Below are 57,671 nucleotides of genomic sequence, written 5' to 3' on the forward strand. Positions count from 1 at the left end.
GTACGCGTTTTCCCCCTGTGCAGGCGATTTCCCGAACTTTCCCCCCTTCCTTCTGCGCCACTTCACAGGCTATAGTCCCAGAGAACACAACATTCCGTTTCATAATGAAAAAAGGAAGCCGGCAATGCATTATCACCGTATCCCCCATAGCACGCTGGAAGTCAGTCAGCTGGGGTTAGGCACGATGACGTTTGGTGAGCAGAATAGCGAAGCCGACGCCCACCAGCAGCTTGATTACGCCGTTAGCCAGGGTATTAACCTGATTGATACCGCCGAGATGTATCCGGTGCCACCGCGTCCGGAAACCCAGGGCCTGACCGAAAAATACATTGGCAGCTGGCTGCAGAAGCGCGGCAGCCGCGACAAAATCATTCTGGCGAGTAAAGTCGCCGGCCCGGTGCGCGGCAGCGATGCGCTGATTCGCCCCAACCAGGCGCTGGATCGCAAGAACATCCGCGAAGCGCTGGACGCCAGCCTGAAACGCCTTAATACCGATTACCTCGACCTCTACCAGCTGCACTGGCCGCAGCGCCAGACCAACTACTTTGGCAAGCTCGGTTATCAGTACAGTGACAACACCGCCACCGTTACGCTGCTGGAGACGCTGGAAGCGCTGACCGAACAGGTGCGCGCGGGCAAGATCCGTTACATTGGCGTTTCGAACGAAACGGCCTGGGGCGTGATGCGCTACCTGCAACTGGCGGAGAAGCACGAGCTGCCGCGTATCGTCACCATTCAGAATCCGTACAGCCTGCTGAACCGCAGTTTTGAAGTGGGTCTGGCAGAGATTAGCCAGCATGAGGGCGTGGAACTGCTGGCCTATTCCAGCCTGGCCTTTGGTACGCTGAGCGGCAAATACCTCAACGGGGCGAAACCGGCCGGCGCGCGCAATACGCTGTTCAGCCGCTTTACCCGCTACAGCGGCGAGCAGTCACAGCAGGCGATTGCTGCCTACGTGGCACTGGCGAAACAGCACAACCTGGATCCGTCACAGATGGCGCTGGCCTATGTGCGGCAGCAGCCGTTTGTGGCCAGCACCCTGCTCGGTGCCACCACCATGGAACAGCTGAAGGTTAACGTGGAGAGTTTCAACCTGACGCTGAGCGGCGAGGTGTTAGAGGCGCTGGAAGCGATTCACCGCCAGTACACGTATCCGGCACCGTAATCTCCCTGGTGCGCGTTAACGCGCACCCTACAGGGTTTGTGTTACCCTCGCGTACCTGCTGTGGTTTTGGCGTAGGCGCCGGGCCAGGGTAGGGTCGCCATTCATGGCGACCTGGTCCCTTTCTGCGCCGCTCAGCGACGCGCTTTCCACCACAGCACGGCAATCGCCATGGCGAACAGCGCGCCGAAGCCCACGCCCGTCGCGACCGCCGGCGCACCCAGCTTAATCGCCACGGTATACAGCCCCAGCATCAGCAGCATCGCGCTGTTCTCACCCAGGTTTTGCACCGCAATCGCGTTGCCAGAACCCACGGTATCTTTGCCGCGCTCCTGCAACAGCGCGTTGAGCGGCACCACAAAGAAGCCGCCAAGCGCACCAATCAGCATCAGTAGCAGATACGCATTCAGCAGGCTATGCTGCAGCGAGAACAGCACCACCATCACGCCAATCAGCACGCCGGCCGGCATGCAGCGCCGCACCGTTTGCAGCGTGACCAGTTTTGCCGCCGCGGCCGCGCCGATAACGATACCGATCGCCACCATGGCATTTAGCGTGGTCGGCGTTTTGTTGTCCGTGATGCCGAGCGCCACCGGTACCCACAACACCAGCAGGAAGCGCAGCGTGACGCCGGCACCCCAGAACAGGCTGGTGCCGAGCAGCGAGAAGCGGGTTTCACCGTTACGCCACAGCAGCTGTGCCGAGGCGATAAAGCTGCGCAGCATCGCGCCAGCGTGCCAGCTCTGGCCGGGGCGCGCTGCCTGCAGACGCGGAATGAACAGGTTCGCCACCACCGCCAGTGCGTAAGTGAGTGCACACACCACCAGTGCTGCCAGCAGATGCCAGTCGGCGAGCACGCCGCCTGCCACCGAGCCGAGCAGAATCGCCGCGATAGTCGACGACTCCATCAGCCCGTTGGCTTTCACCAGCCGCGCGCCGCTGGTGATCTCCGTCAGGATGCCGTATTTCGCCGGCGAATACGCCGCCGCGCCGACACCCACCAGCGTGTAGCCGAGAAACGGATTAAAGCCGAAGCAGATCACCAGCGCACCGAGCAGCTTAAGGCTGTTGGCAAACATCATCACCCGCCCTTTGGCAAAGCTGTCGGCCATCTGCCCGACAAACGGCGCGAGCAGAATGTAAGTGGCCACAAACAGCATCTGCAGGATCGGCTGGCTCCAGTCCGGATAGAACTGACTTTTCAGCAGCGCCAGCGTGGCGAACAGCAGCGCGTTGTCGCCAAAGGCAGAGAAAAACTGTGCCACGATCACCGCCAGCATACTGCGCGACAGCAACGGAGCGTCCGGATTCACCGACTGACTCATGCCCGCTCCTCTTCTGCCAGCTGTTTCAGGCTGACGTAGTCTGGTTTACCGCTGCCCAGCATCGGCAGCTGTTTCATGTAGCGAATGTCGCGCGGCACGGCCAGCTCTGGCGCACCCATCTCACGCGCGGCCTGCTGCAGCCGCTCGCGGCTGAGTTCACTGTCGGTGGTAAACAGCACCAGCGCTTCACCGCGCTGGCCATCGGGCCGCAGCGACGCCGCGTGCTGTTTCTCCGCCGAGGCTTTCAGGGCAATCTGCTCCACGCTCTCCAGCGACACCATCTCACCAGCGATTTTGGCGAAGCGTTTAGCGCGCCCCTGAATCTGACAGAAACCGCCCTCGTCAAAGCTGACAATATCCCCGGTATCGTACCAGCCGGCTTCCTGTTCGCCCTCGCCGTTATCCGCCACCGGTGGCTCCAGCACGCCGGGGTTTTCCACCCGCAGGTAGCCGTTCATCACATTCGGACCGCGCAGCTGTAGTCGTCCGCCCTGCTCAATGCCCGGTACCGCAATCAGACGTGAATCCATGCCCGGCAGAATACGGCCGACGGTATGCGATTTGGCGGCCATCGGTACGTTGATTGCCACCACTGGCGCACACTCGGTCACGCCGTAACCTTCGAGGATGCGGATGCCGTACTTATACATGTAGATCTGGCGCGTGCCTTCCTGCAGCTTCTCGGCACCGGCCACCACGTAGCGCAGCCGGGCGAAATCGTACGGGCTGGCAAAGCGCGCATAGTTGCCGAGGAAGGTGGAGGTGCCAAACAGCACGGTGCAGTTACGGTCATACACCAGCTCCGGCACGATGCGATAGTGCAGCGGGCTGGGATAGAGGAATACCTGCGCACCGGTCAGCAGCGGCGTGAACAGCCCGACGGTGAGGCCGAAGGCGTGGAACAGCGGCAGCGCCGACATAAAGCGGTCGCGCGGGGTGAAATCCGCCACGGTGCGAATCTGCTCCACGTTCGCCAGCAGGCTTTTGTGCGAGTGCACCACACCTTTGGGATTGCCTTCCGAGCCGGAGGTAAACAGCACCATGGCCGCGTCTTCTGGCTGCTGCGCAACCTGTGCCCGGCGTGGCAGCAGCAGGTGCGCGAGGATCCACAGTTTGTCCTGCAGCGTGACGGTATCCTTCAGATCCTCCAGATAGATCCACTGCACCTCCGTCAGCCCCTGCGGCAGGTGCCACAGGTTGCCCTTCTCGAGGAACTGGCGCGAGGTAAACACGGTTTTCACCTGCGAGGCGGTCAGCGCCGCGCGCATGCCGTTGATGCCGGCGGTGTAGTTGAGCATCGCCGGCACGCGCCCGCGCAGTGAAGCCCCCAGAATCGCCGCCGCGGTCACCGTGGCATTCGGCAGCAGCAGGCCTACGAATTCGCCCTGCTGGCTGTAGCGCTCCAGAATGCGTCCGACGCCGAGCGCTTTTTTCAGCAGCCCGGTGTAGCTGTCCGGCTTAAAGTTGATGTCTTCGATGCAGGCTTTACTCAGCCCGTAACGGGTGCGCGCATTGAGAAAAGCGTCGAACAGCGTTTCGCGCGGGCGCACCGCCATGCGCGCTTCCATCATCACATGATGTAAATGCTCACCGGCCAGCACGCGGCGGTCGCGCGCGCGTTTCGCTTCCGGCATGGGAATTACCGTGGCCGGCAGCACCGTCAGGGTAATGCGCGGGAACAGGCGGCGTTTAAACACCCCGGCCAGGCGGCCAAACGGCGTGTACTCTGCGCCTTCAATGCGCATCGGCACCACGGTGGCGGCGGATTTCGCAGCGACGAAGCCAGCGCCGCTGTAGATTTTCATCAATGAGCCGGTGACGGTAATGCGCCCTTCCGGAAAGATCACCACCGGACGCCCTTCGTTGATCATGCGCACCAGATGTTTGATCGACATCGGTTTAGTGGGGTCGAGCGGCACGAAGTCGATGACCGGCCTGAGCAGGCGCATATACCACTGTTCGCTGATCGAAGAGTAGACGGCGAACACCGGTTTGATGGGCAGAAACAGCGCCAGCAGCACGCCATCGAGAAACGACATATGGTTTGGCGTGATCAGCACTTTTTCTTTGTGCAGGGCAGTCAGATCGCCACGCAGCTCAACGCGCCATAACAGGCGACAGAGGAAACGCAGAACGGTAAATAGCATGCCAGCTCCTTAGCAGCGGTAAAAAATGGTTCTTACCTTGCAGGATCCGGGGATGTTCGACAAGTAGCGCAGTGATTTATCGTGATGAATTCAGGGTGCTTCACCCTGCCAGCCGCCGCCCAGTGCGGCGATCAGCGCCACGCTGCTCACCCACTGGCTGCTCTGCAGCGACAGCAGGCTCTGCTGCTCGCTCAGGCTGCTGTTTTCCGTGGTAGCGACATCAAGGTAATCAATCATGCCGGCGTCATACTGGTTGCGCGTTACGCGTGCTGACGCCTGTGCCGCCACGGCGGCGCGCTGCTGCGCGGCGATTTCCCCCTGCAGGGTATTCAGTTCCACCAGATTATCTTCCACTTCTCCGAGCGCGCTCAGCACCGTCTGGCGATAGGTCGCCACGCTGGCATCATAGGCGGCACGCGCCTGCGCCACTTTCGCCGAGGTCGCGCCAAAATCGAGCAGCGTACCGCTGAGCTCCGGCCCCAGCGACCAGGCGCGATTCGGCAGCGACAATAAACTGTGGATCGCTGAGGCGGTCACGCCACCGCTGGCGCTGAGCGTCAGGTCGGGATAATAACCGGCAATCGCCACCCCGACCGCCGCGTTGGCGGCCGCCACGTTACGTTCGGCATAGGCGATGTCCGGACGGCGCTGCAGCAGCGCCGAAGGCAGGCTCTGCGGAATGGACGGCAGCGTGGCATCCAGCTTCGCCACCGGCAACGTAAAGTCGGCTGGCGCACGCCCCAGCAGCAGCGCCACCGCGTGCTCCAGTTGCGCGCGCTGCCACTGATAATCCTGCGCCGAAGCGCGGGCGCTCTCCAGCTGCATCTGCGCCTGCGCCAGAGTGGCGCGGGATTCGCTACCGGCGCGGTACTTGTTGTCAATCACGCTGAGATAGCGCTGATAAGCTTCAATGCTGCGCTGATAGAGCGCGATCTTTTCGTCGATGATGCGCAGCTGAAAATAGTCCTGCGCCAGCTCTGACTGGGCGCTCAGCGTAACATTGGCCAGTTCAGCCTGGCTGGCCTGCGCGCTGGCCTTATCCTCTTCCTGGGTGCGGCGCAGTTTTCCCCACAGATCCAGCTCCCAGCTGGCATTCAGCGTAGCGCTGTGGCTATTGCTGACGCTGCGCTGACCGCTGGTGCTGGCACGGCTGCCGCTGCGCGTGCTGCTGGCATCGTAGTCAAGTGAGGGAAACAGTGCCGCGCGCGACTGCGCGCTCAGCGCCTGGGCTTCGCGATACTGCGCCGCATAACTGGCGACGTTCTGGTTGGAGATGCTCACCTGGCGCAGCAGGCTGGACAAGGTGGCATCGTGATACACCATCCACCACTCCCCTTTGCGACTGGCGTCCTGCGGCGTGGCCTGCGTCCAGCCTTTGGCCTCTTTATAGTGCGTCGGCAGCGCCATCGCCGGACGCTGATAATCGGGGCCAACGCTACAGCCAGCAACCAGTAGCGCCGCCGTCAGCGCGCCAATGTTCATCATTTTCATCAATCAGAATTCCACATGACGCACGCGCCGCCACTGATGCTGGGTGGCGCGGCTGAGACGATCCAGCCAGAGATAGACCACTGGCGTGGTAAACAGGGTCAGCAGCTGGCTCAGGGCCAGACCGCCGGCAATGGCAATCCCCAGCGGACTGCGTAAATCAGCGTCGTCACCGCTACCCAGCGCCAGCGGCAGAGCGCCGAAGAAGGCGGCCAGCGTGGTCATCATGATCGGCCGAAAGCGCATCAGGCACGCCTGCGTAATCGCCTGCTGCGGCGACAGCCCCTGGCTGCGCTCGGCGTGCAGGGCAAAATCGATCATCATGATGGCGTTTTTCTTGACGATACCGATCAGCAAAATGATGCCGATCAGCGCAATCACCGTCAGCTGCGTATTGGTCAGCAGCAACAGCAGCAGCGCCCCGACGCCTGCCGACGGCAGCGTGGAGAGAATGGTCAGCGGGTGAATGTAACTCTCATACAGCACGCCCAGGACGATATACACCGCCGCCAGCGCCGCAATAATCAGCCACGGCATGGTGGCGGTGAGCTGAGAGAACGCTGCGGCGGTGCCGGCAAAGCCCGCCTGAATGCTGGAGGGCAACCCCAGCTGTGCCATCGCTTGCTTAATCATCGTCTGCGCCTGCTCCAGCGACACGCCGTCGTTGAGGTTGAAGGCGATGGTGCTGGTCGCTGACTGGCCCTGATGCGCAACCGACAGCGGCGCGTTGCCGCCGCTGAAGCGGGCAAAGGCCGCCAGCGGCACGCGATCGCCGCTGTCGTTAATCACATACAGTTGTTGCAACATGGCCGGATCGCGCGTGTCGCTGTCCTGCAGGGCCATCACCACATGGTACTGATTGAGCGTGTGATAGAGCGTGGCAATCTGTCGCTGGCTAAAGGCATTGTTCAGCAGCGTGTCCAGCATCTGCACGTTAACGCCCAGCCGCGTGGCGCGGTCGCGATCGATGTTGATCACCACCTCCTGTCCGCCGGTTTGCGCATCGGAATCCACGCTGTTGAGTTGCGGTATCGCGGCCAGCGCCGCCTGGACTTTCGGCGTCCAGCGGCGCAGCAGATCGAGATCATCAGCCTGCAGGCTGTACTGATAAGTGGCGTTGGCGCTGCGCCCGCCGATGTGCAGATCCTGCGCGGCCATCAGGAACAGCTGCGCCCCGGCAATATGGCGGGTTTTCAGGCTCAGCCGGTTAGCCACTTCGGTGGCGCTGGCAGTGCGCTGGTCAAAATCTTTCAGCCGGACAAAAAAGTTGGCGCTATTGCGCGAGCCAAACATGCCGCTGCCCATTGACGACATCACGCTGTCTACCGCCGGATCGGCCTCAATGATTTTGGTGAACGCCAGCATCTTTGGCTTCATCGCCTGGAAGGAGATGTTCTGGTCAGCGCGCAGGGCGCCCATCAGCAGGCCGGTGTCCTGATTGGGGAAAAAGCCCTTTTGCACCACGCTAAACAGAAACAGATTGAGCAGCACGGTGAGCAGCAAACTTAGCAGGGTGATCTTCTGGTGCGCCATCACCCACGCCAGGCCACGCGCGTAGGCGACCAGCAGCGCGTTGAGCGCATTTTCGATCAGCTGATAGAGCGGATGCGGCCGCCGGGTGAGCTGCGGCTTCGGCCGCAGCAGCCGGGCGCACAGCATCGGGGTCAGGCTGAGCGAGACAAACATGGAGATTAGCAGCGAGACCGTCAGCGTCACCGCAAATTCGCGGAACAGGCGGCCAACAATGCTGCCCATCAGCAGAATCGGGATAAACACCGCCACCAGCGACACCGTCATCGACAGCACCGTAAAGCTCACCTCATGGGCACCGCGCAGGGCAGCACGCAGCGGACTCAGACCGGCTTCGATGTGCCGGGTGATATTTTCCAGCACCACGATGGCGTCATCAACAACAAAGCCCGTGGCGATGATCAGCGCCATCAGCGACAGGTTATCGAGACTGTAACCGAGCAGATACATCACCGCGCAGGTGCCGATTAACGACACCGGCAGCGCCAGCGCCGGAATCACCACCGCCTGCAAATTACGCAGGAAGACAAATACCACGGCAATCACCAGCAGCATCGCCACCAGCAGCGTCTCTTCGGTGTCATACAGGGAGGCGCGCACCGTTGGCGAACGGTCTACCACCACTTTGAGCTGGGTATCGGCAGGCAGATCTTTCTCCAGCTGTGGCAGCTGCGCTTTGATGGCGTCAATGGTGTCGAGCATGTTAGCGCCGGCCTGACGCTTGATGGCGATCATCACCGACGGCTGTGAATTGAGAAAGCCGGCCTGATACTGATCCTCCACCGAGTCATACACCGTGGCGACGTCATGCAGTCGCACCGCCTTACCCGCGTGGTAGCTGACTATCAGGTCGCGGTACTGTGCCGCTTTGTCCAGCTGGCCGTTACCGTCCACCATCCAGGACTGGCTGCTGCCCTGCAGCATGCCTTTCGGCAGATTGGTGGTGCTGCTGGATACGGCGCTGCGCACCGTATCCAGCGCAATGCCATAGTGCGTCAGCTGTTGCGGCTGCAGATCAATGCGGACCGCCGGCAGCGCGCTGCCCATCAGCGACACCTCGCCTACGCCCCTGACCTGGCCCATCGCCTGCTCGATTTTGCTTTCGGCGAGGTCATACAGTTCACCCGGCGTGCGCGTGGCTGAGGTAAGCGCCAGCATCACAATCGGCGCGTCCGAGGGATTCGCTTTGCGATAGGTCGGCAGCGACTCCATGGCACTCGGTAACAGGCTGCGTGCCGCATTGATCGCCGCCTGCACGTCGCGCGCCGCACCATTGATATCGCGGTCAAGTTCAAACTGCAGTATCACGCTGGTCGAGCCCTGCGAGCTGGTCGACGTCATCTCCGTCACACCGGCAATCTGGCCGAGCGAACGCTCCAGCGGCGTCGCCACCGTGGCCGCCATGGTTTCCGGGCTGGCGCCGGCCAGGCTGGCGCTGACCATGATGGTAGGAAAATCCACCTGCGGCAGCGGCGCGACGGGCAGCAACCGGTAGCCCAGCGCCCCGAGCAGCAGGATCGCCAGCGTCAGCAGCAGCGTGGCAACCGGGCGAAAGATAAACAGCCGGGTGATGTTCATGGCTCGCCCCGCGCCTGCTGCTGCCGGCGCTGCACGTAGCGCTTACCGCGCTGCGCCAGCCCATCAAACCACAGATAGATCACCGGGGTGGAGAACAGCGTCAGCACCTGGCTCACCAGCAGGCCACCGACAATCACCAGCCCGAGCGGCTGACGCAGTTCAGCACCGGAGCCGGAGGCCAGCATCAGCGGCAGCGCCCCGAGCAGCGCCGCCATGGTGGTCATCAGAATCGGCCGGAAGCGCAGCAGACAGGCCTGATGGATCGCTTCGCGCGGCGTCATATGCTGCTTATGCTGCGCCTCCAGCGCGAAGTCGATCATCATAATGGCGTTCTTTTTAACGATGCCAATCAGCAGAATGACGCCAATCAGCGCGATCAGGCTGAATTCGCTGCCCGCCAGCATCAGCGTCAGCAGCGCCCCGACCGCCGCCGACGGCAGCGTGGAGAGAATGGTCACCGGATGAATAAAGCTTTCATACAGAATGCCCAGCACCACGTACATGGTGATCAGCGCCGCCAGAATCAGCCATAGCGTGTTGCCGGTGGCACTCTGAAACGCCGCGGTTTCACCCTGATAGCGCAGCGTTATGCTGGCGGGCAGTTTAAGCTGCTGCGTGACCTGCGCAATCGCCCGCTGCCCCTCCTCCAGCGAATAACCGGGGTTAAGATTGAACGACACCATCACCGCCGGGAACTGATTCAGGCGCATGTGCATCAGCGCCCCGGTCCGCGCATGCACGCTGGCGATGGCGGTGAGTTTCACCATGCCGGTGGTGGTGGTCTCACTGTCGCTGTCGCTGCTGGTTGATGCGCTGCTGCTCACCGGCAGATAAACGTCATCAAATGACGCCGGCGACTGCTGATACTGCGGCGCCACTTCCAGCACCACGCGATACTGGTTCGCCTGGGTAAAAATGGTGGAAACCAGCCGCTGACCAAAGCTGTTGTACAGCGCGGTATCGACGTCAGCTGCCGTGATGCCGTAGCGCGCCGCTTTATCGCGATTCAGCTCCACATAGGCCACGCGCCCCTGATCCTGCAGGTTGCTGACCACGCCATTAAACTCCGGGCGCTGCTGCAGCGCAGCTATCAGCTGCGGCGTCCAGCGCACCAGGTTTTCGCTGTCGGCATCATCAAGGGTGAACTGGTACTGGCTCGGCGTCACCTGATCGTTGACCGTCAGGTCCTGTGCTGGCTGCAGATAAAGCTGAATGCCGGCGACCCGGCGCGCCGCCTGCTGTAGCTGCGCAATCACCTCATCGGCTTTGACGTCGCGCTGGTCAAACGCTTTCAGGTTGATCTGCAGGCGCCCGCTATTGAGGCTGGTGTTATTGCCGTCGATACCAATGGTTGAGGACACACTCTCGACCGCCGGATTTTGCAGGATCACCGTTGCCAGCGCCTGCTGACGCTGCGCCATCGCCGTGAAGGAGACATCCTGCGACGCCACGGTCACCCCCTGAATCAGCCCGGTATCCTGCGTGGGAAAGAACCCTTTCGGGATGGCCAGATACAGCAGCGCGGTGAGTGCAAAGGTTGCCAGCGCCACCAGCAGCGTCAGCTTCTGATGGTTGAGCACTACGCTGAGCAGGCGGTCATAGCCGCGGACCAGTTTGTCAAACAGCTCGCCGCCTTTGCGCGCAAAGCGTGACTGTTGCGACTCCGGAATATGCCTTAACAGCCAGGCACACAGCATAGGCGTCAGCGTCAGCGACACCACCATCGACACCAGAATCGAGACGGCCAGGGTGATGGCGAATTCGCGGAACAGCCGTCCGACCACATCGCCCATAAACAGCAGCGGAATCAGGACCGCAATCAGGGAAAACGTCAGGGAAATAATGGTGAAGCCAATCTGCTGCGAGCCTTTCAGCGCGGCCTGCATCGGCGTTTCCCCCTGCTCCAGCCGGCGCGAAATGTTCTCCACCACCACAATCGCGTCATCAATGACAAACCCGGTGGCGATGGTCAGCGCCATCAGCGACAGGTTGTTGAGGCTGAAATCGGCGAGATACATCACGCCAAAGGTGCCAATCAGCGACAGCGGTACTGCCACGCTGGGAATCAGCGTCGCCGCCACGTTGCGCAGAAACAGGAAGGTCACCATCACCACCAGTGCGATCGACAGCATCAGTTCAAACTGTACGTCGCTGATTGAGGCGCGGATGGTCTGCGTGCGATCGGCAAGCACACGCATTTTCACACCATCCGGCAGCGCCGCCTGCAGTACGGGCAGCTGCTTTTTAATGCTATCCACCACCTGAATGACGTTGGCGCCAGGCTGGCGCTGCACGCTGATGACAATCGCCGGACGGTTATTGGCCCACGCCGACTGAAAGCGATTCTCCGGCCCCTGTTCGATATGGGCGATATCTTTCAGCCGCAGCGCCGCACCGTTCTGCCAGGTGAGAATCAGATTGCCGTATTCGGCCGCGGTGCGCAGCTGGTCGTTGGCGTCGATGGTCACCGAGTGATATTTGCCGTCGAAGCCGCCTTTCGAACCGTTGACGTTGCTGTTGGCGATCAGCGTATTGACGTCTTCCAGCGACAGCTTGTGCGCCGCCAGCGCTTTTGGATCCATCTGCACGCGAATCGCCGGCTGATTACCGCCCGCCAGGGTCACCATCCCCACGCCGTTGATTTGCGACAGCTTCAGCGCCACGCGCGTGTTCACCAGATCCTGCACCTCAGTCAGCGGCAGCGTGTCGGAACTGGCGGCCAGCGTGATCACCGCACTGTCGGCCGGATTGACCTTTTTATACGTCGGCGGATTGGGCAGATCGTCCGGTAACAGATTATTCGCCGCGTTGATTGCCGCCTGGACTTCCTGTTCGGCGACGTCAAGCGACAGATCGAGGCTGAACTTCAGGGTGATAATCGATGATCCGCCCGAGCTGGCAGACGTCATCTGGCTAAGACCGGCCATCTGACCGAGCTGACGCTCCAGCGGCGAGGTCACGGACGAGGCCATCACGTCCGGGCTGGCGCCAGGATAAAGGGTGGTAACCTGAATGGTCGGATAATCCACCTGCGGCAGCGCCGAGGTGGAGAGAAAGCGATAAGCGAACAAACCGGCGATCAGCACGCCGACCATCAGCAGAATCGTCGCCACCGGGCGCAGGATAAACAGACGAGACGGATTCATGGCTGGATACTTTTGCTGTCGTCAGCCAGCTGGACTTTGCTGCCGTTAGTCAGACGATCGATCCCCTCGGTCACCAGACGATCGCCTGGCGCCACGCCCTGCAGGATCGCCTGACGATCTTCCCCCAGTGCCGGTCCGGCGGTGACCGCTTTGCGCGTCACGCTATTATCTTTGTTGATAATAAATACAAAGCTCCCGTCGCTGCTCAGCTGCAGCGCCTGCGCCGGGATCACCGTCGCGTTTTTCAGCGTGCCGGTTTGCAGACGCAGATTAACGAACTGGTTGGCAAACAGCGCTTCGTCCTGGTTAGGAAAGCTGGCTTTCAGTTCGATGGTGCCGGTGCTGGTATCGATCTGATTGCTGATGTACTTCACCTCACCCTGCGCCAGTACGCTGCTGTTGTCCTGATCGAAGGCCGTCGCGGGCAGGCTCTGGCCGTTGCGCAGTGCGCGCGTCAGCTGCGCGATGTAGCTCTGCGGCACGCTGAACGTCACCGCGGCAGGCTGCATTTGCGTCACCACCACAATGCCGGTGGTGTCGCTGGTCTGCACCATATTGCCGGGATCGACCAGCCGCAGGCCCACGCGGCCGCTGATCGGCGAGGTGATGCGGGCATACTCAATATCCAGTTTTGCGCTGGCGATTTGCGCCTGATCCGCCGCCACCGCGCCCTGATACTGGCCGACGGTAGCAATCTGGCTATCCAGATCCTGGCGCGACAGCGAGTCCTGCACTGCCAGCTTTTTGTAGCGTGCCAGCGTCAGTTGCGCACTGTGCAGCAGCGCCTGGTTCTGGCTGAGATCGCCCTGATACTGCGCCAGCGTCGCCTGATAACTGCGCGGATCGATCTGCGCCAGCAGCTGACCGGCGCTGACTTTCTGCCCTTCAGTAAAGAACACCTGCTGCAACTGCCCGGCCACGCGGCTGGTGACGGTGACGCTGGCGTTGGGGATCACCGTGCCGAGCGCATTCAGGTACACCGGCACGTCGGCCGTCGCGGCAACGCCGCTGTGCACCAGCGTTGCCGGGCCGCTCATTGGCGCCGCGCCGCGATGACCGCCTGGCGGCAGGTCGCCGGGTGCTGCGCCCCGCTTGCCGCCTGCCACACGCCAGATCACGCCTGCCGCGATCAGCAGCACCAGCAACACAAGCAGCCATTTCAGCCAGCGGGAGAAACCAGAACGGGAAGCATGGATAGTCATCAGCGTCTTCAGATCAGCAAAAGTGTGGGTAAAAACCCCGGTAAGCAGGGGATTATTTCAGCGAAAATCATCACGACGCGCATTATCGGCGGATCGCCAGAACGTTTTCTATACGCAAACCGTAAGCGTTTCGTTAAGAGATGCAGGATTTAAACCGCGCCCGGCAGCGGCCGGTGATGGCGCGCGCAGGCGCTATAAACGGGAGAGGAGGACAACTTACAGGCAAAAAAAACCCACGCATCCGCGTGGGTCGGTGCAACCGAACAGGGTGAATACCACAAGGGTATCGCTGCCGCAGCAGCCGATCTTCACACCAATCAATACCTCTGGGACCTTTATCGTCGCGCAATGGCGGCACGGATAACAGCCGCAAATCGCAACGGAGTTCGGCGAAATGCAACGAGGTGTGAAAAGCTCGACTGCGCGTTTACATCCTGATTTCGTTAAGATTTATCTGATGCCGGTTTACTGTAAATCGCGTCGGGTGCCACGTTCATGTGTTTCAGCACCGGCCCCATGATGTTGCCGAATACCGGCGCGGCCACCGAGCCGCCAAAGTGATCGCCAGCGGTAGGATGGTTAATCATCACCACCAGCGCCACTTCCGGATGGCTGGCCGGCGCGATGCCGGCGGTGTAGTTGACATAGCCGCCGTCATATTTGCCGCTGCTGCCCATCTTCTCCGCGGTACCGGTTTTGGTCGCTAGCCGGTAGCCCGGAACCGCCGCTTTCACCCCGGTACCGCCCGGCAGCACGTCACTCTCCAGCATGTGCACCACGGTTTGCACGATCTGTGGATCCGCCACCTGCCTGCCCAGCACCGGTGGCGTCACTTTGGTGATCGACAGCGGGCGATAGACGCCATACGAACCGAGCGTGGCGTACTCACGCGCAATCTGCAGCGGCGTTACGCGCAGACCGTAGCCGAACGAAAAGGTGGCGCGCTCAATGTCCGCCCAGCGCTGGCGATGCAGCGGGAAGTAGCCCACGCTCTCACCGGTCAGCCCCAGCCCGGTCGGCTTGCCGAGTCCAAAAGCCTGGTAGGTGTTCACCAGCGCTTCCGCCGGCATCGCCAGCGCGATGTGCGACACGCCGATGTCGCTGGATTTCTGCAAAATGCCGGTCATGGTCAGCCGCGGCCAGTGGCCGACATCACGGATCAGGTGGCCGTTGACGCTGTAGGGCGTGGTGTCGATCACCGAATCGGGGCGCACCAGATGACGCTGCAGCCCTTCCATCACCACCAGCGGCTTCACCGTCGAACCGGGCTCGTAGCTGTCGTTGATGGCGGTATTGCGCATTTGCGCCGGCGTGGCGTTGTCATAATTGTTGGGGTTGAACGACGGATAAGACGCCATAGCGAGGATTTCGCCGGTGTCGATCTTCACCAGCACCGCCGCGCCCGAATCGGCCTTGTTGAGCAGCACGCCGTCGCGCAGCTTGCTGTACAGCGTAAACTGGTCAAACTTATCGATGCTGAGCTGCACCGTCGGCGGCTGCTTCGGCGGCTCGTAATCGATCATCGCAATAATGTTGCCGTCCCCGTCCTGGCGATACACCTCTTTACCCGGCTCGCCCTGCAGTACCCGGTCAAAGCCCTTCTCCAGCCCGTTAAGCCCGTTGTTGTCCGCCCCGACGATGCCAATCAGCGGCGCCGCGGCTTCACTCATCGGATAAAAACGGCTGTCGTCATACACCGAACTGATGCCTTTCAGGTGCAGCTCAGCAATATCTTTGGCAATGCCCAGCTCGATTTTGCGCCCGAGATAGAGGAAGCGCTTTTTCGGATTGGCGGTGATCTGCGCGCGCAGCTCGTCCGGTCGCAGATTCAGCGCCGCCGCCAGATAGCTCCATTTGGCGCTGGTGAAATCGGGATTGGCCTCCAGCACGCGCAGCGGATCGGCGATGATATCGCGCGATGGCACGCTGAGCGCCAGCGCCTGGCCGTCGCGGTCGAGCAGCGTGCCGCGGTTGGTCGGCAGCGTCACGGTACGCAGCGAGCGCTGGTCGGCCTCGTGCTCCAGCATCGGATGATTGATCAGCTGCAAATCGCCGACGCGCGCCAGCAGCAGGCCCATGCAGCCTAATACGCCCAGACAAATCAGACGAAAACGAAACGGGTTAAACGGGGCTTTAATCTGGTCTTTTCCCAGAAATTTTTTAATCGGGGGCATGGCGATCCGCTGCGATAAAAGATGAATCCAAAGGGGTTAGCTGCAGTTATAAAGAAAGGTAAAGCGAGTTGACAGGAAAACAATGTATCAGTTCGTTTATGCCCGATTGAGGTCACCGCAACGGGACGCTTCACACCGGCAGATCGCAGGCAAAAAAAACCTGCGCATCTGCGCAGGTCGGTGTAATCAAGAAAACTGTTGATGTTCACCCATCAATACCTCTGGGACCCTGACTGTAGCAAGTTGCTCAGCGCAGAAACTATCACTCAAACGCAACAGTTACCGGCAAAATGTAACCAGCGGTGAGATTGTTAGCCGATTGTGCAACTGGCGTGTTTTTTAATTTCCACCAGGCAGCTCATGGCGTTCGGGCCCTGAGTTAACGACGAGGTCCCGATGTCGAGCGTCAGCACGTTAGGGTTGCCGGCGCGGTCCCACGGCTGCCACGCTTTGCCAAAACCGGGATCGAACCAGGCGCCGGTGGCGATGATCACCACACCGGGCGTCAGGCCGTCCGTCAGGCGGACGCCAGCCAGCATACGGCCACGCGCGTTGCTCACTTCAATCTCATCGCCGTCGCTGATACCGCGCGCGGCGGCATCGTCAACGTGCATATACAGCGTTTCGTGACCGGCGGTTTTGCCGGCCTGCACCGTGGCGGTAGCATCCAGCTGGCTGTGCAGGCGATCCGCAGGCTGCACCGAAATCATGTGCAGCGGGAACTGCGCGCTGAGCGCTGCGCCAAGCCACTCCTGCGGCGCGCGCCACTCCGGATGCCCGGCGAAATCCGCCAGCTGGTAATCGGCGATGGTCTGGCAAAACAGCTCAATTTTGCCGCTGGCGGTGTGAATCGGATGCGCCTGCGGGTCGGCGCGGAAATCATCCATAAACACGTACGGCTTGCCGCCCTGCGGAATCTCAACAAAGCCGCGCTGCCAGAATGCCTCGAACTCCGGGAACGCGATGTCCAGCTGCGCATGCGCCTGCGCACACTGCTGGTAAAGATGCTCAATCCACTGCATCTCGTTGCGTCCTTCGGTAAAGCGATCGCGGTAGCCAAGGCGATCGGCCAGATCGGCAAAAATATCAAAGTCGTTACGCGCCTGATGCTGCGGTTTAATCGCCTGGTGCATCGCCAGCACGAAGCGGTCACGCGACGAGCCGCCAATGTCGTTGCGCTCCAGCGTGGTGGTGGCCGGCAGCACGATGTCCGCCATCTGCGCCGCGGGCGTCCAGACGATATCCTGCACGATGACCGTATCCGGACGCTGCCAGCCCTCGACCAGTCGGTTGAGCTGCTGGTGATGATGGAACGGATTGCCGCCTGCCCAGTGCACCAGGTGAATGTCGGGATAGTGCAGCGTCTCGCCCTGAAACGCATATGGCTGGCCGGGATTGAGCAGCATGTCGCTGATGCGCGCCACCGGGATCGACAGGTTCGCCGGATTCGGGCCGGTGCTCATCAGCGGCGCCGGGCCTTCCTGGCGCGGATTGCCGACGCTGTTCATTGAACCATGGCCAAAAGAGAAGCCGCCGCCCGGCAGTCCCGGCTGGCCCAGCATCGACGAGAGCGCAATCATCATCCAGTACGGCTGCTCGCCGCGATGGGCGCGCTGCACCGCATAAGCACAGGTGATAAAGCTGCGTTTGCCCGCCAGCTGCTGCGCCAGCAGTGCGATACGCGCTGCCGGGATGCCGGTTATCGCACTGGCCCACGCGGGCGTTTTCGCCACGCCGTCGCTTTCGCCCAGCAGATAGGCACGCAACTGCGGCCAGCCGGTGCAGTGGCTGGCGAGGAAAGCCTCATCGATCGCGTTCCGGCGGGTAATTTCATAGCCGAGCGCCAGCATCAGCGCCACGTCGGTGTTCGGGCGAATCGGAATCCACTCGGCGTTAACGAATGCCGGGCAGTCATCGCGCATCGGGCTGATGTTAATGATCGGCGTGCCTTTGGCGCTCAGCTGCTGCAGCGCCGGTTTCAGGCTGTGCTCGCCGGCGCCGCCGGAGGCCACCTGCGCATTTTTCAGCGCCAGGCCGCCAAAGGCGACGAAAATTTCTGCATGCTCCACCACCTGCGGCCAGTCGGTGACGCGGCCGGTGAGCGGCATATAAGTGCCAATCACGTACGGCAGAAAGAACTGTGCCGCGCCCCAGCTGTAGTTACCCTGCTGATCAACGCCACCGCCGCCCTGGAAATAGAAGCGACGAATCAGGGTGCGCGCGTGGTTAACGCGACCGGCTGATGACCAGCCGTACGAACCGTTGAAAATGCCGGAAGCGCCGTAGCGGTCGCGCACCCGGCGGTTCTCTTCCGCCACCAGATCGAGCGCGGTGTCCCAGTCCACGGCGACAAAATCTTCCCGGCCGCGCAGCGTGCGATCGCTGTTTTCACGCGACTTCAGCCACGAACGGCGCACCATCGGCTGACGGATGCGTTTATCCGAGTACACCAGTTCAGGGATAGTGTGGATCATCGGGGAAGGATCGGCATCGGCGAAGAAAGGTTCGCAGGCAATCAGGCGCTGATTTTCGGTGACGGCGGTAAACGCGCCCCAGTGCGCAAGGTGCGGCACACGAGTTTTCATGGTTATGCGTCCGGCAGGCAGGTGTGATTCAGGCTGGCAGCATAGCACGGTGCCGTTACCGGGCTAAAGCCTCACCGTGAGCGTCTGATTTTCCGCACTTTTGCGACAGCGCTGACATTCTGGCGGGTTGCGGCTGCCGGGCTTTTCCGTAACACTGAGAGCATGTGTAAACGTTTTCCCGGATGTCGACCATTGCATGGCTACTATTAAGGATGTTGCCCGCATGGCGGGGGTGTCGGTCGCGACCGTGTCCCGCGTCATCAATAATTCGCCCAAAGCCAGCGAGAGTTCGCGCCTCGCCGTTACCCAGGCCATGGAACAGCTGCAGTATCACCCGAACGCCAATGCCCGCGCGCTGGCGCAGCAATCCACCGAAACGCTCGGGCTGGTGGTAGGCGATGTGTCAGACCCGTTTTTTGGCGCGATGGTGAAAGCGGTCGATGAAGTCGCCGGGCAAACCGGCAACTTTCTGCTGATTGGTAACGGTTACCATAATGAGCAGAAAGAGCGTCAGGCGATTGAACAGCTGATGCGCCATCGCTGTGCTGCGCTGGTGGTGCACGCCAAGAAAATTCCCGATGACGATTTAGAGCTGCTGATGAAGCAGGTGCCGGGCATGGTGCTGCTGAACCGGCTGCTGCAGGGGTTTGAGTCGCGCTGCATTGCGCTGGATGACCGCTACGGCGCCTGGCTGGCCACGCGCCACCTGATTCAGCAGGGTCATACGCAGATCGCCTTTATCTGCTCGACGCACACCATTTCTGACGCCGAAGATCGGCTGCAGGGCTACTACGATGCGCTGAAGGAGCACGGTCTGCCGTGCAACGACCGGCTGGTGGCGTGGGGAGAACCGGATGAGGTCGGTGGCGAGCAGGCAATGACGGAACTGCTCGGACGCGGCAAGCAGGTGAGCGCGGTGGCGTGCTACAACGATTCGATGGCCGCCGGTGCGCTGGCGGTGCTGAGCGATAACGGCATTCGCGTGCCCGAAGAGATGTCGCTGATTGGCTTTGATGATGTGCTGGTGTCGCGCTACGTGCGTCCGCGCCTGACCACGGTGCGCTATCCGATTGTGACCATGGCGCAGCAGGCCGCGCAGCTGGCGCTGGCGCTGGCCAACGGCACCGCGCTGCCGGAGGTGACCAATATGTTTAGCCCGACGCTGGTCAGGCGGCATTCGGTGGGTGGACCAGGTTAAACGAGTGCGGGCTTTCCCTCACCCTAACCCTCTCCCTGAGGGAGAGGGAACGTTCCAGAGCGCGCGGCAAGGAGAGCGCGGTCAGCCCCCTCTCCCGCTTGCGGGAGAGGGTTGGGGTGAGGGCCAGCGCGCGCGGTCAGCCCTTGCGGAAAGGGGACGTTCCAGAGAGCACGGTCAGCCCCCTCGCCCGCTTGCGGGAGAGGGTTGGGGTGAGGGCCAGCGCGCACCCAACCTCCTATAAATCCTGCGAATACACCTTCACCTGCACCTCAGGAAACTCCAGCGCATCACACTGATACTGCCAGCCGAATCGCTCGTAGTAGCCGCCAAACGTTGACCACAGCCACACCGTTGCATAGCCGCGCTGGCGGGCATAGTCCAGCACGTGCTGCTGCAGGGCGGCGCTCAGTCCCTGCCCGCGCGCCGCTTCATCCACATACAGCGCGGCAACCCACGGATAGAGATCCTGACGGCTAATCAAATCGCAGCGCCAGAACCCTACCGTGCCGTGCGGCACGTCATCCTCGTCCAGCGCGACAAAGGTCACCGGAAACGCGGCACCGTTCAGGCTACTGCGTACAATGCTGTCGTAAAACGCGCGCGAGGTGCCGTCACCAAACGCCTGCCATAGCCAGTCGGTGATCTGGCTGGCGTGATGCGGCACACTGCTGAGCGGCACGATGCGCATCAGTTCAGCTCCAGCGCCAGCAGTTCCTGAATGGTCTGCGCACGGCGAATCTCACGCGGCACGCCCTGCTCAAACAGCACTTCCGGGATCAGCGGACGGCTGTTGTAGTTGGAGGACATTGATGCGCCGTAAGCGCCGGTATCATGGAACACCAGATAATCGCCGACCTGTGCCGCTGGCAGCGCGCGGGTTTCCACTTTGCCCCCTTCCAGCTGGGTAAACACATCTCCCGACTCACACAGTGGCCCGGCCACCACGCTCTCCACATGCGCCTCACCCGGCGCGCTGCCATCGGCAGGCAGCAGCGAAATATGGTGATAGCTGCCGTACATCGACGGACGCATCAGATCGCTGAAACCGGCATCCACCAGCACAAAGTGACGGCTGCCCATCTGCTTCACCGCCCGCACCTGCGACACCAGCACGCCCGACTCCGCCACCAGGAAACGGCCCGGCTCGATCTCCAGCTTCACCGCATGGCCGAGGTGCGCCGCGATACGCTCGCGCGCGCCGTTCCACAGCCCGTAATAGTGCTGCGTATCAATCGCCTCCTCACCAAAGCGGTAAGGAATCGACAGCCCACCGCCCGCCGAAATGGCCTGCAGGTCCTGGCCAAAGGCCACTACCTGGTCGACCATCGCGTCGCACACCTGCTGCAGATGGCCATAATCGACGCCGGAGCCAATGTGCATATGTAGCCCCACCAACTGCAGGCCGTGTTGCTGAATCGCCGCCAGCGCCAGCGGCAGATCGCTGTGCCAGATGCCGTGCTTACTGTTTTCGCCGCCGGTATTGGTTTTCTGGCTGTGACCGTGGCCAAAGCCCGGATTAATGCGCAGCCAGACGCTGTGACCCGGCGAAACCGCGCCGAGCTGATGCAGCATATCCACTGAGCCGGCATTCACCGGCACCTTCAGCTCGGCGATGCGCGCCAGCGTCGGCGAGTCCAGCACATCGGCGGTGAACACAATATCCTCGCCGCCCGGCTGAAAACCGGCGGCCAGCGCACGTTCGATCTCGCCGAGCGAGACCGAATCGACCTTGACGCCGGCAGCGCGCATCAGCCGCAGAATATGAATATTCGAGCAGGCCTTTTGCGCAAAGCGCACCACGTCAAACGCGCTGAGCTGCGCAATACGCTGCTGAATGATTTCGGCATCGTAAGCCCAGAACGGGCCGCTGTAGCGCTGCGCCAGCGGCAGCAGATTTGTGGCGTTAAGCGCCGTCTGGGAATCGTTAAGTGGACGTGGCATGAGCATTCTCCTGAGTCGTTGCTGTCATTTAGCCACAGCACAGTGATGCAGAAAAATATCTGTTTAAGCATCAGCTATGCAAATATGATATGGATGACATGGAGGCGACGATGGCAAAAATTAACTGGCGGCATATCGAAATCTTTCACGCGGTGATGACCAGCGGCAATCTGACCCAGGCTGCCACGCTGCTGCATACCTCGCAGCCAACGGTGAGCCGCGAACTGGCGCGGCTGGAACAGCAGCTGGGCTTACAGCTGTTTGAGCGGGTGCGCGGCCGTCTGCAGCCCACCGTGCAGGGGCTGCGGCTGTACGAAGAGGTGCAGCGCTCGTGGTACGGTCTGGATCGCATCATGGATGCCGCCGAAGGGCTGCGCAATTTCCGCCAGGGCGAGCTGTCCATCGCCTGCCTGCCGGTTTTTTCCCAGTCGCTGTTACCGCCGCTGCTGCAGCCGTTTTTACAGCGCTATCCGCAGGTGAGCCTGAATATTATTCCGCAGGAGTCGCCGCTGCTGGAGGAGTGGCTGTCGGCGCAGCGCTACGATCTCGGTCTGACCGAAACCCAGCATGCACCCGCCGGGACTGAACGCCTGGCACTGCTGACCTGTGATGAAGTGTGCGTGCTGCCGCCGCAGCATCCGCTGTGTCAGCGGGCGGTGCTGACGCCGCAGGATTTTCACGGTGAAAACTATGTCAGCCTGTCGCGCAGCGATAGCTATCGTCAGTTGCTGGATGCGCTGTTCCATGAGCAGCAGGTGGAGCGGCGGCTGGTGCTGGAGACGCACAGCGCCGCGTCGGTGTGCGCGATGGTGCGCGCCGGGGTGGGTATTTCGATTGTTAATCCGCTGACGGCGCTGGATTACGCCGACAGCGGCGTGGTGATGCGCCGCTTCAGTATTGCCGTGCCGTTCACGGTGAGCCTGGTGCGGCCACAGCATCGGCCGGCATCGGCGCTGGTCGATCACTTCTGCGACCACCTGCAGCAGCAGGTGGCCACCTTTCCGCAGCGCATCGCCCAGCGGCTGGCTTAAGCGCGCACCGTCTCGCGCTGACCGCCCGATTTGCGGAAGGTCAGCAGACAAACCACTAAGCCCGCTGCCGCCAGCGCTGCTGCCGCGACCGGCACCGCCGTCAGGCCATAGCCTTTGTCGATCACTGCGCCGCCCACCCACGCACCAAGTGCGTTACCGACGTTGAAGGCCGAGATGTTGAGCGTCGACACCAGGTTCGGCGCGTCTTTGCCGTGGCGCACCACGTTGATTTGCAGGCCCGGCACGGTGGCGAAGGTCGCCATCGCCCACAGGAACAGGGTTATCTCTGCCAGCCACAGCGCATGGCTGGTCCAGCTGAACAGCAGCGAGAACACGGCGATCAGCGAAAAGCTGAGGATCAGGCTGAACGACACTTTCCAGTCCGCCAGTTTTCCGCCAACAATGTTACCCACCGTCAGGCCAGCGCCAATCAGGAACAGCGTCCAGCTGACACCGCGATCGCTGATGCCGGTCACCTGCAGCAGCAGCGGCGCAATGTAGCTGAACAGCGCAAACATCGCGGCGGCAAAACACACCGTCATCAGCAGTGACAGCCACAGTTTGCCGTTGGCCAGCGCGCTGATTTCGCTTGCCAGGTGCACCGGTTTTTCATCTTTGTTAGTCGGCAGGCTGACGATCAGCGCGATGAACGCGAGGATGCCAATAATCGCCACGCCCCAGAAGGTGGCGCGCCAGCCAAACAGCTGACCAAACCAGGTGCCGAGCGGCACGCCCAGTACGTTGGCCAGCGTCAGACCGGTAAACATTAGCGCCACCGCCGACGCCTGACGGCTCGGTGCCACCAGGCTGGCCGCCACCACTGAACCGATGCCGAAGAACGCACCGTGACACAACGCGGTAATGACGCGCGCCAGCATCAGCAGGTTATAGGTATAAGCCAGCGCACAGAGTACGTTGCCGATGATGAAGATGATCATCAGCAGAATCAGGGTACGTTTACGCGGCAGTTTCGCGGTCAGCAGCGCCATGATTGGCGCGCCGATAGCCACGCCCAGCGCATAGCCGCTGATCAGCCAGCCCGCAGAAGGAATCGACACCTGCAGGTCACCCGCCACTTCCGGCAGTAACCCCATGATGACGAACTCCGTGGTGCCGATGGCGAACGCACTCAGCGCCAGCGCCAGTAATGCAACAGGCATAACACACTCTCCCAAAATAATTTTGCAGGCGGGCCGCACGACGAACGCCGTACGGTTAAGACAGACGCGTATCCCTCCGACAGTGCGGGGATGTTTATTTTTGAACTGCGTCACAGTCTGCTATTAAAGCACAGCCTCCGGCTATCAACCACCCGGGCGGCAGCAAGGCTATTTTGCCTGCGCGGCAATAATGCCGGCGCTAAAAAGTGTCGCTTATGCATCACTGAGACAGGACGGCGATAACAGACTACGCTTGATAACAGGTTGTGATCGCTGTCACAGCGACGGCGCTTTCTGGCGTTAAATCAGGCAGTAAAGGATGGTCGCACATTGCCGATACCCCAATGGATTGCCCGGTAATGCGGCGTCAACACAACAGGGGGACAGAGTTATGCGATGGATCATCGCGCTGGCGATCGGCGGCTTAAGCGGCTGTTCGGTCGGGCACTATGAATACAGCTCAGAAGCGGCCAGGCGCGTCGATATGACCGTTACCGGCATCCCCACCGTGCTCGGCATGGGTGCGCTGGGCACCACTATCCCCCTGACGCGCGAATATAGCCTGACGGCGGCACACGTGGCCAAATATTCGCTGTATCGGGTGAAGGCCTGGCATCCGGAGTGCGATATCGCCGTGGTTTATCATGCGAATAAAGAAGCCAATCTGCCCCCGCAGTTCCGCAACAGCCATATCGGCGACAACGTTAATCTGTATGGGTATAGCTTTATCTCCGCGCTGCCGGTGGCATCAAGCGGCAAAAATCTGATCAATACGACGCTGAGCAATGACTGGAATAAGGCCAGCTGCGTGGTGGTGGCGGCCAATGCCGGCGTGGTGAAAGGCATGTCCGGCGGCGCGGTGTATAACGCCAGCGACGACACGCTGGCCGGGGTGATTGTCGGCTATAGCAGTCGGATTGATGATAATAAGAGCGGCAAAACGCTGTTTAAAGATGTGGCGCTGTATGTGCCTTATGCGCGGTTCCAGGCGTGGCTGGATGGGGTGGTGAAGTCTTAGGTTGGGTGCGCGCTGATGCCCTCACCCCGGCCCTCTCCCACGGGGAGAGGGAGAAAACCAGAACTGACCTCTGCCACCGGGGAGAGGGAGAAACCAGAGCTGTCCTCTGCCACGGGGAGAGGGAGAAAACCACAGCTGTCCTCTGCCACGGGGAGAGGGAGAAAACCAGAGCTGACCTCTGCCACAGGGAGAGGGAGAAAACCACAGCGGCCCTCTCCCACCGGGGTACAGGCAAGTCCCCTCTCCCCATGGGAGAGGGTTAGGGTGAGGGTGAAGGCAACCTGATTACTTACCGGTCGGACGCAGAGCCGGGAACAGGATCACGTCACGAATGGTGTGGCTGTTGGTGAACAGCATGACCAGACGGTCAATACCGATGCCCAGACCCGCAGTCGGTGGCAGACCGTGCTCCAGCGCGGTGACGTAGTCTTCGTCGTAGAACATCGCTTCGTCATCACCGGCGTCCTTCGCGTTAACCTGCTGCAGGAAACGCTCAGCCTGATCTTCCGCATCGTTCAGCTCGGAGAAGCCGTTACCGATTTCACGGCCGCCGATGAAGAACTCAAAGCGGTCGGTGATTTCCGGGTTCTCGTCATTACGACGCGCCAGCGGTGACACCTCTGCCGGATACTCGGTGATGAAGGTTGGCTGAATCAGGTGCGCTTCGGCGGTCTCTTCGAAGATCTCGGTCACCACGCGGCCCAGACCCCAGCTCTTCTCCACTTTAATGTGCAGCGCGTTGGCAATCGCCACGGCTTTATCAAAGTCATCCAGATCGGCGAGGTCCGTCTCAGGACGGTATTTCTTGATCGCTTCACGCATGGTGAGCTTCTCAAACGGCTTGCCGAAATCGAAGGTGTGCTCACCGTAAGGCACTTCCGTCGTGCCCAGCACGTCCTGCGCCAGGGTACGGAACAGACTCTCGGTCAGTTCGATCAGATCTTTGTAATCCGCATACGCCATATAGAGTTCCATCATGGTGAACTCTGGATTGTGGCGCGGCGAAATCCCTTCGTTACGGAAGTTACGGTTGATCTCAAACACGCGATCGAAACCGCCGACCACCAGACGCTTCAGATACAGCTCCGGCGCGATACGCAGGTACATGTCGATGTCGAGCGCATTGTGATGGGTGATGAACGGACGCGCGGACGCGCCGCCCGGAATCACCTGCATCATCGGCGTTTCCACTTCCATAAAGTCGCGGTTAACCATGAACTGACGAATGCCGGCCATGATTTGTGAGCGAATTTTGAAGGTCTTGCGCGAATCGTCGTTAGAGATCAGGTCAAGGTAACGCTGACGGTAACGGGTTTCCTGATCGGCGAGGCCGTGGAATTTGTCCGGCAGCGGACGCAGCGCTTTGGTCAGCAGGCGCAGCTCAGAGATATGGATCGACAGCTCGCCGGTTTTGGTTTTGAACAGCTTACCGCGCGCGCCGAGGATATCGCCGAGATCCCACTTTTTGAACTGCTCGTTGTAGACGCCTTCCGGCAGATCGTCACGCGAAACGTAGATCTGGATCTGACCGCCTACATCCTGCAGGGTGGCGAACGACGCTTTACCCATGATGCGGCGGGTCATCATACGACCGGCTACGCTCACCTCAACGCCGAGCGCTTCCAGCTCGTCGTTCTCTTTGCTGTCATAGTCGGCATGCAGACGATCGGAGGTGGTGTCACGGCGGAAATCGTTAGGAAACGCCACGCCCTTTTCACGCAGCGCGCTGAGTTTTTCGCGACGCGCTTTCAGTTCGTTGTTTAACTCAAGGGCGGCATCAGCGCTCTGCGGTTGTTGTTCAGACATGTCGGTTCCTTATAGCCCTGCTTTTAAACTTGCTTCAATAAAACGGTCAAGATCGCCATCCAGTACGGCCTGGGTGTTACGCGTTTCTACGCTGGTACGCAGATCCTTGATGCGCGAATCGTCAAGAACGTATGAACGGATCTGGCTGCCCCAGCCGATGTCCGACTTGTTCTCTTCCGCCGCCTGCTTGTCGGCATTCTTCTTCTGCATTTCGTATTCATACAGCTTGGCACGCAGCTGTTTGAAGGCCTGATCTTTGTTCTTATGCTGTGAGCGGTCGTTCTGGCACTGCACCACAATGTTGGTCGGCAGGTGGGTAATACGCACCGCTGACTCGGTTTTGTTAACGTGCTGACCACCGGCACCCGAGGCGCGATAGACGTCGATACGCAGGTCGGCCGGGTTGATTTCGATGTCGATGTTGTCATCCACTTCCGGGTAAATAAATACCGAACTGAAGGAGGTGTGACGACGACCGCCGGAGTCGAACGGGCTCTTACGCACCAGACGATGAACGCCGGTTTCGGTACGCAGCCAGCCGTAAGCGTAATCACCGATGATTTTGATGGTGGCTGATTTGGTACCGGCCACTTCGCCTTCGGACTCTTCGATGATCTCGGTTTTGAAGCCTTTGGCTTCCGCCCAGCGCAGATACATGCGCAGCAGCATGCTGGCCCAGTCCTGCGCTTCGGTGCCGCCGGAGCCAGCCTGAATATCCATGTAGCAGTCGGCGCTGTCGTATTCGCCGGAGAACATACGGCGGAACTCCAGTTCACCCAGCTTCACCTCCAGCGCGTCCAGCTCGACCACGGCTTCGTTGAAGGTCTCTTCGTCGTCGGCTTCAACCGCCAGCTCCAGCAGACCCTGCACATCTTCCAGCCCCTGCTGCATCTGGTCGAGCGTTTCAACCACCGCTTCCAGCGAGGCGCGCTCTTTGCCCAGCGCCTGCGCGCGTTCAGGTTCGTTCCAGACGTCCGGCTGTTCCAGCTCGGCGTTTACTTCTTCGAGGCGTTCTTTCTTGGCATCGTAGTCAAAGATACCCCCTAAGAACGCTGCTGCGCTCGCTGAGGTCCTGGATACGATTTTTGACCGGATTAATTTCAAACATGGCTTTTCAGTCTTTTTTGACGATTCGGTGAGAGGAGATAAAAGTAACGCGCTAGTTTACCCGAAAGCGCGCCTGGTTTGTAGCTTTGCACATCAATGGCTATACCGCGTATGAACCGGCAGAAAATAATTGCGCCACTTCTGGAAACCGGCCGGTATGGCGGTTGCCAGAAATCCCGCTGTCATTCGCCACCGGCGCGGTGCGTCTTCAGAATTTTCCTACATAATCACGGCAATAAACGCCAGCTGGCGTCATTAAAACCCATGATTTCTCAGACAAAATCATTAAAACTCCACCATCAGAAATGTCTGGTTCGAAGCGTGATATAGCGCGATTAGCCTGCGCAATGCTGCGCTGTCCTGGCCATCAACCGGCCAGTGCGCACCTTATCCTTTCTGCACCCTGGCGGAATCTCAGGGGTTCGTGCTTCATCTATTGCGTTCTGTCTGTCAGCCACGTTGCTCAGGAGTATTCGTGACAGGGAAAGACTGCATTCAGGCCCGTTAACGTGAACGGGCGACAACATGCCCTGAGAGGCATGAGGAGTTGCCATGCATTATCCTGTTGTTACTTTTCGATCCTCACCGCGCCTGCTGGCGCTGATCATCCCGTTTCTGCTGAGCGCCTGTGGTGGCGGCGGCGGCGGCGGTGGTAGCGGCGGCGGCAGCACCCTGACCCCGGTCACGCCGGTCGTTGAACCTGCGGTGCCGGCTACGGCCGCCAGCAATAAAGTGGGCATCATTGACTCTGGTCTGGCCCCGGGCCGCAGCGGAATTAATTACGCCAACGTGAATTTCTCTAGTTATGTCGACAGCAACACCGCGCTGAATGACAACATGGGGATCAACGGGCACGGCACGCTGGTGGCGATGACGCTGCTGGGGCTGTCGCCTGACAGCGCGCTGTATGTGGCGCAGGCGTCACAAAATAATATTTTCAGCTACGACAATACTGCGCGCGCCGTGCAGGGCTTAGTGGCACAGGGCGTACGCATCTTCAATATGTCCTACGGTTCGCAGGAGCGCCTCACCAGCCAGCAGGCGTTAACCGATGCGCGCCAGCGCTATCAGTCGCTGTATCAGGGGCTCAACGCGGTGGCTGCGGCAGATGGGCTGGCGGTGATGATCACCGGCAACAACAGCGGCGCCACGCCGGCACCGGACGTGCTGACACCGCTGATGTATAACGACCCGCAGCTGGCGCGTAATCTGCTGGCGGTGACCGGTATCCTGAGTCATACCGGTTATGACCTGCCAGGCCGCGCAGCCGGCACCGGACCGTTTGACGCCTGCGGCGCGGCCGCCGCGTGGTGCCTGACCGCGCCGGGCTATACCGATTACCTGTATCAAAACTCCGACGGCAGCTGGGTGCAGGCGCGCAGCTACGGCACCTCGTTTGCCGCACCGCGCGTGACGGCTGCGGCCTCGCAGCTGCTGCAGCGTTTCCCGTGGATGAGCGGCCATAACCTGCAGCAAACCCTGCTGACCACCGCCACCTACCGCAGTGATGCGCACGATAACGTCGCCGACAGCGCGAACGGGCGGCCATACAATGAGACGTTCGGCTGGGGCGATCTTAACGCCGCCAAAGCCTTAAACGGGCCGGGACAATTCTGGGCAGAGGACTTCAGTGCGCGCCTCGACGGCGGCCAGTATGCGTTCAGCAATGACATCAGCGGCGATCGCGGGCTGGTGCTGGACGGCAGCGAACGCGGCGGTACGCTGCAGCTGACCGGCAACAACAGCTATCAGGGCCTGACGCAGGTCTCCGCCAATAGCCTGCTGATTGACGGTGCGATTGCCGGCAACGCGCTGGTGAACGGCAGCGGCAAACTGGGTGGCAGCGGACGCATCGGCGGCAATCTGGTCAACCAGGGATCGGTTAACGGCGGCCTGCAGGTGGCGGGCAACTATCAGCAAAGCGCCGACGGTACGCTCAACGTCACGCTGAACAATCCGCTGCGCGTGACCGGCAACGCGGCGCTTGACGGCACGCTAAACCTGGCGCCGCCCTCCGCCAGCTACGTGGTGAAACAGCAGGAAACGTTGCTGACCAGCGGCGGCGGCGTGAGCGGTCAGTTTAGCCAGGTCAATACCGGCGTATTTCTCGACGGTTCCGTCAGCTATGACGCCCACAGCGTTACCGGCCAGCTAACGCGTAAAAACACCGCCGCGGCGGCACAGGCGATGGGAATCGATAGCACCAGCGCGCAGCAAACCAGCCGCAACCTGGAGCAGGCGTTTGAGCTGGCGGACCGCTGGCAGGGTCAGGCGACGCTGAGCAGTGCGCAGCAGTCAGCGCTGGCGGCCGCAGGCGCCTTCCAGACGCTGGCGGACACCCGCAGCGCACAGGCGGCGATCAACTCCCTGTCCGGCCAGGCGCATGCCTCCGGCAATGCGGTGCTGTTCAACGCGCTTGATTATCAGACGCGCCTGCTCAACAACCGCATCGATGATGCCAGCGAACAGGGGCGCTTCGGCTTCTGGCTGGAGAGCGGTCAGCTGCGCGGTTCGCTCGATCAGGATGGCTATCTCGGCAACCGCTATCGCAATACCCTGACCGCGCTGGGTGCCGACAGCGATTTTGGCCTGCCCGGCCTGCGCCTCGGCATCGCCTGGACGCACACTCAGCTTGATGCCACCTATGACGACACCGGCGGCAACAGCCAGAACAGCCTGCAGGGCGTAATGCTGTATGGGCGCTATGCGGTGACGCCAGCCTGGTACTGGCAGGGCAATCTCAGCTATCAGCATGGACGCGACAAACTGCAGCGCCTGGTGCTGCTGGATGAAGCTGCACCGGTCTCCTCTTCCGCCCGCACTGACAGCTGGCAGGCAGCGTTACAGAGCGGCTATCGCTGGACGCTACAGGAGGATTATCGCATTGAGCCCTATCTCGGCTGGCGTGAAACCGGCCTGCAAACCGGCAGCTTCAGCGACAGCGGCAGCGCGTTTGGTCTGCAGGGCGACGGCGACAGCTATCGCCGCAGCGTCGGTTACGGTGGCCTGAATCTCAGCGCGCGCCAGGACTGGTCGGCGGGCTGGTGGAGCATGCTGAGCCTGTACGGCGAATACCAGTACGCGTTCAGCAATCCGTCGATGGACGTCAGCGCGCGCTGGAGCGGCTTCGGCAGTGGTCAGCAGAGCTTCACCATCCCGGGTATGCAGCTCGATCGCCGCTCGCAGTGGTTTGGTGCGCGGGTTGATCTGGTGCAGTCGGCACGCGCGCGGCTGTTCCTGCGTGCCGACCGCCACGTGGCCGATCGCGGCGATGAGAAGGTGCTGCGCGGCGGTGTCGACGTCACGTTCTAAAGGTTACGACTGCGGCCAGATATGGTCGATGATCAGCTGTACCGAGCGGTTGCCGCGGTATTCGTTGATATCCAGCTTGTAGGCCAGCTGCACCTGACGCACGCTGCTGTCTGGCCACAGGCTGGTGTCGACGTTAAAAGCGATACCATCCAGTAACGGGCCGCCGCCCAGCGGCTCGACCATCACCTTAAGGTGACGCTCGCCCACCAGACGCTGCTGCAACAGCTTAAACTGACCGTCGAACACCGGCTCCGGAAACGCCTGGCCCCAGGGGCCGGCTTCCCGCAGCATTTCCGCGGTGTGCAGGGTAAACTCCTGCGCATGCAGTTCGCCATCGGACCACATCACGCCCTGCAGCGCCTCGCCTTCCAGCCATTCGTCGATCAGCGCGGCAAAGCGCTGGCGGAACTCATCGTACTTCGCCTCTTCCAGCGACAGCCCCGCCGCCATGGCGTGCCCGCCAAATTTGATGATCAGCCCAGGATAGAGCGTGTCGATACGTTCCAGCGCGTCGCGCAGGTGCAGCCCGGCAATCGAACGGCCAGAGCCCTTCAGCGTGCCGTCACCGGCGGGCGCGAAGGCGATGACCGGACGGTGGAAGCGCTCTTTCAGGCGTGACGCGAGGATGCCAACCACGCCCTGATGCCACTCCGGGTGATAAAACGCCAGCCCGAGCGGCAGATCGCGATGCTGGCGCTCCAGCTCATCGCACAGTGCCAGCGCTTCGCTCTTCATACCCTGCTCAATCTCTTTACGCGTCTGATTAAGCGCATCAAGTTCGCTGGCCAGCATGCGCGCCTGGGCAATATCTTCCGTCAGCAGCAGCGCAACGCCAACCGACATGTCGTCCAGCCGGCCGGCAGCATTGAGGCGTGGCCCGACGGCAAAACCGAGGTCGCTGGCCGCCAGCTGACGCGCATCGCGGTTAGCAATCTCCAGCAGCGCGCGGATGCCGGCACGGCATTTACCGGCGCGGATGCGGCTCAGCCCCTGCCACACCAGAATGCGGTTGTTGGCATCCAGCGGCACCACGTCGGCCACGGTACCTAGCGCCACCAGATCCAGCAGTTCGGCCAGATTGGGTTCACTGCGCCCGTCGCTGAACCAGTTCTGCTGACGCAGATGGGCACGCAGCGCCAGCATCAGATAAAACGCCACGCCCACGCCTGCCAGCGAACGCGACGGGAATGCGCTGTCGCTCAGGTTAGGGTTAACGATGGCTTCTGCCGCCGGCAGCGTTTCGCCCGGCAGGTGGTGATCGGTGATCAGTACCGGAATCCCGTGCTGGTGTGCGGTATCGACGCCCGCGTGCGACGAAATGCCGTTATCCACGGTGAGGATCAGCTCCGCGCCACGCGCGCGCGCCTGCTCCACCACTTCCGGGCTCAGGCCATAGCCGTCCTCAAAGCGGTTCGGCACCAGATAATCGACGTTGCCGCCCATGCTGCGCAGCGCCAGCACGGTGAGCGCAGTGCTGGTGGCACCATCGGCATCGAAATCACCTACCACCACGATACGGCGTTGCTGCTGCAGCATCTGGTGCAGCAGCGTCACAGCGCGCTCAATGCCGCCAAGGCTTTGCCACGGCAGCAGGAATTTCGCGCCGCGTTCCAGTTCGGCGGCGTCTTTGACACCGCGCTGCAGGTAGAGACGACGCAGCAGCGGCGGTAAATCATCGGGTAACTGCGCGTCGGCCTGGGCTTCACGCCGACGCAATTCTACAGAGTGCATCACTGTGTCTTAACCACCACGCTTCTGGCCGTCCAGCACCTGCTTCAGCTCCTGCGGTCCCTGGTAGCCAGGGATCATCATGCCGCTGTCGGTGAGGATGGCGGGCGTGCCCTGAATACCAAACAGAATGCCCAGCTTGTAGTGCTGGTCGAGATTGATTTTGCAGCTCGCCGGCGCATCCATTTGCGGTGCATCGCCTTTCATTGCGGCATCAAACGCCTTGTTGCGATCGGCACTGCACCAGATGGCGGTCATGGCTTTCTCCACCTGGCCGTGCAGGCCTTCACGCGGGAACGCCAGATAGCGCACGGTGATGCCCAGCGCGTTGTAGTCAGCCATCTGTTCGTGCAACTTGCGGCAGTAGCCGCAGGTGATGTCAGTGAACACGGTGATCACGTGCTGCTCTTTCGGCGCTTTGTAGACAATCATTTCCGGTGCCAGCGCGGCGACTTTTTTCTCCAGCAGCTGATTGGTGACATTCACCGGCTGCGCGCCGCTGACATCGTACAGCGGGCCCTGAATCATGTGCTTGCCGTCTTCGGTGACGTACAGCACGCCGCTTTCGGTCATCACCGTTTTGATACCCGGTAGCGGCGACGGCTGAATTTCCGCCTGCTGCATACCCAGTTTTTTCAGTGATTGCTGAATCGCGCTGTCATCGGCATGGGCCAGCGCAGAAAAGGCGCTGACCAGCAGAGCCAGCGTCGTAACGGTTTTTTTCATCTCAAATCCTTGTTGCCGCTGCTCAGGCGCGCGGATGATGCTGTTGATGTAACTGACGCAGGCGCTCAGTCGCCACGTGCGTGTAAATCTGGGTGGTCGACAGGTCGCTGTGCCCCAGCAACATCTGTACGACGCGTAAATCGGCACCATGGTTCAGTAAATGTGTGGCAAATGCGTGGCGCAGCACGTGCGGTGACAGCTTTTCGCTGTCGATGCCGGCAAGGGTGGCATAGTGTTTGATGCGATGCCAGAAGGTCTGGCGTGTCATCTGCTGCGCGCGGTTGCTGGGGAACAGCACATCAATGGTCTGCCCGTTCAGCAGCCACGGCCGCCCGTGTTCCATATAGTGCTCCAGCCAGTAAATTGCTTCTTCACCTAATGGCACCAGCCGCTCTTTATTGCCTTTACCGATGACGCGCACCACGCCCTGACGCAGGCTGACATCACTCAACGTCAGACCGACCAGCTCAGAGACGCGCAGCCCGGTAGCGTAGAGCAGCTCCAGCATCGCTTTGTCACGCAGTTCGAGCGGTATGTCCGTTGCCGGCGCCTGTAACAGGCGCTCGACCTGATTTTCTGACAGGTCTTTTGGCAGGCGCTGCGGCAATTTCGGCGCTGATAACAGCGCGCTGGGATCGTCACTGCGCAGCTTTTCGCGGTACAGATACTGAAACAGACGGCGCATTGCGCTCAGGGTACGCGCTGAGCTGGTGGCTTTGTAACCGCCCTCAATCCGCTCAGCCAGAAACTGCTGTAAATCAGCGACTTCCAGCGTCAGCAGCGTGCGCTCATGGTGGTGCAGCCAGGCAGTCAGCGTCTGCAAATCCTGACGATAGGACGCCAGCGTGTTCTGCGCCAGGTTGCGCTCAATCCAGAGCGCGTCGAGAAACTGTTCTATCAGATCGCTGTCCTGCACTGTTGCCCCTCGCCGTGTGAAATCGTGCTCATTATGCCTGAAACTGGCCTGCTTCTGGTACAATTGCGCCAGAGTGAGTTTCAGTCAGAGCATTAATTGCATGAATATCGGTCTGTTTTACGGTTCCAGTACCTGTTACACCGAGATGACGGCGGAGAAAATCCGCGACTTTATCGGTGAAGAATTAGTCACACTGCATAACCTGAAAGATGACGATCCGTCGCTGATGGAGCAGTACGATTTACTGATTCTCGGTATTCCGACCTGGGATTTCGGCGAACTGCAGGAGGACTGGGAAGCGGTGTGGCAACAGCTGCCGGCGCTCAACCTGCAGGGCAAAATTGTGGCGCTGTACGGCATGGGCGACCAGGTCGAGTACAGCGAATGGTTCCTTGATGCGCTGGGTATGCTGCACGAACTGCTGCTGCCGATGGGCGTGCAGTTTGTCGGTTACTGGCCGCTCGACGGCTACCAGTTCACCAGTAAAAAACCGCTGACCGCCGATGGTCAGCAGTTTGTCGGTCTGGCGCTCGACGACGTTAATCAGTTTGAGCTGAGCGAAGCGCGCGTCGAGCAGTGGTGTGAACAGATTCTGACCGAAACCGCCGCGCTGCTCTAATGCGGCGTCGCGCCATCCAGCAAAAAACAGCGGGCGCGTAACGCGCGCCACGCGTCGGGCGGCATGCTGTCGTGCAGCAGCCACAGCCGCCAGCGCTGCCCGCGACGGTTACGCAGCACCAGCAACACGCCCCACGGTAGCCAGTCCGGCTGCCGTTGCGCCTGCCAGCGCTCACCGCGCCAGTACCAGTCACCCTTGTCATCCAGCATGAGCGCTCCGCAGCGCTGCTGCAGGCGACGCGCGTTACGCCAGTACTGCAGTGTCAGCAGGATCACTACCGCGACCTGAACCCAGCCCCAGCCCGCCGGCCAGCGGCAGCTCAGCAACAGCGCGCCACCCAGCCCGAACAGCGTCACATTCAGCGCCCGCGCGCTGCGTGACGCGCGCAGATCACATTGCCACCGGCCCGCGTTCACGGTTGCGCTGCTGAATCAGTTTCACCATGCGTTTGAACTCGGGATCGGCCGGTTCGCCGTGGTTCATCATCCAGTTAAACAGGTCCGGATCGTCGCTCTTCAGCAGCGCGACAAACACCTGCTTGTCGCTGTCGCTCAGCGAATCATACTCATATTTAAAGAACGGCATGATCGAGACATCCAGCTCCAGCATGCCGCGACGGCATGCCCACTGGACGCGCGCTTTGTCATGAATATCCATGTGTCTTCTTCCACAGCTGATAACAGTGGCGCTCAGTGTACCTGCTTTTTCGCCGCGCTGCAGGCGTGCAACCGGACGCTGCGCGCGATGACGCACAGCAATGCCACCGGTTACAGGGTTATCACGCGATTTGTGCGCCAGATTCCGCAAACAGGTTGCAATGGCGCACTGCTCTTTTAACATTGGTAAGCATATTACTGGATAAACCTTATTGATCAGGACGGACTCATGCCGATTTTCACCCTTCCGCCTCGCCAGCCCGCTGCGGCGTCGCGCCTGCCTTTAACGCTAATGTCGCTCGACGAGTGGGCGCTGGTATCGGTGCAGGGCAAAGATAGCACCTCTTATCTGCAGGGTCAGCTGACGCTGGACGTGGCGGCGCTGGACGCAGCGCAGCATCGCCCGGCAGCGCACTGTGATGCCAAAGGCAAAATGTGGAGCAATCTGCGTCTGTTCCATCGTGGAGAAGGTTATGCCTATGTTGTGCGGCGCAATCTGCGCGAGCAGCAGGTGACCGAACTGAAGAAGTATGCGGTGTTCGCCAAAGTGACCATTGCGGCCGATGATGACGCAGTCCTGCTCGGCGTTGCCGGTTTTCAGGCGCGCGCCGCGCTGGCTAACGTTTTCGCCACGCTGCCGGATGCCACAACCCCAGTGGTACAGCAGGATGACACCACCCTGCTGTGGTTCGCCGAGCCAGCCGAGCGTTTTCTGCTGATCACCACGCCGGCGCAGGCCGAAGCGCTGCAGCAGAAGCTGGCCGGGGAAGCGCAGCTGAATGACAGCACGCAGTGGCTGGCGCTGGATATTGCGGCGGGCGTGCCGGTGATCGACAGCGCCACCACGGCGCAGCTGATTCCGCAAGCCACCAACCTGCAGGCGCTGGATGCCATCAGCTTTAAAAAAGGCTGTTATACCGGCCAGGAGATGGTGGCGCGCGCCAAATTCCGCGGCGCCAATAAACGTGCGCTCTACTGGCTGGCGGGCAGCGCCAGCAAAGTACCGGACGCAGCCAGTTCGCTGGAGTTGCAGATGGGCGACAAATGGCGTCGCACCGGCACGGTGCTGAGCGGCGTACAGCTGGATGATGGCAGCGTGTGGGTGCAGGCGGTGCTGAACAACGATCTGGAGCCGGATAGCGTGCTGCGCGTTGAAGGCGATGAAAGCGGGAAGCTGACCATTCAGCCGCTGCCCTATTCGCTGGAAGAGTAACGGTTACGGCTGGTATGCCGCAGGGTCGCCATCAGTGGCGACCCTGGCCTTGTTACATCACGTAAAAATAGATGGCGCAAAAGTGCAGCACGCTGCCGCCCAGCACGAAACCGTGCCAGATGGCATGATTGTACGGGATACGGCGCGACACATAGAAAATTACCCCGAGTGAATAGACAATCCCGCCCGCCGCCAACAGCCAGACGCCGCCGGCCGACAGTTTGGTTGCCAGCTGATAAATCACTACCAGCGACAGCCAGCCCATGCTGAGATAGGTCACCAGCGACAGCACTTTAAAGCGATGCGCAATGGTCAGCTTAAAGATGATGCCCGCCAGCGCCAGACTCCAGATCACCACCATCAATCCCTGCGCCAGCGGCGATTGCAGCCCGACCAGCAGAAACGGCGTGTAAGTCCCGGCGATCAGCAAATAGATGGCGCAGTGGTCAAATTTCTTCAGCCAGTATTTGGCACGCTGATGCGGAATGGCGTGATACAGCGTCGAGGCGAGGAACAGCAGAATCATGCTGCCACCGTACAGGCTATAGCTGGTAATGGCAGTGATATTCGCCTGCATTTCAACGGCCTGGGTCAACAGCAACACCAGCCCCACGATGCCAAACACACAGCCCAGGCCGTGGCTGATGCTGTTGGCGATCTCTTCGGCCAGTGAATAGCCCTGGGCAATAAGTCGGTTCTGTACCATGGCGTCGGATTCCTGAACATCGTAACGAAAGTTGTGCTTTTTCTGTGCACCAGAGTAGCGAAGAACAATTTCAGAGTACACATGTACGCTAAAATTATTCTGTGAAGAGGTGTGACAACCCAGCGGCAAACCAATCTGTTACACTGAGGCTTCTTTTTGCCGTGAGCGCCGCCCGAATGTTTTCACACAGCGACCTGTCCCGTTTGAATGACCTTGAGATGCAGGTTTATCACTTCATCATCAAACACCGGGAAAGTGTCAGTTATATGACCATCCGCGAACTGGCGGCGCAGGCGGGCGTCTCGACCACCACGGTGCTGCGCTTCTGCCGCAAAATGCACTGTGACGGCTGGTCAGAATTCCGTATCCGTTTTCGCCTGGCGCAGGAGGAAAGCGCGCCGGTGCTGCTGCCCTCCGGTGTCGGTGAAATGCTGAGCTTTTTTAAAAGCATCAATAACGCAGAATTTGATCAGCAGATTGCCACCGCGGCGCAAATGATTATTGAGGCTGAGCACATTTTCTTTATTGGTGCTGGTACTTCAGGCAGCCTTGGCAAATATGGTGCGCGCTATTTTTCTAATATTGGCAAATTCAGCCATCACATCGATGATCCTTATTACCCGGTGAGTAAGAGCGCCTGGGAAAATGCGCTGGCGATTATTTTATCCGTCTCTGGCGAAACCGAAGAGATCCTGCGCTTTGCCAGTCAGTTCAGTCTGCATCACTGTAAAATCATCTCCATCACCAATCACGACAACTGCTCGCTGGCGAAAATGGCGGATTTCAATCTCTCCTATCATGTGCCGCAGGAGAAACTGCCTGACCGCTACGATATTACCACCCAGGTACCGGTGATTTATATTCTGGAGACGCTGGGCCGTTATATTTCCCGCCTCACGCAGGTATAAAACAGCCTGTTTTTCGGCGGTAACAAGTCACATTTCCGCGCCGGTGTTATAGCGTGACTTTGCTATTTCAGTTGTTACACTGCGGGCAGTATTATTTTCGCCAACAGCGTGACGAGGTATTGAAATGAGTGAAGGATTGCAGTTACCCAGCGGATTTCTCTGGGGCGGCGCGGTGGCAGCCCATCAGGTTGAGGGCGGCTGGGATCAGGGCGGCAAAGGCGTCAGCATCGCCGATGTTCTCACCGGCGGCGCACACGGCGTTGATCGCGTCATCACGCCCGGCGTCCAGCCCGGCCAGCACTATCCCAACCATCAGGCGGTGGAATTCTATTCACACTACAAACAGGACGTGGCGCTGTTTGCTGAGATGGGTTTCAAATGCTTCCGCACCTCAATTGCCTGGACGCGCATTTTCCCCAACGGCGATGAACTGCAGCCCAATGAAGCCGGCCTGCAATTTTACGATGACCTGTTTGATGAACTGCTGAAATATGGCATCGAACCGGTGATTACCCTGTCGCACTTTGAGATGCCATATCATCTGGTTAAAGAGTACGGCGGCTGGGCTAATCGCAAAGTGGTCGATTTCTTTGTGCGCTTCAGTGACGTGGTGATGACGCGCTATCGCCACAAGGTGAAGTACTGGATGACCTTCAATGAAATCAATAACCAGCGCAACTGGCAGTATCCGCTGTTCGGCTACTGCTGCTCCGGCGTCGTGTTCACTGAGCATGAAAAGCCGGAGCAGACAATGTATCAGGTGATGCATCACCAGTTCGTCGCCAGTGCCAAAGTGGTGAAGCGCGGCCACGAAATCAACCCGGATTTCCAGATTGGCTGCATGATCGCCATGGTGCCGGTCTATCCGTTCTCCTGCCATCCGGACGACGTGATGCGCGCGCAGGAGTCGATGCATCAGCGCTACGTGTTCAGCGACGTGCAGATGCGCGGCGCGTACCCGGCTTATACGCTGAAAGAGTGGGCGCGCAAGGGCTATCACATTGAGATGGAAGCCGATGACGCCGAAACGCTGCGTCAGGGCTGCTGCGACTACATCGGTTTTAGCTACTACATGAGCAACGCGGTGGACACCAAAGCCAGCGGCGTCGACGACCCGATCACCGGCTTCGACGGCGTAGTGCCTAACCCGCATGTGAAAGCGTCCGACTGGGGCTGGCAGATTGATCCGGTCGGCCTGCGCTACGTGCTTAACGCGCTGTATGAGCGCTACCAGAAGCCGCTGTTTATCGTTGAGAACGGCTTTGGTGCCATTGATAAAGCCAATGCTGAGGGCGTAATCGAAGATGACTACCGCATTGATTATCTGCGCGCGCACATCGAAGAGATGAAAAAAGCGGTGGCGCTGGATGGCGTTGATCTGCTGGGCTATACGCCGTGGGGCTGCATCGACTGCGTCTCCTTTACCACCGGCCAGTACAGCAAGCGCTACGGCTTTATCCACGTCGATAAAAACGATGACGGCAGCGGCAGCTTTGCCCGTTCGAAGAAGAAGAGTTTCGCCTGGTATCAGCAGGTGATTGCCAGCAATGGTGAAGTGCTGTAACCGCTTATAGCGCGCGACGTATAAATGTGCGCCGCGCGCAGACAGGCTGTGAAGTGCGGCTCAACGGCCGCCTGATGCATCAATAAAGCTGCCGGTGACGTATGAAGCGGCGTCACTGGCCAGCCAGACGATGGCGGCAGCGATCTCCTCCGCCTGGCCGCCGCGCTGCATCGGCAGCGATGCCGCGAGACGATCAACGCGCCCCGGCTCGCCGCCGTCGGCATGCATATCGGTGTAGATCAGCCCTGGCCGCACGCTGTTGACGCGAATCCCCTGCGCCGCCACTTCCAGTGACAATCCTCTGGTCAGCGTATCCATCGCGCCTTTCGACGCCGCATAATCGACATACTCATTGGGCGAGCCGGTACGCGCGGCCGCTGACGAGACGTTAACAATGGCGCCGCCCTGGCCGCCGTGTGCGGTGCTCATGCGTTTTACCGCTTCGCGGCAGCAGATAAACGTGCCGGTGACGTTGGTTGCCAGCACGCGCTGAATGCGCGCAGCATCCAGATCCTCAACCCGGCACTGGGAGAAGAGAATACCGGCGTTATTCACCAGCACGCGCAGCGCGCCCGGCTGCTGATCCAGCTGGCGGAACATGCGCACCACCTGCGCTTCATCGGCAATATCCGCCTGTAAGGCAAACGCGCTGCCGCCCTGCGCTTCGATATCTGCTACCACCTGCAACGCTTCTGCTTCGCGCTGCCGGAAATTGATTGCCACGCGATAACCCGCCTGCGCCAGCAGCAGCGATGTTGCCCGTCCAATTCCGCGGCTACCGCCGGTGACCAGTGCCAGATCCATATGCTTTTCCCATAAAAAAAGGCCGAAAAATCGGCCTTGAGTATTACTGAAGGGTTTGGATTACGCCTGCAAATTACTGGTATTCGCTCATCGGAACGCATGAACAGAACACATTGCGATCGCCAAACACATCGTCGAGACGCTTAACGGTCGGCCAGTATTTGTTGGCGCTGCCGGCCGGGAAGACCGCCAGCTCGCGGCTGTACGGATGAGTCCAGTCGCCGACGATTTCCATCTGGGTATGCGGTGCATTCACCAGCGGGTTGTCGTCAGCCGGCCATTCACCGTCGGCTACGCGATCGATTTCCATGCGGATCGCCAGCATCGCGTCAATAAAGCGGTCCAGCTCGATTTTGCTCTCGGACTCAGTCGGCTCGACCATCAGCGTGCCGGCGACCGGGAAAGACATGGTCGGCGCATGGAAGCCATAGTCGATCAGGCGTTTCGCGATATCCAGCTCGCTGATGCCGGTCTGCTCTTTCAGCGGACGAATGTCGAGAATGCACTCATGCGCCACGCGGCCGTCGCGGCCGGCGTACAGAATCGGGTACGCCGACTGCAGCCGGCTGGCGATGTAGTTGGCGTTGAGAATCGCCACCGAGCTGGCCTGCTTCAGCCCTTCGGCACCCATCATGCGAATGTACATCCAGCTGATGGGCAGAATAGATGCACTGCCGAACGGCGCCGCAGAAACCGCGCCCTGCTGGGTCAGCACGCCGTCAATCTGCACCACGCTGTGGCCCGGTACGAATGGCGCCAGATGCGCTTTTACCCCGATCGGCCCCATGCCCGGACCGCCACCGCCGTGCGGAATGCAGAAGGTTTTGTGCAGGTTGAGATGCGACACGTCAGCGCCAATGTAGCCAGGCGTGGTGATCCCAACCTGCGCGTTCATGTTTGCGCCGTCGAGGTACACCTGGCCGCCGTACTGATGCACGATCTGGCACACTTCGCGAATGGTCTCTTCGTAGACGCCGTGCGTCGACGGGTAGGTCACCATGATGCACGACAGCGCGTCACCGGCCTGCGCTGCTTTTTCACGCAGATCGCCGAGATCGATGTTGCCCTGCTTATCACAGGCCACCACCACGACCGCCATGCCCGCCATCTGCGCGGACGCCGGGTTAGTGCCATGCGCCGAGCTCGGGATCAGACAGATCGTGCGGCCCGCTTCATTACGGCTCTCATGATAGCGGCGGATGGCCAGCAGACCGGCGTATTCGCCCTGCGCACCAGAGTTCGGCTGCATGCACAGCGCATCGTAACCGGTGAGCTGAACCAGCCACTGGGACAGCTGGCCGATCATCTGCAGATAACCGCTCGCCTGCTCTGCCGGGCAGAACGGGTGCAGTTCAGCGAATTCCGGCCAGGTGATCGGAATCATTTCGGCGGCGGCATTCAGTTTCATGGTGCATGAGCCGAGCGGGATCATCGCCTGATTCAGCGCCAGATCCTTTTTCTCCAGGCTGTGCATGTAGCGCATCATCTCAGTTTCGCTGTGATGACGGTTGAACACCGGATGGGTAAGGAATTCGCTGGTACGCTGCTGGCCTGCCGGAATGGCGCTGTTTTCCGCCGCCACTGCGGCGTCCAGCGCCTCGATATCCTGGCCGTGCGCGTCGCCCAGCAGAATGGCAAACAACGCCAGCACGTCTTCACGCGTGGTGGTTTCATCCAGCGTGATACCGACCGCATTGAGGATATCGCTGCGCAGGTTGACGCCGAAGCTCAGCGCACGGTTCAGCACCGCCGCTTTGTCCGCGACTTCAACGGTCAGCGTATCGAACCAGCTGTGATGGCGCAGCTTCAGGCCGCCGTTTTGCAGGCCTGCTGCCAGAATCGAGGTCAGACGGTGAATGCGCGAGGCGATGCGCTTCAGTCCGGCCGGGCCATGGTAAACCGCGTACAGGCCGGCGATATTCGCCAGCAGCACCTGGGAAGTACAGATGTTGGAGTTGGCTTTCTCACGGCGGATGTGTTGTTCGCGCGTCTGCATCGCCATGCGCAGTGCAGTGTTACCTGCGGCATCGCGTGACACACCGATGATACGGCCCGGCATGGAGCGCTTGTGCTCATCACGGCTGGCAAAGAAGGCCGCGTGCGGACCGCCGTAGCCCATCGGTACGCCAAAGCGCTGGGCGGAACCAAAGACGATATCAGCACCCTGTTTGCCCGGCGCTTCCAGCTGCACCAGCGCCATGAAATCCGCCGCCACGCTCACCACCACTTTGCGGCTTTTCAGCTCAGCAATCAGTTCACGGTAGTCGTGCACTTCTCCGCTGGTACCGACCTGCTGCAGCAGCACGCCAAACAGATCGTCGTGCTCGCGGGCTTTTTCGGCGCGATCAATAATCAGCTCAAAGCCAAAGGTTTCGGCGCGGGTGCGCACCACATCCAGCGTTTGCGGATGGATGTCATCGGCGATAAAGAATTTGGTCGCGTTTTTCAGCTTGCTGACGCGTTTAGCCATCGCCATCGCTTCGGCGGCCGCGGTGGCTTCATCCAGCAGTGAAGCTGAAGCAATATCCAGCCCGGTGAGATCGAGCGTCAGGGTCTGGAAATTGAGCAGCGCTTCCAGACGGCCCTGCGACACTTCCGGCTGATATGGCGTGTACGCCGTGTACCAGCCCGGGTTTTCCAGCATGTTGCGCAGAATCACCGGCGGGGTGATCACGGCGCTGTAACCCATTCCAATCCAGGATTTGTAACGCTGATTCTGGCTGGCAATGGCTTTCAGCTCTGCCAGCGCCTGCTGTTCAGTCGCGGCATCGCCTACCGCCGGCGGGCCTGGCAGCTGGATATCAGCAGGCACAATTGAAGCGATCAGCGAAGCCAGCGAGCTGGCACCAATCGCTTCCAGCATGGTGGCCTGCTGCGCGGCATCAGGACCGATATGGCGCTCAATAAAAGCACCGTTATGTTCGAGCTGGCTGAGAGTCTGGGTCATTTACAGTACATCCTGAATCGGGCTGGGTGACAAAATGGCATTAAATCAGGCAGATAAAAAAGAAGGCGCCGCAGTGCAGCACCTTCAGAGACTACCGGTTACTCGTCGATGGACTTTTTATAGGCCTCGGCATCGAGCATCGCGTCGAGCTCGGACTCGTCGCTGGCTTTGATGCGGAACAGCCAGCCGGCGGCGTACGGTTCGCTGTTCACCAGCTCCGGGGCATCGCCCAGCTCTTCGTTGACCGCCACGATTTCACCGCTCAGCGGGGCATAGATATCCGATGCCGCTTTCACGGATTCGGCTACCGCACAGTCGTCACCGGCGGCAAAACTGGCGCCCACGTCAGGCAGGTCGACAAACACCATGTCGCCCAGCAGTTCCTGCGCGTGTTCGGTGATGCCCACGGTAAACGTACCGTCAGCTTCTTTCCGCACCCACTCGTGGCTATCACGGTACTTCAATTCATTTGGCACATTGCTCATCGCCATTTCTCCTGAAAAAAAATTACTGAGCGACCGGCTTGCCGGCGCGAACAAAAATAGGTTTAGTCACTTTCACCGGCATTTCACGATTGCGGATTTCAACGATCGCCTGCTCACCGATACTGGCCGGCACGCGCGCCAGCGCAATGCTATAGCCCAGCGTTGGCGAGAAGGAGCCGCTGGTAATGATGCCCTGCTGCGGCTGGCCCTGCGCATCGGTAAAGCGCACCGTCAGACCGTTACGCAGCACGCCTTTTTCGGTCATCACCAGCCCGACCAGTTTTTCCGTGCCGTTCTCGCGCTGCGCTTCCAGCGCTTCACGGCCAATGAAATCACGGTCGCCGGGCTCCCAGCTGATGGTCCAGCCCATGTTGGCGGCCAGCGGCGAAACGCCTTCATCCATCTCCTGACCATACAGATTCATGCCAGCTTCGAGACGCAGCGTATCGCGTGCGCCCAGTCCGGCTGGTTTCACGCCCGCGGCCAGCAGCTGCTGCCAGAAATCTGCGGCCTGAGCGGCAGGCAGGGCGATTTCATAACCGGCTTCACCGGTATAACCGGTCGTGGCGATAAACAGATCGCCGGCCTGTACGCCAAAGAACGGCTTCATGCCTGCAACCGCGTCACGCTGTGCCGCGCTAAACAGGCTCTGTGCTTTTTGGTGCGCGTTCGGTCCCTGTACGGCGATCAGCGCCAGATCGTCACGCTCGGTGAGCGCAACCCCAAACGGCTGCGCATGCTCAGCGATCCACGCCAGATCCTTCTCGCGCGTGGCGGAGTTGACCACCAGGCGGAAGAAATCTTCGCTCATAAAGTAAACAATTAAATCATCAATGACGCCAGCTGAAGCATTCAGCATGCCGGTATAGAGGGCTTTGCCGGGCTGAGTCAGTTTGGCGACGTCGTTGGCCAGCAGGTAACGCAGAAATTCACGGGTGCGCGCGCCGTGCAGATCGACAATGGTCATGTGGGAAACGTCAAACATTCCGGCATCGTTGCGCACCGCATGGTGTTCATCCATTTGCGAGCCGTAGTGCAGCGGCATCATCCAGCCGTGGAAGTCCACCATGCGGGCACCGCAGGTCTGATGCTGTTCGAATAGAGGCGTTTGCTGAGTCATAACCATCCTGTGAAGACAAGTGAGTGTGACGCGCCTGCGCCGTCAGTTTTGAGCGACGCAAACGTTCTCTTTACACTGAAGTTACCACCGAATCCGGCAATTAACCATAAGGAAAACGAGGGTGAAACCTTATCATCCTTTGGGCTGCCCCGGCAGCCACGCCAGCACATCTCACTGCATTTATGTGATTTACCGCGCATATAATTCACCTGATGCGCAGTAATTCAGCCGAATAATGGAAGCTGTACCGCAGACAAGGGAAATGGTTCGGGGACGAAAAGCATTTAGGATTAGTTAAAGTAATGCGGATTGAGGCCTGAAATTAGAATAAATCAAATGAAGGGCAATTTGGGTGCAGCGATGCACAATAATGGTGCCGGGGCAGGTTTTGCAGTGACGTTACCGGGTGCGCACAGGGTCGCGATGGATGGCGACAACGCTGTGCAGTTCGGTGATTCATGAGCGGCAGCCGACTGCCACGCCCACCCTTGAGGGCGATCGCGTAACGTCAGTGCAGGAAAAACGGCACCTGAAAGGGTGCCGTAATAAGGAGGGTTAGCGGATCCAGCCGGGCAGGTCGTTGAGGCCCATGGCCTGCTTCAGCAGTAACGGCTTCACGCCAGGCAGCGTATCGGCCAGCTTCAGCCCGACGTCGCGCAGCAGTTTTTTTGCCGGATGGTGCCCGGCAAACAGCTCACGGAAACCCTGCATGCCGGCCAGCATCAGCGCTGCGCTGTGCTTGCGGCTGCGTTCATAACGCCGCAAATAGAGATGCTGGCCGATATCTTTGCCCTGCTGATGCAGACGGCGGATTTCGCCAATCAGCTCGGCGGCATCCATAAAGCCGAGGTTAACCCCCTGCCCGGCCAGCGGATGGATGGTATGCGCCGCATCGCCCACCAGCGCCAGCCGGTGCGCAGCAAAGTTGCGGGCGTAACGGGCCATCAGCGGGAAGGTTTTCCGTTCGCTTTCCACCTGGCACAGACCAAGGCGCATATCGAATGCCACCGACAACTGCTGGTTAAACAGCGCTTCCGGCATGGATTGCAGTCGCGCCGCTTCCTGCGGTGACAGTGACCAGACGATGGAGCACAGGTGCGGATCCTGCATCGGCAGGAAGGCCAGAATGCCGTCGCCGTGGAACACCTGGCGCGCGATGGCATCGTGCGGCATATCGGTGCGTACATTGGCCACCAGCGCGTGATGTTCGTAATCCCAGAAGGTAATCGGGATATCCGCTTTGTCACGCAGCCACGAGTTGGCCCCGTCCGCAGCAATCAGCAAGCGCGCGCTCATCATGCTGCCGTCCTGCAGGGTAATAAAGGCTTCGTTATCGCCAAACGCCACCTGCTGCAGCTGAGCCGGTGCAATCAGCGTCACGTCGTTGCACTGGCTGGCGCGCTGCCACAGCGCACTGTGAATCACCTCGTTTTCAATGATATGTCCGAGGTGCGACAGCCCCTGCTGCTCGTCATCAAAGCTGATCGAGCCAAAGCTGTCCTGATCCCACACTTCCATGCCGTGATACGCGCTGGCGCGCAGCGCGAGAATGGTGGACCAGACATCAAGTTTTTGCAGCAGACGCTCGCTGGCGGCGTTGATGGCCGAGACGCGAACCGACGCTGGCGCCGCCGCATCAAATTGTGGCTCAGGCGCTTTTTCCAGCACCGCAACGCGCAGGCCGCTGCCCTGTAAGCCACAGGCCACCGCCAGACCGACCATGCCGCCACCGGCAATCGCCACATCAAATGTTTGCATTGCTGCCCCTTAATTCATGCTTAACGCTTAACCCAGCCGAGCGTGCGCACGGCAAGTGGGTTTCGCAGCCATGGCAGGTGGTCCATTGCCACCAGCCCAAGATTTCGTCCTGCCACCAGCGGGGCATAACGGTTGACGAACAGCCGCACCAGACCGTCGGTGACGCCAATGGTCGCCGCGCGATCCGGCTGGCGGCGCGCAGCAAAATGGTGCAACACCGCGTTGCTGCCCGGATCCTGCTGGTGACGATGCGCCGCCGCAAGGGTTTCCGCCAGCGACATCACATCGCGCAGTCCGAGGTTAAAGCCCTGCCCGGCGATCGGATGCAGCGTCTGCGCCGCATTGCCGACCAGCGCCAGCCGGTGCGTCACCTGACGCTCTGCGGTCTGCAGCGCCAGCGGATAGATTTCGCGCTGGCCGGCGTGAGTAAAGCGCCCCAGCCGCCAGCCAAAGGCGCGCTGTAATTCATGCAGGAAGGTGGCATCGTCCCATTGCTTAACCGTGGCTTCGGCAGCCGCCGGATGACACCACACCAGCGACAGACGGTTGCCGGACATCGGTAACAGCGCCAGCGGGCCATGCCGGGTGAAGCGCTCAAACGCGCGGCCCTGATGCGGCAACTGCGTCACGACGTTGGCAATCACCGCCAGCTGCTGATAGTCGTCGCGCTGCCAGCGCATGCCGCAGGATGCCGCCAGCGGCGAGCGTGCACCGTCAGCGGCCACCAGCAGCGCGCCCTGTAACGTTGCGCCGCTGCTGAGCGTCGCCTGCACGCTATCGGCGCTGCGGGTTACTGAGGTAACGTGATCCGGGCAGCACAGCGTCACGCCGGGTGCCTCACGCAGACGTGTAAACAGGCGCTGTCCCACGTCGTACAGCTCGACCACGTTGCCCAACGCCGCCAGCTGGTAATCCTCCGCCTGCAGCTGGACAAACCCGCTGTGGCCGCGATCGGAAACGTGGATGTCAGTAATGGGCGTGGCGCAATCCGCCAGCGACCGCCACAGGTCAATATCCGCCAGCTGCTGACAGGTGCCCGCCGCCAGCGCGATGGCGCGCCCGTCAAAGCCCGGGTGCGCGCGGCTGTCCGGCTGGTGACGCTCAATCAGTGTCACCGGCAACTGGCCCTGCGTCAGATGCGAAATCGCCAGTGCCAGCGTGGCGCCGGTCATACCGCCGCCTGCAATCAGGATACTCATACGCTGCGCGCCGCCGCCATCAGTGCTTCGATCGCCTCAGCGTCTTTTACCACGCTGTCGGTCAGGTTTTCATTACCGTCGGCGGTGATGACGATGTCGTCTTCGATACGGATACCGATGCCGCGATACTGCGCCGGCACTTTGGCATCCGGCGCGATATACAGGCCCGGTTCAACGGTGAGCACCATGCCGGGTTCAAGCAGGCGGTCGCGGCTGGGCGTGCCGTAGTGGCCGACGTCGTGCACATCCAGCCCCAGCCAGTGACCAAGGCCGTGCATAAAGAACGGACGGTGCGCCTGCTCTTCAAACAGCGTATCGATATTGCCTTCCAGAATGCCCAGATCGACCAGACCGGTGATCATGATGCGCACCACTTCGTCGTTGACTTCATGGATGCTGATGCCCGGGCGGAACATCGACAGCGCCTTATACAGCGAGGCGAGCACGATGTCGTAGATCTCGCGCTGCGGCTGGCTGAATTTACCGTTTACCGGGAAAGTGCGGGTGATATCGCCGGCGTAGCCATGGAATTCGCAACCGGCATCAATCAGCACCAGATCGCCGTCGCGCATTTCGCTTTCGTTTTCGGTGTAGTGCAAAATGCAGCCGTTCTCACCGGAGCCCACGATGGTGTTGTAAGACGGAAAGCGCGCGCCGTGGCGGGTGAATTCGTGATGGATTTCGCCTTCCAGTTGATATTCAAACATGCCGGGACGGCACGCCTGCATCGCACGGGTATGTGCCAGCGCGCTGATTTTTCCTGCGCGGCGCAGAATGGCGATCTCGTCTTCGCTTTTAAACAGGCGCATCTCATGCACCCAGGGACGCCAGTCGGTCAGCGTCGCCGGTGCGCTGAGGTTTTGCCGGAAACCGCGGCGCAGTTTCTCCAGCGCGCTGAACACCAGCGTATCCGCTTCCGCGTATTCACCCTGTGCGTGATAGACCACGTCGAGTCCGTTGAGCAGCTGGTGCAGCTGCTCGTCAATCGCATCCCACGGCAGCGCGCGGTCAACGCCCAGCTTCGCCGGTGCGGCTTCCTGACCAAGCCGACGCCCGAACCAGATCTCGGCCGTCAGGTCGCGTACGCGGTTAAACAGCACGCTGTGGTTATGATTGTCATCGCTCTTGATTAATACCAGCAGCGCCTGCGGCTCGTTGAAGCCGGTGAAGTACCAGAAGTCGCTGTTCTGGCGAAAGGGATATTCGGTGTCGTTGCTGCGCGTCACTTCAGGTGCAGCAAAAATCAAAGCCGCGCTGCCGGGCGCCATGCGGGCGATCAGCGCCTGACGACGTTGCCGGAAAGTTTCCAGTGTAATCATATTTGCACTCCCTGTAGAAAACGGGCAGCGACCTGCCCACGATGACGCGCTTAGTGTAGCGTAGGTTTTTGCACTTCCGGTGCGGTCGGCGTGCGTGGCCGGGTGAAGGTGTCATGGCACAGCAGCGCGGCAACGCGCACGTACTCAATCACCTCTTCCAGCGACTGTTCGAGCTCTTCCTGATCTTCATCTTCATCGTAGCCAAGTTGCGCAATGGTGCGCAGATCGTCAATCGCTTCGCCGGTCTCACCGGTCACTTTTTCCAGCTTCGGCTGCGTCACGCCCAGGCCCAGCAGGAAGTGATTGACCCAGCCGGCCAGCGCGTCAGCACGATCGAACACCGTGATGTCCTCCTCATCCGGCAGCATCAGCTGGAACAGGAAACCCTCTTCATCCAGCGTGTTGGCCAGGTTTTCATGCAGCGCCTGCAGCGGCTGCGACAGGCTTTGCGAGAACGCCATGCCCTCGTTAGTCAGGTCATGCACCAGGGTTTTCCAGCTGCTGTCCTGATTGCCGCCGCACAGAATGCCACACAGCAGTCCGTGCATCTCGGCGGGCGTCATGCCTACGCCCTGCTGGGAAAGTGCCGCGGCCAGCGCGTTGTAAGTGGGTGTTGCGTTCTGTAAAGACATAAGCTTTGGTCGTCGTTGGCAGAATAAGTTCGTGTTATGCTACCACCAGGTGCCTCAGGGTTTCCAGAAAAGGGGTTGTAACTTATCACGCGGGTCTATATAGTTGCGCACCTCCCAACCCATTGACAGGTAAGGGAGATGCGAACGAAGTAATCAGTCAGGATGGTGGCATGTCTGCACAACCGGTAGATATTCAGATTTTTGGTCGTTCATTGAGAGTGAATTGTCCGCCTGAACAGCAAGATGCGCTGAATCTGGCCGCAGAGGATCTCAATCAACGGTTGCAAGATTTAAAAGTTCGCACTAGAGTCACAAATACAGAGCAGCTGGTGTTCATCGCCGCGTTAAACATTTGCCACGAGCTGGCACAAGAGAAAGGTAAAACGCGCGATTACGCAGCCAATATGGAACAACGCATCCGTATGCTGCAGCAGACCATTGAGCAGGCATTAGTTGAGCAAGGTCGCATAACTGAACGTCAGGGCCCTAAATTCGAATAACACTTCATGGTACTCGTGTTAGAGTAACGGTGAAGTCAATTTTCTCTGAGATGTTTGCAAGCGGGCCAGTCCCCTGAGCCGATATTTCATACCAACAGAGTGTGACGCTCTGTAACCTGTGAGCATGCTCGGTCCGTCCGAGAAGCCTGATGGTTACGACGGCATACTCACCTTGAACCAAGGGTTCAAGGGTTACAGCCTGCGGCGGCATCTCGGAGATCTCCTCTTAGTTCCACCCTGTTATTCCCGGTGTGATAATGTGGCTATCAACAGCCTTATCAGCCGGGGACATCATGCCAGCACTCTATCTTCTCGACCGTCAGGATATTCGTCAGCATGTGCGCCATCTGCGCCGCAATCTTACGCCTGAGCAACAGGTTGAGGCCGCCGATCTGCTGGCTGAACATGCCATCAATTTTGCCCCGCTGGCCAGCGCACAACGCATCGCGCTGTTTCTCTCCGTCGATGGCGAAATTAATACCCGACCGCTGATTGCCAAACTGTGGCAGCAAAAGAAGCAGGTCTTTCTGCCGGTGCTGCACCCGTTTGCGCCTGGTCACCTGCTTTTTTTGCGCTACACGCCAGAAACCCCGCTGCGACCTAACAAGCTGCGCATCCCTGAGCCGCCGCTGGATATAACGCAGCTGGCGACACTCGATCAGCTGGATGTGATGCTGGTACCGCTGGTGGCATTTGACGCGCAGGGACAACGCTTAGGCATGGGTGGGGGTTTTTACGATCGCACGCTACAGCACTGGCAGCAGCATGGCTTTTTACCGCTGGGTATTGCGCACGACTGCCAGCGCGTCGATGCGCTGCCGGTGGCGGCCTGGGATGTGCCATTGCCGGCAATTCTGACGCCGTCAAAGCTGTGGCAGTGGGAAACGCTGGCGGGATAAAGACAGGGCGCCCAGCGGCGCCCTGCACTGTCAGTACAGCAGACGGGCGCGCATGGTGCCCGGAATCGCCTTCATCAGCTGCAGCGCTTTCTCCGCCACATCCTCTTCGGCATCAATATCAATAACCACATAACCCATCACTGGCGAGGTTTGCAGATACTGAGCGGCAATGTTGATGCCCTGCTCGGCAAAGATCTGGTTGATGGCGGTCAGCACGCCCGGGCGGTTTTCATGGATGTGCAGCAGGCGGCTGGCGCTGGCAGCGTGCATCGGCAGCGAGACTTCCGGGAAGTTTACTGCGGAGAGCGTCGAGCCGTTGTCAGAGTACTTGGCCAGCTTGCCAGACACTTCCAGACCGATGTTCTCCTGCGCTTCCTGCGTTGATCCGCCGATATGCGGCGTCAGGATCACGTTGTCGAATTCGCACAGCGGCGAGTTAAACGGATCGCTATTGGTTGCAGGTTCAACCGGGAAGACGTCGATGGCGGCACCGGCGAGGTGCTTGCTGGCCAGCGCATTACACAGCGCCGGGATGTCGATCACGGTACCGCGCGCGGCGTTGATCAACAGCGCGCCGGGCTTCATCAGCGCCAGCTCTTCGCTGCCAATCATGTTCTGCGTGGACGGCGTTTCCGGCACGTGCAGGCTGACCACATCACTCATGTTCAGCAGGTCAGAGAGATGGCGCACCTGGGTGGCATTGCCCAGCGGCAGCTTGTTTTCGATATCATAGAAAAATACGTGCATGCCGAGGCTTTCCGCCAGCACGCCGAGCTGCATCCCGATATGGCCGTAGCCAATAATACCCAGCTTCTTACCACGCGCTTCGTACGAACCGGTGGCGATTTTATTCCAGATGCCGCGGTGTGCTTTGGCGTTGGCTTCCGGAATGCCGCGCAGCATCAGCAGCATTTCGCCGATCACCAGTTCCGCGACCGAACGGGTATTGGAGAACGGGGCGTTGAACACCGGCACGCCGCGTTTCGCTGCCGCGCTGAGATCAACCTGGTTAGTACCAATACAGAAGCAGCCCACCGCCACCAGCTTTTCAGCTGCCGCGAAGATCTCTTCAGTCAGTTGGGTACGGGAACGGATACCAATGAAGTGGGCATCGCGGATGGAGGACTTCAGCGTCTCAGCATCCAGTGCGCCTTTGTGGAACTCGATGTTGGTGTAACCTGCGGCGCGCAGATTATCCAGCGCACTCTGGTGAACGCCTTCCACCAGCAGGAACTTAATCTTGTCTTTTTCCAGTGATACCTTTGCCATTTCCCGACCCTATTCAGAATTCAACGAGGACTACCATAAGGTAGCCTTCTGTCAAAATATCAAAATTTTCCGGCGCGGCAATACAAACGATTGCCTGCACGCCAGCACGCGCCCACGTGCAGACAACACAAATCCACACAAAATCGTGAGATGACGAGAGCGCAAAGTACGAACCTGCTGTTGATGAATCATTTGTGACATAAGTCACCAAATTTCACTGCAGCAAGAAAAGATGTTTTGCGGATGGAAATAACCGGCGCTGGCGGCGCGCCGGTGAGATCAATTGGTGATGGTTTTCACACCGTCCGGCGTGCCAATCAGCGCAATATCCGCTCCGCGTGCGGCAAACAGCCCCACGGTGACGACGCCCGGCAGCGCATTGATGGTTTTTTCCAGCGCAATCGGGTCAAGGATGCGCAGATTATGTACGTCGAGAATAATGTTGCCATTATCCGTAACCACGTGCTGACGATACTCCGGCAGGCCGCCCAGCTTCACCAGCTCCCGCGCCACATAAGCGCGTGCCATCGGAATCACCTCCACCGGAAGCGGGAAGTTGCCCAGCACATCGACCTGCTTGGACGCATCCGCGATGCAAATAAATTTCTGCGCCACCGCCGCGACAATTTTCTCGCGCGTCAGCGCCGCACCGCCGCCCTTGATCATCTGCATCTGTGGATTGATCTCATCAGCCCCGTCGACATACACCGACAGCGCATCCACGTTGTTGAGATCGAACACCGGAATGCCCAGCGATTTGAGCTTTTCGGTGGAGGCTTCCGAACTGGAAACCGCGCCCTCGATCTGATCCCTGATGGTACCAAGCGCGTCAATAAAGTGCGCCGCCGTTGAACCGGTGCCTACGCCAACAATGGTGCCTGGCTGCACGTACTGCAGCGCTGCCCAACCTACCGCTTTTTTCAGTTCATCCTGGGTCATGGTATGTTTAAAACCTGTGCGACATCGAAGTGCGCGTAGTATAAAACAAGGCGCTGTCAAAAAGCGCGGCTGACCGACGTTGGATGTAAGCCTTTGGAAGCCAGCCCGCAAAAACGCGTCGGCCGCACAGCTTCGCCGTTTTATGGCATAGTAGTTTCCACCCTGAACGAGAGAGAACAACAATGAAACGCCCGGATTATCGAACGCTTCAGGCGCTGGATGCTGTGATTCGCGAACGCGGCTTTGAGCGTGCCGCCCAGAAGCTGTGCATCACGCAGTCTGCGGTGTCGCAGCGCATTAAACAGCTGGAAAATTTATTTGGTCAGCCGCTGCTGGTGCGAACCGTGCCGCCGCGCCCGACCGAGCAGGGACAAAAATTGCTGGCGCTGCTGCATCAGGTGGAATTGCTGGAAGAGGAGTGGCTGGGCGATGATAACGGTGGCACCACGCCGCTGCTGCTGTCGCTGGCGGTGAACGCCGACAGTCTTGCTACCTGGCTGCTGCCGGCACTGAAAGATGTGCTGGCCGACTCGCCGGTGCGCCTGAATCTGCAGGTGGAAGATGAAACCCGCACGCAGGAGCGTTTACGGCGCGGTGAAGTGGTCGGCGCGGTGAGTATCCAGCCGCAGCCGTTGCCAAGTTGCCTGGTGGATCAGCTGGGTGCGCTGGACTATCTGTTCTGCGCCTCGCCGGAATTTGCCGCGCGCTATTTCCCCAATGGCGTGACGCGCTCGGCGCTGCTGAAAGCCCCGGCGGTGGCGTTTGATCACCTCGACGATATGCATCAGGCCTTTTTGCAGCAGAACTTTGATTTATCGCCGGGCAGCGTGCCGTGCCACATCGTGAACTCATCAGAGGCTTTTGTGCAGCTGGCGCGTCAGGGATCGGTGTGCTGTATGATTCCGCACCTGCAGATTGAGCGCGAGCTGGCGCAGGGAGAGCTGGTTGATTTGACACCGGGTCTGTATCAGCGCCGGATGCTGTACTGGCACCGTTTCGCGCCGGAAAGTCGCCTGATGCGCAGCGTGACCGATGCGCTGATTGCCCACGGCCACCGCGTATTGCGCCAGGATGAAGTTGCGGCTTAGCGCCGTTCAGATTAGCGCACAACAGTCGTAGCGGCGCGATTAATCGCGCGTTTTAACAGCGGTTCTGCTGCTGGAGAGCGCGATGAATCGCGCCGCTACAATTTTACAGGCTAACTTACTGCGCCGTATTCGGTTTGATTTCGAATACCACATCCACCTGATCGTCAAAATGGATGCTCTGCTGCTCGTAGGTCTGCTGCGCGGTGGTGTCCGCTGCGGCACCGGCCGCTTTGTACATGCGCGCCATCGGCATCGGCTGGTAGTTAGCCACGTGATAGCGAATGCTGTACACCGAGCCCAGTTTGGCATTGAAGCCTTCCGCAAGGGCGCTCGCCTGCTGTGTGGCATTGGCAATCGCCGCTTTACGCGCCTGATCTTTGTAGCTGTCCGCGTTAGCCACGCCCAGCTCAACAGAACGAATCTCATTCAGGCCCGACTTCAGCGCGCCGTCCAGCAGCTCATTCAGCTTATCCAGCTGGCGCAGCGTTACTTCAACCTGACGCACCGCACGGTAGCCTTTCAGCACCGATTTACCCTCTTTGGTGTAGTCATACTCCGGCTGGGTGCTGAGATTAGCCGCATCAATATCTTTCTTCTCGATGCCATTCTTTTGCAGGAAATCAAAATATTGCGCCACGCGGTCGTCAGCCTGTTTTTTTGCATCCGCCGCGTCTTTCGACGAAACATTCACCACGATGGAGAGCGTCGCCATATCCGGACGGGCATCCACGCTGGCCTGTCCTGATGTCACCACGTGCGGTCCGTTCGGCACTTCTCCCGCCTGGACCAGACCGGACAGTGCGCCCGTGCTCATTACGGCGGCCAGCGCCAGTGCTTTCAGTTTCACGAAAGTCCTCCTTGAAGGGTTCAATTTGCAGGTCGCCACTATGGCGAAACCCAAAACACATTACTATGCGTGATGGTCTGAGTTTGAAATTAGCAAAAAGTTCGGCTTTGCTCAGGTTTAACGTATCCGCGATCGCAAATTTATCGCTACAGATTCGCTGAAAAGCGCCGCCTGCGTTTCTATTAAAGAAACACTTCTGCCCCTCGGGAGAGTTGTATTATGACAGAACAGCCACTTAGCCAAAGCGCGGTCAGCGTGCGAGCCGGACGCACACGCTTTATGATGCTGGCCCTGGTGTTTATCAACATCATCATTAACTACATGGATCGCACCAACCTGTCGGTGGCCGCCACGCAGATGGCCGGTGAACTGCGCTTCACGCCGCTGGAAATGGGGCTGATCTTCTCGGCGTTCGGCTGGATCTATGCGGCGCTGCAAATACCCGGCGGATTCCTGATCGATCGTCTCGGCGCGCGGCTGGTATACGGCGCGGGGCTGTTTGCCTGGTCGCTGATCACCGCACTGCACGCTTTTGCCAGCAGCTTCGGCGCGCTGTTCGGTCTGCGCCTCGGCGTGGGTGCCTTCGAGGCGCCGGTGATGCCGGCTAACAATCGGGTGATTTCCAGCTGGTTCCCCGAGCAGGAGCGTGCCAGTGCAATTGGCATCTACTCGTCCGCACAGTTTGTTGGCCTCGCCTGTATGACGCCGCTGCTGTTTCACGTGCAGGCTGCGTTTGGCTGGCGCGGGCTGTTTCTGATTACCGGCGTGGCGGGCATGATTTGGGCGCTGGTGTGGTATCTGCTGTATCGCGAGCCGCACCAGCACAAAGGTGTATCAGAGGCTGAACTTAACTATCTGCGTGACAACGGCGCACTGCTGGAAAATCGCCAGGGCAGCCAGGCGCCGCGTGCACGCTGGGCCGATCTGGCGCAGATGTTTCGCAGCCGCAAGCTGGTCGGCATCTATATTGGCCAGTTCACCATCTCTGCCACCTTCTGGTTTTTCCTAACCTGGTTTCCCACCTATCTGGTGGAGTATCGCCACATGGACTTTATCAAGAGCGGCTACGTGGCGTCGCTGCCCTACTTCGCGGCGTTTTGTGGTGTGCTGCTGGCTGGCTTTGCCTCAGACCGCATGATCCGGCGCGGCGTGTCAGCCAGCGTGGCGCGCAAGCTGCCGGTGATCCTCGGCCTGTTCCTGACGCTGTTCATCCTTGGTGCTAACTACACCGAAGATTCGCGGCTGATCATCCTGTTTATGTCGCTGGCGTTTTTTGGTAATGGCCTGGCGACCATCACCTGGGTGTTTGTTACCGCGCTGGCGCCGCGCCATCTGATCGGTCTGGCCGGCGGCGTATTTAACTTTACCGGCGCGCTGTCATCGATCGTGGTGCCGATCGCCATCGGCGCCCTGATTGACGGCAGCAACTTCGCGCCGGCGCTGGCTTTTATCGCCGTGCTGGCCGCTATTGGCATCTGCAGCTATCTGTTTGTGGTAGGAAAAATTGACCATGTCAGCGCGCGCTGATGAGCCGTTTCGCCAGCGCGTGCAGCTGTTGCAGACGCTGCGCCAGCTGGGCTTCATCGGCCTGCCAGATTTTGGCGAAGGCCAGCGCCGCGCGGTTGTTATTGATCGGCTGCGCCATACTGATTTCGCCGTCCTCGCGATGCCACACCAGATAATCCCCGGTGCGTTTGCGCGCCAGCAGTGGCGCAATCTGCGCCCACTGTTCGTCACTGAAGCGTGGCCGCAGCACCTCGTCACTCTCCGCCGCCAGCAGCGCGACGCCAATCACCGACTGCCACGCGGGCAGCATGCGGAATCCGGCCAGCGCCTGGCTGGTACTGGTGCGCTCGCCGGGCTCCGAGTGCCAGATGTAGATGACCTGGTCCTCCCACAGTACACCAAGCGCCACCACG

General features: G+C 60.0%; 44 protein-coding genes and 1 other RNA gene (1 of these 45 only partly in view). 14 read left to right on the top strand and 31 right to left on the bottom strand.

Annotation, left to right across the window (positions count from 1 at the left end; translation table 11 throughout):
* The first annotated feature begins 124 nt into the window (after window positions 1-124).
* Window positions 125-1,165, top strand: a complete 1,041-nt coding sequence (locus OXR61_RS15570; protein WP_021506697.1) for an NADP(H)-dependent aldo-keto reductase — start codon at window positions 125-127, stop codon at window positions 1,163-1,165.
* A gap of 131 nt (window positions 1,166-1,296) precedes the next feature.
* Here OXR61_RS15570 and lplT read toward each other — a convergent pair whose 3' ends face one another.
* From lplT to OXR61_RS15610, 8 genes are all read right to left on the bottom strand, one after another.
* On the bottom strand, window positions 1,297-2,487 hold the full coding sequence (gene lplT / locus OXR61_RS15575; protein ID WP_021506696.1) for a lysophospholipid transporter LplT: 1,191 nt from the start codon (window positions 2,485-2,487) through the stop codon (window positions 1,297-1,299).
* Window positions 2,484-4,634, bottom strand: coding sequence for a bifunctional acyl-ACP--phospholipid O-acyltransferase/long-chain-fatty-acid--ACP ligase (aas, locus tag OXR61_RS15580; RefSeq protein ID WP_021506695.1), 2,151 nt, complete (start codon window positions 4,632-4,634; stop codon window positions 2,484-2,486). The genes lplT and aas overlap by 4 nt, the downstream gene beginning before the upstream one ends.
* A gap of 90 nt (window positions 4,635-4,724) precedes the next feature.
* Window positions 4,725-6,125, bottom strand: a complete 1,401-nt coding sequence (locus tag OXR61_RS15585; RefSeq protein WP_052022792.1) for an efflux transporter outer membrane subunit — start codon at window positions 6,123-6,125, stop codon at window positions 4,725-4,727.
* A 3-nt stretch (window positions 6,126-6,128) separates the two neighbouring features.
* Window positions 6,129-9,230, bottom strand: a complete 3,102-nt coding sequence (locus OXR61_RS15590) for an efflux RND transporter permease subunit (protein WP_021506693.1) — start codon at window positions 9,228-9,230, stop codon at window positions 6,129-6,131.
* A complete protein-coding gene (locus tag OXR61_RS15595; protein ID WP_021506692.1) occupies window positions 9,227-12,376 on the bottom strand; it encodes a multidrug efflux RND transporter permease subunit in 3,150 nt (1,049 codons plus the stop codon). The genes OXR61_RS15590 and OXR61_RS15595 overlap by 4 nt, the downstream gene beginning before the upstream one ends.
* Window positions 12,373-13,578 (bottom strand): MdtA/MuxA family multidrug efflux RND transporter periplasmic adaptor subunit, encoded by a 1,206-nt coding sequence (locus OXR61_RS15600; protein WP_021506691.1) that lies wholly within the window; start codon window positions 13,576-13,578, stop codon window positions 12,373-12,375. Before OXR61_RS15600 ends, OXR61_RS15595 begins: the two co-directional genes overlap by 4 nt.
* Window positions 13,579-14,021: 443 nt before the next feature.
* Window positions 14,022-15,752 carry a penicillin-binding transpeptidase domain-containing protein gene (locus tag OXR61_RS15605; RefSeq protein WP_021506690.1) on the bottom strand — a complete coding sequence of 577 codons (1,731 nt, stop codon included), beginning with the start codon at window positions 15,750-15,752 and terminating at the stop codon, window positions 14,022-14,024.
* Between the two features lie 311 nt (window positions 15,753-16,063).
* Complete coding sequence (locus OXR61_RS15610) at window positions 16,064-18,337, bottom strand: molybdopterin-dependent oxidoreductase (RefSeq protein ID WP_031279488.1); 2,274 nt, start codon at window positions 18,335-18,337, stop codon at window positions 16,064-16,066.
* A gap of 196 nt (window positions 18,338-18,533) precedes the next feature.
* On the opposite strand from OXR61_RS15610, the gene galR reads away from it, so the two are divergent.
* Window positions 18,534-19,535: an HTH-type transcriptional regulator GalR gene (galR, locus tag OXR61_RS15615; RefSeq protein WP_031279486.1), complete on the top strand. Its 1,002-nt coding sequence runs from the start codon at window positions 18,534-18,536 to the stop codon at window positions 19,533-19,535.
* Between the two features lie 235 nt (window positions 19,536-19,770).
* Here the strand turns inward: galR and OXR61_RS15620 are convergent, their stop codons facing one another.
* Window positions 19,771-20,223: a GNAT family N-acetyltransferase gene (locus OXR61_RS15620; protein ID WP_021506687.1), complete on the bottom strand. Its 453-nt coding sequence runs from the start codon at window positions 20,221-20,223 to the stop codon at window positions 19,771-19,773.
* Window positions 20,223-21,476 carry a diaminopimelate decarboxylase gene (lysA, locus tag OXR61_RS15625; RefSeq protein ID WP_021506686.1) on the bottom strand — a complete coding sequence of 418 codons (1,254 nt, stop codon included), beginning with the start codon at window positions 21,474-21,476 and terminating at the stop codon, window positions 20,223-20,225. Before lysA ends, OXR61_RS15620 begins: the two co-directional genes overlap by 1 nt.
* 110 nt (window positions 21,477-21,586) lie before the next feature.
* Between lysA and OXR61_RS15630 the strand changes: the two genes are divergently transcribed.
* Window positions 21,587-22,507 carry a LysR family transcriptional regulator gene (locus OXR61_RS15630; protein ID WP_021506685.1) on the top strand — a complete coding sequence of 307 codons (921 nt, stop codon included), beginning with the start codon at window positions 21,587-21,589 and terminating at the stop codon, window positions 22,505-22,507.
* Here OXR61_RS15630 and OXR61_RS15635 read toward each other — a convergent pair.
* Complete coding sequence (locus OXR61_RS15635; protein ID WP_021506684.1) at window positions 22,504-23,667, bottom strand: MFS transporter; 1,164 nt, start codon at window positions 23,665-23,667, stop codon at window positions 22,504-22,506. The two genes, OXR61_RS15630 and OXR61_RS15635, sit on opposite strands and share 4 nt — an antisense overlap.
* 391 nt (window positions 23,668-24,058) lie before the next feature.
* Here OXR61_RS15635 and OXR61_RS15640 point away from each other — a divergent pair, with 391 nt between their 5' ends.
* Window positions 24,059-24,685, top strand: a complete 627-nt coding sequence (locus tag OXR61_RS15640) for a hypothetical protein (protein WP_021506683.1) — start codon at window positions 24,059-24,061, stop codon at window positions 24,683-24,685.
* A gap of 285 nt (window positions 24,686-24,970) precedes the next feature.
* Here the strand turns inward: OXR61_RS15640 and lysS are convergent, their stop codons facing one another.
* Window positions 24,971-26,491, bottom strand: a complete 1,521-nt coding sequence (gene lysS / locus OXR61_RS15645; protein WP_021506681.1) for a lysine--tRNA ligase — start codon at window positions 26,489-26,491, stop codon at window positions 24,971-24,973.
* 9 nt (window positions 26,492-26,500) lie between these two features.
* Window positions 26,501-27,599 (bottom strand): peptide chain release factor 2 gene (gene prfB, locus OXR61_RS15650; protein ID WP_152999247.1). Its coding sequence is split into 2 segments (ribosomal slippage): window positions 26,501-27,523 and window positions 27,525-27,599, totalling 1,098 coding nucleotides; the frame shifts between segments, so codons are not numbered across the junction.
* A 551-nt stretch (window positions 27,600-28,150) separates the two neighbouring features.
* Here prfB and OXR61_RS15655 point away from each other — a divergent pair.
* Window positions 28,151-30,910, top strand: coding sequence for an autotransporter domain-containing protein (locus OXR61_RS15655; protein ID WP_241798531.1), 2,760 nt, complete (start codon window positions 28,151-28,153; stop codon window positions 30,908-30,910).
* Between the two features lie 3 nt (window positions 30,911-30,913).
* Here OXR61_RS15655 and recJ read toward each other — a convergent pair whose 3' ends face one another.
* Genes recJ through xerD form a run of 3 tightly spaced genes read right to left on the bottom strand, consistent with a single transcriptional unit; the run spans window position 30,914 to window position 34,280 of the window.
* Window positions 30,914-32,641, bottom strand: coding sequence for a single-stranded-DNA-specific exonuclease RecJ (gene recJ, locus OXR61_RS15660; RefSeq protein ID WP_021506678.1), 1,728 nt, complete (start codon window positions 32,639-32,641; stop codon window positions 30,914-30,916).
* 9 nt (window positions 32,642-32,650) lie between these two features.
* Window positions 32,651-33,364, bottom strand: coding sequence for a bifunctional protein-disulfide isomerase/oxidoreductase DsbC (gene dsbC / locus OXR61_RS15665; RefSeq protein ID WP_021506677.1), 714 nt, complete (start codon window positions 33,362-33,364; stop codon window positions 32,651-32,653).
* Between the two features lie 22 nt (window positions 33,365-33,386).
* Window positions 33,387-34,280: a site-specific tyrosine recombinase XerD gene (xerD, locus tag OXR61_RS15670; RefSeq protein ID WP_021506676.1), complete on the bottom strand. Its 894-nt coding sequence runs from the start codon at window positions 34,278-34,280 to the stop codon at window positions 33,387-33,389.
* Between the two features lie 100 nt (window positions 34,281-34,380).
* On the opposite strand from xerD, the gene fldB reads away from it, so the two are divergent.
* Window positions 34,381-34,899: a flavodoxin FldB gene (gene fldB / locus OXR61_RS15675; protein WP_021506675.1), complete on the top strand. Its 519-nt coding sequence runs from the start codon at window positions 34,381-34,383 to the stop codon at window positions 34,897-34,899.
* Here fldB and OXR61_RS15680 read toward each other — a convergent pair.
* Together OXR61_RS15680 and sdhE are read right to left on the bottom strand one after the other, a co-directional pair.
* Window positions 34,896-35,315, bottom strand: a complete 420-nt coding sequence (locus OXR61_RS15680) for a protein YgfX (RefSeq protein ID WP_021506674.1) — start codon at window positions 35,313-35,315, stop codon at window positions 34,896-34,898. The genes fldB and OXR61_RS15680 overlap by 4 nt on opposite strands.
* On the bottom strand, window positions 35,290-35,556 hold the full coding sequence (gene sdhE / locus OXR61_RS15685; protein ID WP_010616925.1) for an FAD assembly factor SdhE: 267 nt from the start codon (window positions 35,554-35,556) through the stop codon (window positions 35,290-35,292). The genes OXR61_RS15680 and sdhE overlap by 26 nt, the downstream gene beginning before the upstream one ends.
* A gap of 228 nt (window positions 35,557-35,784) precedes the next feature.
* Between sdhE and ygfZ the strand changes: the two genes are divergently transcribed.
* A complete protein-coding gene (gene ygfZ / locus OXR61_RS15690; RefSeq protein ID WP_021506672.1) occupies window positions 35,785-36,768 on the top strand; it encodes a tRNA-modifying protein YgfZ in 984 nt (327 codons plus the stop codon).
* 52 nt (window positions 36,769-36,820) lie between these two features.
* Here ygfZ and OXR61_RS15695 read toward each other — a convergent pair whose 3' ends face one another.
* Window positions 36,821-37,474 (bottom strand): hemolysin III family protein, encoded by a 654-nt coding sequence (locus OXR61_RS15695; protein ID WP_021506671.1) that lies wholly within the window; start codon window positions 37,472-37,474, stop codon window positions 36,821-36,823.
* Between the two features lie 176 nt (window positions 37,475-37,650).
* Here OXR61_RS15695 and OXR61_RS15700 point away from each other — a divergent pair, with 176 nt between their 5' ends.
* Together OXR61_RS15700 and OXR61_RS15705 are read left to right on the top strand one after the other, a co-directional pair.
* The gene (locus OXR61_RS15700) at window positions 37,651-38,382 is read left to right on the top strand and encodes a MurR/RpiR family transcriptional regulator (RefSeq protein WP_031279481.1); all 732 of its coding nucleotides are present in this window, start codon (window positions 37,651-37,653) and stop codon (window positions 38,380-38,382) included.
* 124 nt (window positions 38,383-38,506) lie between these two features.
* Window positions 38,507-39,946 (top strand): 6-phospho-beta-glucosidase, encoded by a 1,440-nt coding sequence (locus OXR61_RS15705; RefSeq protein WP_031279480.1) that lies wholly within the window; start codon window positions 38,507-38,509, stop codon window positions 39,944-39,946.
* 60 nt (window positions 39,947-40,006) lie between these two features.
* On the opposite strand, the gene OXR61_RS15710 is transcribed toward OXR61_RS15705, so the two are convergent.
* The 8 genes from OXR61_RS15710 to OXR61_RS15745 all read right to left on the bottom strand — a co-directional run bounded on the left by OXR61_RS15710 (window position 40,007) and on the right by OXR61_RS15745 (window position 50,210).
* Window positions 40,007-40,750: an SDR family oxidoreductase gene (locus tag OXR61_RS15710; RefSeq protein WP_021506668.1), complete on the bottom strand. Its 744-nt coding sequence runs from the start codon at window positions 40,748-40,750 to the stop codon at window positions 40,007-40,009.
* A gap of 73 nt (window positions 40,751-40,823) precedes the next feature.
* On the bottom strand, window positions 40,824-43,697 hold the full coding sequence (gene gcvP, locus OXR61_RS15715) for an aminomethyl-transferring glycine dehydrogenase (RefSeq protein WP_021506667.1): 2,874 nt from the start codon (window positions 43,695-43,697) through the stop codon (window positions 40,824-40,826).
* 98 nt (window positions 43,698-43,795) lie between these two features.
* Window positions 43,796-44,182: a glycine cleavage system protein GcvH gene (gene gcvH / locus OXR61_RS15720; RefSeq protein WP_021506666.1), complete on the bottom strand. Its 387-nt coding sequence runs from the start codon at window positions 44,180-44,182 to the stop codon at window positions 43,796-43,798.
* Between the two features lie 22 nt (window positions 44,183-44,204).
* Window positions 44,205-45,302 (bottom strand): glycine cleavage system aminomethyltransferase GcvT, encoded by a 1,098-nt coding sequence (gcvT, locus tag OXR61_RS15725; protein ID WP_021506665.1) that lies wholly within the window; start codon window positions 45,300-45,302, stop codon window positions 44,205-44,207.
* 555 nt (window positions 45,303-45,857) lie between these two features.
* Complete coding sequence (ubiI, locus tag OXR61_RS15730) at window positions 45,858-47,060, bottom strand: FAD-dependent 2-octaprenylphenol hydroxylase (RefSeq protein ID WP_021506664.1); 1,203 nt, start codon at window positions 47,058-47,060, stop codon at window positions 45,858-45,860.
* A 20-nt stretch (window positions 47,061-47,080) separates the two neighbouring features.
* Complete coding sequence (gene ubiH, locus OXR61_RS15735; protein WP_021506663.1) at window positions 47,081-48,259, bottom strand: 2-octaprenyl-6-methoxyphenyl hydroxylase; 1,179 nt, start codon at window positions 48,257-48,259, stop codon at window positions 47,081-47,083.
* The gene (gene pepP / locus OXR61_RS15740; protein ID WP_021506662.1) at window positions 48,256-49,578 is read right to left on the bottom strand and encodes a Xaa-Pro aminopeptidase; all 1,323 of its coding nucleotides are present in this window, start codon (window positions 49,576-49,578) and stop codon (window positions 48,256-48,258) included. Before pepP ends, ubiH begins: the two co-directional genes overlap by 4 nt.
* 50 nt (window positions 49,579-49,628) lie before the next feature.
* Window positions 49,629-50,210: a YecA family protein gene (locus OXR61_RS15745; RefSeq protein ID WP_031279479.1), complete on the bottom strand. Its 582-nt coding sequence runs from the start codon at window positions 50,208-50,210 to the stop codon at window positions 49,629-49,631.
* A gap of 170 nt (window positions 50,211-50,380) precedes the next feature.
* Here OXR61_RS15745 and zapA point away from each other — a divergent pair, with 170 nt between their 5' ends.
* From zapA to OXR61_RS15760, 3 genes are all read left to right on the top strand, one after another.
* Window positions 50,381-50,710, top strand: coding sequence for a cell division protein ZapA (gene zapA / locus OXR61_RS15750; protein WP_021506660.1), 330 nt, complete (start codon window positions 50,381-50,383; stop codon window positions 50,708-50,710).
* A gap of 39 nt (window positions 50,711-50,749) precedes the next feature.
* A non-coding RNA gene (gene ssrS, locus OXR61_RS15755) (6S RNA) lies at window positions 50,750-50,933 on the top strand.
* Between the two features lie 70 nt (window positions 50,934-51,003).
* Window positions 51,004-51,609, top strand: coding sequence for a 5-formyltetrahydrofolate cyclo-ligase (locus OXR61_RS15760; RefSeq protein ID WP_021506659.1), 606 nt, complete (start codon window positions 51,004-51,006; stop codon window positions 51,607-51,609).
* 30 nt (window positions 51,610-51,639) lie between these two features.
* On the opposite strand, the gene serA is transcribed toward OXR61_RS15760, so the two are convergent.
* Window positions 51,640-52,878 (bottom strand): phosphoglycerate dehydrogenase, encoded by a 1,239-nt coding sequence (gene serA, locus OXR61_RS15765; protein ID WP_021506658.1) that lies wholly within the window; start codon window positions 52,876-52,878, stop codon window positions 51,640-51,642.
* Window positions 52,879-53,157: 279 nt separating this feature from the next.
* Window positions 53,158-53,817 carry a ribose-5-phosphate isomerase RpiA gene (rpiA, locus tag OXR61_RS15770; RefSeq protein WP_021506657.1) on the bottom strand — a complete coding sequence of 220 codons (660 nt, stop codon included), beginning with the start codon at window positions 53,815-53,817 and terminating at the stop codon, window positions 53,158-53,160.
* Between the two features lie 182 nt (window positions 53,818-53,999).
* Between rpiA and OXR61_RS15775 the strand changes: the two genes are divergently transcribed.
* Window positions 54,000-54,905, top strand: coding sequence for a LysR family transcriptional regulator ArgP (locus OXR61_RS15775; protein ID WP_021506656.1), 906 nt, complete (start codon window positions 54,000-54,002; stop codon window positions 54,903-54,905).
* A gap of 115 nt (window positions 54,906-55,020) precedes the next feature.
* Here OXR61_RS15775 and OXR61_RS15780 read toward each other — a convergent pair whose 3' ends face one another.
* A complete protein-coding gene (locus OXR61_RS15780) occupies window positions 55,021-55,752 on the bottom strand; it encodes an oxidative stress defense protein (protein ID WP_021506655.1) in 732 nt (243 codons plus the stop codon).
* A gap of 219 nt (window positions 55,753-55,971) precedes the next feature.
* Between OXR61_RS15780 and OXR61_RS15785 the strand changes: the two genes are divergently transcribed.
* Window positions 55,972-57,279, top strand: a complete 1,308-nt coding sequence (locus tag OXR61_RS15785) for an MFS transporter (protein WP_031279476.1) — start codon at window positions 55,972-55,974, stop codon at window positions 57,277-57,279.
* Here OXR61_RS15785 and OXR61_RS15790 read toward each other — a convergent pair.
* Window positions 57,266-57,671, bottom strand: the 3' portion of a protein-coding gene (locus OXR61_RS15790) for an IclR family transcriptional regulator (protein ID WP_021506653.1). 293 nt of this gene lie beyond the right edge of the window; the window shows 406 of its 699 coding nt (coding positions 294-699); the start codon falls outside the window, past its right edge; it ends in the stop codon at window positions 57,266-57,268. The two genes, OXR61_RS15785 and OXR61_RS15790, sit on opposite strands and share 14 nt — an antisense overlap.

The organism is Pantoea sp. GM_Pan_4, from assembly GCF_026541005.1.
Taxonomy (GTDB): domain Bacteria; phylum Pseudomonadota; class Gammaproteobacteria; order Enterobacterales; family Enterobacteriaceae; genus Pantoea; species Pantoea dispersa.

Coding starts and splice junctions, on each gene's coding strand:
- gcvH (WP_021506666.1), bottom strand. CDS start 44,182: ATGAGCAATGTGCCAAATGAATTGAAGTACCGTGATAGCCACGAGTGG.
- OXR61_RS15630 (WP_021506685.1), top strand. CDS start 21,587: ATGGCAAAAATTAACTGGCGGCATATCGAAATCTTTCACGCGGTGATG.
- OXR61_RS15695 (WP_021506671.1), bottom strand. CDS start 37,474: ATGGTACAGAACCGACTTATTGCCCAGGGCTATTCACTGGCCGAAGAG.
- OXR61_RS15600 (WP_021506691.1), bottom strand. CDS start 13,578: ATGACTATCCATGCTTCCCGTTCTGGTTTCTCCCGCTGGCTGAAATGG.
- ubiI (WP_021506664.1), bottom strand. CDS start 47,060: ATGCAAACATTTGATGTGGCGATTGCCGGTGGCGGCATGGTCGGTCTG.
- aas (WP_021506695.1), bottom strand. CDS start 4,634: ATGCTATTTACCGTTCTGCGTTTCCTCTGTCGCCTGTTATGGCGCGTT.
- OXR61_RS15610 (WP_031279488.1), bottom strand. CDS start 18,337: ATGAAAACTCGTGTGCCGCACCTTGCGCACTGGGGCGCGTTTACCGCC.
- OXR61_RS15705 (WP_031279480.1), top strand. CDS start 38,507: ATGAGTGAAGGATTGCAGTTACCCAGCGGATTTCTCTGGGGCGGCGCG.
- serA (WP_021506658.1), bottom strand. CDS start 52,878: ATGGCAAAGGTATCACTGGAAAAAGACAAGATTAAGTTCCTGCTGGTG.
- OXR61_RS15710 (WP_021506668.1), bottom strand. CDS start 40,750: ATGGATCTGGCACTGGTCACCGGCGGTAGCCGCGGAATTGGACGGGCA.
- lplT (WP_021506696.1), bottom strand. CDS start 2,487: ATGAGTCAGTCGGTGAATCCGGACGCTCCGTTGCTGTCGCGCAGTATG.
- OXR61_RS15635 (WP_021506684.1), bottom strand. CDS start 23,667: ATGCCTGTTGCATTACTGGCGCTGGCGCTGAGTGCGTTCGCCATCGGC.
- OXR61_RS15570 (WP_021506697.1), top strand. CDS start 125: ATGCATTATCACCGTATCCCCCATAGCACGCTGGAAGTCAGTCAGCTG.
- zapA (WP_021506660.1), top strand. CDS start 50,381: ATGTCTGCACAACCGGTAGATATTCAGATTTTTGGTCGTTCATTGAGA.
- dsbC (WP_021506677.1), bottom strand. CDS start 33,364: ATGAAAAAAACCGTTACGACGCTGGCTCTGCTGGTCAGCGCCTTTTCT.
- rpiA (WP_021506657.1), bottom strand. CDS start 53,817: ATGACCCAGGATGAACTGAAAAAAGCGGTAGGTTGGGCAGCGCTGCAG.
- OXR61_RS15585 (WP_052022792.1), bottom strand. CDS start 6,125: ATGAAAATGATGAACATTGGCGCGCTGACGGCGGCGCTACTGGTTGCT.
- galR (WP_031279486.1), top strand. CDS start 18,534: ATGGCTACTATTAAGGATGTTGCCCGCATGGCGGGGGTGTCGGTCGCG.
- ubiH (WP_021506663.1), bottom strand. CDS start 48,259: ATGAGTATCCTGATTGCAGGCGGCGGTATGACCGGCGCCACGCTGGCA.
- OXR61_RS15775 (WP_021506656.1), top strand. CDS start 54,000: ATGAAACGCCCGGATTATCGAACGCTTCAGGCGCTGGATGCTGTGATT.
- gcvP (WP_021506667.1), bottom strand. CDS start 43,697: ATGACCCAGACTCTCAGCCAGCTCGAACATAACGGTGCTTTTATTGAG.
- OXR61_RS15760 (WP_021506659.1), top strand. CDS start 51,004: ATGCCAGCACTCTATCTTCTCGACCGTCAGGATATTCGTCAGCATGTG.
- recJ (WP_021506678.1), bottom strand. CDS start 32,641: ATGCACTCTGTAGAATTGCGTCGGCGTGAAGCCCAGGCCGACGCGCAG.
- ygfZ (WP_021506672.1), top strand. CDS start 35,785: ATGCCGATTTTCACCCTTCCGCCTCGCCAGCCCGCTGCGGCGTCGCGC.
- sdhE (WP_010616925.1), bottom strand. CDS start 35,556: ATGGATATTCATGACAAAGCGCGCGTCCAGTGGGCATGCCGTCGCGGC.
- pepP (WP_021506662.1), bottom strand. CDS start 49,578: ATGATTACACTGGAAACTTTCCGGCAACGTCGTCAGGCGCTGATCGCC.
- gcvT (WP_021506665.1), bottom strand. CDS start 45,302: ATGACTCAGCAAACGCCTCTATTCGAACAGCATCAGACCTGCGGTGCC.
- OXR61_RS15745 (WP_031279479.1), bottom strand. CDS start 50,210: ATGTCTTTACAGAACGCAACACCCACTTACAACGCGCTGGCCGCGGCA.
- lysS (WP_021506681.1), bottom strand. CDS start 26,491: ATGTCTGAACAACAACCGCAGAGCGCTGATGCCGCCCTTGAGTTAAAC.
- OXR61_RS15620 (WP_021506687.1), bottom strand. CDS start 20,223: ATGCGCATCGTGCCGCTCAGCAGTGTGCCGCATCACGCCAGCCAGATC.
- OXR61_RS15655 (WP_241798531.1), top strand. CDS start 28,151: ATGCATTATCCTGTTGTTACTTTTCGATCCTCACCGCGCCTGCTGGCG.
- OXR61_RS15595 (WP_021506692.1), bottom strand. CDS start 12,376: ATGAATCCGTCTCGTCTGTTTATCCTGCGCCCGGTGGCGACGATTCTG.
- OXR61_RS15640 (WP_021506683.1), top strand. CDS start 24,059: ATGCGATGGATCATCGCGCTGGCGATCGGCGGCTTAAGCGGCTGTTCG.
- OXR61_RS15785 (WP_031279476.1), top strand. CDS start 55,972: ATGACAGAACAGCCACTTAGCCAAAGCGCGGTCAGCGTGCGAGCCGGA.
- OXR61_RS15700 (WP_031279481.1), top strand. CDS start 37,651: ATGTTTTCACACAGCGACCTGTCCCGTTTGAATGACCTTGAGATGCAG.
- lysA (WP_021506686.1), bottom strand. CDS start 21,476: ATGCCACGTCCACTTAACGATTCCCAGACGGCGCTTAACGCCACAAAT.
- OXR61_RS15605 (WP_021506690.1), bottom strand. CDS start 15,752: ATGCCCCCGATTAAAAAATTTCTGGGAAAAGACCAGATTAAAGCCCCG.
- fldB (WP_021506675.1), top strand. CDS start 34,381: ATGAATATCGGTCTGTTTTACGGTTCCAGTACCTGTTACACCGAGATG.
- OXR61_RS15590 (WP_021506693.1), bottom strand. CDS start 9,230: ATGAACATCACCCGGCTGTTTATCTTTCGCCCGGTTGCCACGCTGCTG.